Annotated in this window: 53 protein-coding genes (2 of these 53 running past the window's edge); 33 read left to right on the forward strand and 20 right to left on the reverse strand. The window is 46.4% G+C overall.

Annotated elements, in window-relative coordinates; all coding sequences use genetic code 11:
• On the forward strand, window positions 1-60 hold the 3' end of the coding sequence (locus ACZ5XY_RS04630; protein ID WP_464743321.1) for a thiazole synthase. The gene continues 753 nt to the left of window position 1, outside the view; 60 of the gene's 813 nt are visible here — the last part of the coding sequence; the start codon falls outside the window, past its left edge; its stop codon occupies window positions 58-60.
• A gap of 108 nt (window positions 61-168) precedes the next feature.
• The gene (locus tag ACZ5XY_RS04635) at window positions 169-1,581 is read left to right on the forward strand and encodes a WS/DGAT/MGAT family O-acyltransferase (protein ID WP_464743323.1); all 1,413 of its coding nucleotides are present in this window, start codon (window positions 169-171) and stop codon (window positions 1,579-1,581) included.
• Window positions 1,582-1,687: 106 nt separating this feature from the next.
• On the opposite strand, the gene ACZ5XY_RS04640 is transcribed toward ACZ5XY_RS04635, so the two are convergent.
• Both ACZ5XY_RS04640 and dxs read right to left on the reverse strand, forming a co-directional pair.
• The gene (locus ACZ5XY_RS04640; RefSeq protein ID WP_464743325.1) at window positions 1,688-2,518 is read right to left on the reverse strand and encodes an inositol monophosphatase family protein; all 831 of its coding nucleotides are present in this window, start codon (window positions 2,516-2,518) and stop codon (window positions 1,688-1,690) included.
• Between the two features lie 248 nt (window positions 2,519-2,766).
• Entirely contained in the window at window positions 2,767-4,791 is a 2,025-nt protein-coding gene (dxs, locus tag ACZ5XY_RS04645) for a 1-deoxy-D-xylulose-5-phosphate synthase (protein ID WP_464743327.1), read from the reverse strand.
• A 440-nt stretch (window positions 4,792-5,231) separates the two neighbouring features.
• On the opposite strand from dxs, the gene ribA reads away from it, so the two are divergent.
• From ribA to ACZ5XY_RS04660, 3 genes are all read left to right on the forward strand, one after another.
• On the forward strand, window positions 5,232-5,888 hold the full coding sequence (ribA, locus tag ACZ5XY_RS04650) for a GTP cyclohydrolase II (protein WP_464743329.1): 657 nt from the start codon (window positions 5,232-5,234) through the stop codon (window positions 5,886-5,888).
• Between the two features lie 166 nt (window positions 5,889-6,054).
• Complete coding sequence (gene hemF, locus ACZ5XY_RS04655; RefSeq protein WP_464743758.1) at window positions 6,055-6,993, forward strand: oxygen-dependent coproporphyrinogen oxidase; 939 nt, start codon at window positions 6,055-6,057, stop codon at window positions 6,991-6,993.
• A gap of 345 nt (window positions 6,994-7,338) precedes the next feature.
• Entirely contained in the window at window positions 7,339-7,806 is a 468-nt protein-coding gene (locus tag ACZ5XY_RS04660) for a c-type cytochrome (RefSeq protein ID WP_464743331.1), read from the forward strand.
• 84 nt (window positions 7,807-7,890) lie between these two features.
• On the opposite strand, the gene gloA is transcribed toward ACZ5XY_RS04660, so the two are convergent.
• Together gloA and ACZ5XY_RS04670 are read right to left on the reverse strand one after the other, a co-directional pair.
• Window positions 7,891-8,436 carry a lactoylglutathione lyase gene (gloA, locus tag ACZ5XY_RS04665; RefSeq protein ID WP_464743333.1) on the reverse strand — a complete coding sequence of 182 codons (546 nt, stop codon included), beginning with the start codon at window positions 8,434-8,436 and terminating at the stop codon, window positions 7,891-7,893.
• Between the two features lie 87 nt (window positions 8,437-8,523).
• Window positions 8,524-9,162 carry a carbonic anhydrase gene (locus tag ACZ5XY_RS04670; protein ID WP_464743335.1) on the reverse strand — a complete coding sequence of 213 codons (639 nt, stop codon included), beginning with the start codon at window positions 9,160-9,162 and terminating at the stop codon, window positions 8,524-8,526.
• A 346-nt stretch (window positions 9,163-9,508) separates the two neighbouring features.
• Here ACZ5XY_RS04670 and potA point away from each other — a divergent pair, with 346 nt between their 5' ends.
• From potA to ACZ5XY_RS04690, 4 genes are all read left to right on the forward strand, one after another.
• Window positions 9,509-10,741: a spermidine/putrescine ABC transporter ATP-binding protein PotA gene (gene potA / locus ACZ5XY_RS04675; protein ID WP_464743337.1), complete on the forward strand. Its 1,233-nt coding sequence runs from the start codon at window positions 9,509-9,511 to the stop codon at window positions 10,739-10,741.
• The gene (gene potB / locus ACZ5XY_RS04680; RefSeq protein ID WP_464743339.1) at window positions 10,742-11,626 is read left to right on the forward strand and encodes a spermidine/putrescine ABC transporter permease PotB; all 885 of its coding nucleotides are present in this window, start codon (window positions 10,742-10,744) and stop codon (window positions 11,624-11,626) included.
• Window positions 11,626-12,417, forward strand: coding sequence for a spermidine/putrescine ABC transporter permease PotC (potC, locus tag ACZ5XY_RS04685; RefSeq protein ID WP_464743341.1), 792 nt, complete (start codon window positions 11,626-11,628; stop codon window positions 12,415-12,417). Before potB ends, potC begins: the two co-directional genes overlap by 1 nt.
• A gap of 77 nt (window positions 12,418-12,494) precedes the next feature.
• The gene (locus ACZ5XY_RS04690; protein WP_464743343.1) at window positions 12,495-13,388 is read left to right on the forward strand and encodes a LysR family transcriptional regulator; all 894 of its coding nucleotides are present in this window, start codon (window positions 12,495-12,497) and stop codon (window positions 13,386-13,388) included.
• A 31-nt stretch (window positions 13,389-13,419) separates the two neighbouring features.
• On the opposite strand, the gene crcB is transcribed toward ACZ5XY_RS04690, so the two are convergent.
• From crcB to ACZ5XY_RS04710, 4 genes are all read right to left on the reverse strand, one after another.
• The gene (crcB, locus tag ACZ5XY_RS04695) at window positions 13,420-13,800 is read right to left on the reverse strand and encodes a fluoride efflux transporter CrcB (protein ID WP_464743345.1); all 381 of its coding nucleotides are present in this window, start codon (window positions 13,798-13,800) and stop codon (window positions 13,420-13,422) included.
• Between the two features lie 39 nt (window positions 13,801-13,839).
• Window positions 13,840-14,889, reverse strand: coding sequence for a tRNA (adenosine(37)-N6)-threonylcarbamoyltransferase complex transferase subunit TsaD (gene tsaD / locus ACZ5XY_RS04700; protein WP_464743347.1), 1,050 nt, complete (start codon window positions 14,887-14,889; stop codon window positions 13,840-13,842).
• Window positions 14,890-15,017: 128 nt separating this feature from the next.
• Window positions 15,018-15,536, reverse strand: coding sequence for a c-type cytochrome (locus tag ACZ5XY_RS04705; protein WP_464743349.1), 519 nt, complete (start codon window positions 15,534-15,536; stop codon window positions 15,018-15,020).
• 401 nt (window positions 15,537-15,937) lie between these two features.
• Window positions 15,938-16,396 (reverse strand): hypothetical protein, encoded by a 459-nt coding sequence (locus ACZ5XY_RS04710; protein ID WP_464743351.1) that lies wholly within the window; start codon window positions 16,394-16,396, stop codon window positions 15,938-15,940.
• Window positions 16,397-16,836: 440 nt separating this feature from the next.
• Between ACZ5XY_RS04710 and rpsU the strand changes: the two genes are divergently transcribed.
• Both rpsU and ACZ5XY_RS04720 read left to right on the forward strand, forming a co-directional pair.
• Entirely contained in the window at window positions 16,837-17,052 is a 216-nt protein-coding gene (rpsU, locus tag ACZ5XY_RS04715) for a 30S ribosomal protein S21 (protein ID WP_169392271.1), read from the forward strand.
• A 136-nt stretch (window positions 17,053-17,188) separates the two neighbouring features.
• Entirely contained in the window at window positions 17,189-17,638 is a 450-nt protein-coding gene (locus ACZ5XY_RS04720; protein WP_464743353.1) for a GatB/YqeY domain-containing protein, read from the forward strand.
• A 51-nt stretch (window positions 17,639-17,689) separates the two neighbouring features.
• Here ACZ5XY_RS04720 and ACZ5XY_RS04725 read toward each other — a convergent pair whose 3' ends face one another.
• A complete protein-coding gene (locus tag ACZ5XY_RS04725; protein WP_464743355.1) occupies window positions 17,690-19,363 on the reverse strand; it encodes a M48 family metalloprotease in 1,674 nt (557 codons plus the stop codon).
• A 228-nt stretch (window positions 19,364-19,591) separates the two neighbouring features.
• Between ACZ5XY_RS04725 and ACZ5XY_RS04730 the strand changes: the two genes are divergently transcribed.
• The 4 genes from ACZ5XY_RS04730 to thiS all read left to right on the forward strand — a co-directional run bounded on the left by ACZ5XY_RS04730 (window position 19,592) and on the right by thiS (window position 22,097).
• Entirely contained in the window at window positions 19,592-19,984 is a 393-nt protein-coding gene (locus ACZ5XY_RS04730; RefSeq protein WP_464743357.1) for a sulfurtransferase TusA family protein, read from the forward strand.
• Window positions 19,985-20,505: 521 nt separating this feature from the next.
• Window positions 20,506-21,369: an RNA polymerase sigma factor RpoH gene (gene rpoH / locus ACZ5XY_RS04735; RefSeq protein ID WP_464743760.1), complete on the forward strand. Its 864-nt coding sequence runs from the start codon at window positions 20,506-20,508 to the stop codon at window positions 21,367-21,369.
• Between the two features lie 46 nt (window positions 21,370-21,415).
• Entirely contained in the window at window positions 21,416-21,793 is a 378-nt protein-coding gene (locus ACZ5XY_RS04740; protein WP_464743359.1) for a DUF423 domain-containing protein, read from the forward strand.
• Window positions 21,794-21,896: 103 nt separating this feature from the next.
• Window positions 21,897-22,097, forward strand: a complete 201-nt coding sequence (gene thiS / locus ACZ5XY_RS04745) for a sulfur carrier protein ThiS (protein WP_464743361.1) — start codon at window positions 21,897-21,899, stop codon at window positions 22,095-22,097.
• Window positions 22,098-22,328: 231 nt separating this feature from the next.
• Here thiS and hpf read toward each other — a convergent pair whose 3' ends face one another.
• A complete protein-coding gene (hpf, locus tag ACZ5XY_RS04750) occupies window positions 22,329-22,694 on the reverse strand; it encodes a ribosome hibernation-promoting factor, HPF/YfiA family (protein WP_464743363.1) in 366 nt (121 codons plus the stop codon).
• 296 nt (window positions 22,695-22,990) lie between these two features.
• Window positions 22,991-24,628 carry an RNA polymerase factor sigma-54 gene (gene rpoN, locus ACZ5XY_RS04755; RefSeq protein ID WP_464743365.1) on the reverse strand — a complete coding sequence of 546 codons (1,638 nt, stop codon included), beginning with the start codon at window positions 24,626-24,628 and terminating at the stop codon, window positions 22,991-22,993.
• Window positions 24,629-24,895: 267 nt separating this feature from the next.
• Here rpoN and ACZ5XY_RS04760 point away from each other — a divergent pair, with 267 nt between their 5' ends.
• The gene (locus tag ACZ5XY_RS04760) at window positions 24,896-25,768 is read left to right on the forward strand and encodes a nitrilase-related carbon-nitrogen hydrolase (protein WP_464743367.1); all 873 of its coding nucleotides are present in this window, start codon (window positions 24,896-24,898) and stop codon (window positions 25,766-25,768) included.
• Here ACZ5XY_RS04760 and ACZ5XY_RS04765 read toward each other — a convergent pair.
• The 4 genes from ACZ5XY_RS04765 to lptM all read right to left on the reverse strand — a co-directional run bounded on the left by ACZ5XY_RS04765 (window position 25,746) and on the right by lptM (window position 29,536).
• Window positions 25,746-26,771 (reverse strand): tyrosine recombinase XerC, encoded by a 1,026-nt coding sequence (locus tag ACZ5XY_RS04765; RefSeq protein ID WP_464743369.1) that lies wholly within the window; start codon window positions 26,769-26,771, stop codon window positions 25,746-25,748. The two genes, ACZ5XY_RS04760 and ACZ5XY_RS04765, sit on opposite strands and share 23 nt — an antisense overlap.
• A gap of 22 nt (window positions 26,772-26,793) precedes the next feature.
• On the reverse strand, window positions 26,794-27,681 hold the full coding sequence (gene dapF, locus ACZ5XY_RS04770) for a diaminopimelate epimerase (RefSeq protein ID WP_464743371.1): 888 nt from the start codon (window positions 27,679-27,681) through the stop codon (window positions 26,794-26,796).
• Window positions 27,682-27,868: 187 nt separating this feature from the next.
• Entirely contained in the window at window positions 27,869-29,206 is a 1,338-nt protein-coding gene (lysA, locus tag ACZ5XY_RS04775; protein ID WP_464743373.1) for a diaminopimelate decarboxylase, read from the reverse strand.
• Between the two features lie 57 nt (window positions 29,207-29,263).
• Window positions 29,264-29,536 (reverse strand): LPS translocon maturation chaperone LptM, encoded by a 273-nt coding sequence (gene lptM / locus ACZ5XY_RS04780; RefSeq protein ID WP_464743375.1) that lies wholly within the window; start codon window positions 29,534-29,536, stop codon window positions 29,264-29,266.
• A 577-nt stretch (window positions 29,537-30,113) separates the two neighbouring features.
• Here lptM and ACZ5XY_RS04785 point away from each other — a divergent pair.
• From ACZ5XY_RS04785 to ACZ5XY_RS04810, 6 genes are all read left to right on the forward strand, one after another.
• On the forward strand, window positions 30,114-31,340 hold the full coding sequence (locus ACZ5XY_RS04785; protein ID WP_464743377.1) for an acetate/propionate family kinase: 1,227 nt from the start codon (window positions 30,114-30,116) through the stop codon (window positions 31,338-31,340).
• 62 nt (window positions 31,341-31,402) lie between these two features.
• On the forward strand, window positions 31,403-33,550 hold the full coding sequence (gene pta, locus ACZ5XY_RS04790) for a phosphate acetyltransferase (RefSeq protein WP_464743379.1): 2,148 nt from the start codon (window positions 31,403-31,405) through the stop codon (window positions 33,548-33,550).
• 145 nt (window positions 33,551-33,695) lie between these two features.
• Window positions 33,696-34,469, forward strand: coding sequence for an NYN domain-containing protein (locus ACZ5XY_RS04795; RefSeq protein ID WP_464743381.1), 774 nt, complete (start codon window positions 33,696-33,698; stop codon window positions 34,467-34,469).
• Window positions 34,469-35,323, forward strand: coding sequence for a nicotinate-nicotinamide nucleotide adenylyltransferase (locus ACZ5XY_RS04800; protein WP_464743383.1), 855 nt, complete (start codon window positions 34,469-34,471; stop codon window positions 35,321-35,323). Before ACZ5XY_RS04795 ends, ACZ5XY_RS04800 begins: the two co-directional genes overlap by 1 nt.
• A gap of 65 nt (window positions 35,324-35,388) precedes the next feature.
• Window positions 35,389-35,793 (forward strand): ribosome silencing factor, encoded by a 405-nt coding sequence (rsfS, locus tag ACZ5XY_RS04805; protein ID WP_464743384.1) that lies wholly within the window; start codon window positions 35,389-35,391, stop codon window positions 35,791-35,793.
• A 300-nt stretch (window positions 35,794-36,093) separates the two neighbouring features.
• Window positions 36,094-36,753, forward strand: coding sequence for an MOSC domain-containing protein (locus ACZ5XY_RS04810; protein WP_464743761.1), 660 nt, complete (start codon window positions 36,094-36,096; stop codon window positions 36,751-36,753).
• Between the two features lie 3 nt (window positions 36,754-36,756).
• Here ACZ5XY_RS04810 and ACZ5XY_RS04815 read toward each other — a convergent pair whose 3' ends face one another.
• On the reverse strand, window positions 36,757-37,815 hold the full coding sequence (locus ACZ5XY_RS04815; RefSeq protein ID WP_464743386.1) for an NAD(P)H-dependent flavin oxidoreductase: 1,059 nt from the start codon (window positions 37,813-37,815) through the stop codon (window positions 36,757-36,759).
• A 139-nt stretch (window positions 37,816-37,954) separates the two neighbouring features.
• Between ACZ5XY_RS04815 and ACZ5XY_RS04820 the strand changes: the two genes are divergently transcribed.
• The 3 genes from ACZ5XY_RS04820 (at window position 37,955) to ACZ5XY_RS04830 (ending at window position 40,130) form a co-directional block, all read left to right on the forward strand.
• Window positions 37,955-38,815: an N-acetylmuramoyl-L-alanine amidase gene (locus tag ACZ5XY_RS04820; RefSeq protein ID WP_464743388.1), complete on the forward strand. Its 861-nt coding sequence runs from the start codon at window positions 37,955-37,957 to the stop codon at window positions 38,813-38,815.
• 169 nt (window positions 38,816-38,984) lie between these two features.
• Window positions 38,985-39,587 (forward strand): hypothetical protein, encoded by a 603-nt coding sequence (locus ACZ5XY_RS04825; RefSeq protein ID WP_464743390.1) that lies wholly within the window; start codon window positions 38,985-38,987, stop codon window positions 39,585-39,587.
• Window positions 39,588-39,635: 48 nt separating this feature from the next.
• Entirely contained in the window at window positions 39,636-40,130 is a 495-nt protein-coding gene (locus ACZ5XY_RS04830) for a hypothetical protein (RefSeq protein ID WP_464743392.1), read from the forward strand.
• A 145-nt stretch (window positions 40,131-40,275) separates the two neighbouring features.
• Here the strand turns inward: ACZ5XY_RS04830 and purL are convergent, their stop codons facing one another.
• Entirely contained in the window at window positions 40,276-44,265 is a 3,990-nt protein-coding gene (gene purL, locus ACZ5XY_RS04835) for a phosphoribosylformylglycinamidine synthase (protein WP_464743394.1), read from the reverse strand.
• A gap of 333 nt (window positions 44,266-44,598) precedes the next feature.
• On the opposite strand from purL, the gene ACZ5XY_RS04840 reads away from it, so the two are divergent.
• Window positions 44,599-45,123, forward strand: coding sequence for a pyridoxamine 5'-phosphate oxidase family protein (locus ACZ5XY_RS04840; RefSeq protein ID WP_464743396.1), 525 nt, complete (start codon window positions 44,599-44,601; stop codon window positions 45,121-45,123).
• Between the two features lie 285 nt (window positions 45,124-45,408).
• Here ACZ5XY_RS04840 and pgsA read toward each other — a convergent pair whose 3' ends face one another.
• Together pgsA and acs are read right to left on the reverse strand one after the other, a co-directional pair.
• Window positions 45,409-46,077: a CDP-diacylglycerol--glycerol-3-phosphate 3-phosphatidyltransferase gene (gene pgsA / locus ACZ5XY_RS04845; protein ID WP_464743762.1), complete on the reverse strand. Its 669-nt coding sequence runs from the start codon at window positions 46,075-46,077 to the stop codon at window positions 45,409-45,411.
• 519 nt (window positions 46,078-46,596) lie between these two features.
• Entirely contained in the window at window positions 46,597-48,564 is a 1,968-nt protein-coding gene (gene acs / locus ACZ5XY_RS04850; RefSeq protein ID WP_464743398.1) for an acetate--CoA ligase, read from the reverse strand.
• A gap of 254 nt (window positions 48,565-48,818) precedes the next feature.
• Between acs and ACZ5XY_RS04855 the strand changes: the two genes are divergently transcribed.
• From ACZ5XY_RS04855 to ACZ5XY_RS04885, 7 genes are all read left to right on the forward strand, one after another.
• Window positions 48,819-50,105 (forward strand): BaiN/RdsA family NAD(P)/FAD-dependent oxidoreductase, encoded by a 1,287-nt coding sequence (locus tag ACZ5XY_RS04855; protein WP_464743400.1) that lies wholly within the window; start codon window positions 48,819-48,821, stop codon window positions 50,103-50,105.
• 196 nt (window positions 50,106-50,301) lie between these two features.
• The gene (locus ACZ5XY_RS04860; protein ID WP_464743402.1) at window positions 50,302-51,225 is read left to right on the forward strand and encodes a pirin family protein; all 924 of its coding nucleotides are present in this window, start codon (window positions 50,302-50,304) and stop codon (window positions 51,223-51,225) included.
• 237 nt (window positions 51,226-51,462) lie between these two features.
• Window positions 51,463-51,936, forward strand: coding sequence for an MgtC/SapB family protein (locus ACZ5XY_RS04865; protein ID WP_464743404.1), 474 nt, complete (start codon window positions 51,463-51,465; stop codon window positions 51,934-51,936).
• Window positions 51,933-52,949 (forward strand): lipoate--protein ligase, encoded by a 1,017-nt coding sequence (locus ACZ5XY_RS04870; RefSeq protein WP_464743406.1) that lies wholly within the window; start codon window positions 51,933-51,935, stop codon window positions 52,947-52,949. The genes ACZ5XY_RS04865 and ACZ5XY_RS04870 overlap by 4 nt, the downstream gene beginning before the upstream one ends.
• 483 nt (window positions 52,950-53,432) lie before the next feature.
• On the forward strand, window positions 53,433-54,626 hold the full coding sequence (locus tag ACZ5XY_RS04875; RefSeq protein WP_464743407.1) for a S1 family peptidase: 1,194 nt from the start codon (window positions 53,433-53,435) through the stop codon (window positions 54,624-54,626).
• A 47-nt stretch (window positions 54,627-54,673) separates the two neighbouring features.
• Complete coding sequence (locus ACZ5XY_RS04880) at window positions 54,674-55,129, forward strand: hypothetical protein (RefSeq protein WP_464743409.1); 456 nt, start codon at window positions 54,674-54,676, stop codon at window positions 55,127-55,129.
• A gap of 98 nt (window positions 55,130-55,227) precedes the next feature.
• Window positions 55,228-55,776 (forward strand): REP-associated tyrosine transposase, encoded by a 549-nt coding sequence (locus ACZ5XY_RS04885; protein ID WP_464743411.1) that lies wholly within the window; start codon window positions 55,228-55,230, stop codon window positions 55,774-55,776.
• A 100-nt stretch (window positions 55,777-55,876) separates the two neighbouring features.
• Here ACZ5XY_RS04885 and ACZ5XY_RS04890 read toward each other — a convergent pair whose 3' ends face one another.
• A protein-coding gene (locus ACZ5XY_RS04890; protein WP_464743764.1) for a 2,4-dienoyl-CoA reductase FMN-binding domain-containing protein crosses the window boundary here: on the reverse strand, window positions 55,877-57,296 show its 3' portion. The gene runs 671 nt beyond the window's last position; only the last 1,420 of its 2,091 coding nucleotides appear in the window; its start codon lies off the right edge, out of view; it ends in the stop codon at window positions 55,877-55,879.

Raw genomic sequence — 57,296 nt, forward strand, 5'->3', positions numbered from 1 at the left:
ATGCCGATGCGTAAAATGGCGCAAGCCAGCTCACCGCAAACCGGCTATTTTTTCCAGTAAGCTTTAAAACGCGCCCAAGTTTTAACCGTATTCAAATATTTAGATAACTGGACATGACATTGTCGCGCCTACCCTCATAATTTGGCGCGACTTAACAAAGGATTAGCTATGCGATTGCTTGGTGCTGTTGATTTGTTATTTTTACTGTTAGAGTCGCGAAAGCAGCCGATGCACGTTGGCGGCTTGTTTTTGTTTGAGCTCCCCGAGCAAACACTTGATAGCAGCCGCTGCAACTTTGTTCAAGACCTTGTTCAGCAAATGCAAACCTCAACGGTGTCGCCAAGCTTCCCGTTTAATCAGGTGCTCAAGCACTTATTGGCTTGGGAAAAAGATGACGAATTTGATGTTGACCATCATTTTCGTCATATCGCCCTGCCTTGCCCCGGTCGAATCCGCGAGCTACTCATGTACGTGTCCAAAGAGCACAGCCGATTGCTTGACCGCGCCATGCCGCTTTGGGAATGTCATATTATCGAAGGCATTGTTCCAGAATCTGAGGGCGCGCCGGAGCGGTTTGCCTTATATTTTAAAATTCATCATTCCCTCGTTGATGGCATTGCCGCAATGCGCCTGATTCAAAAGTCCTTATCGCAATCGCCAACTGAACCAATGACGCTTCCGGTTTGGTCGTTGATGACGCGCCACCGCAACCAATTTGAAACGCTGCCAACCAAGCGCTCAGCTTGGACACTCGTTAAAGAACAGCTTTCAACCATTAAGCCGGTATTTACCGAGCTTGCCGATAATATCAAGCATTATGGCGCTGACGATTATGTCGGCACCTTTGATGCGCCAAAAAGCATTTTAAATCAGCGCATTTCGGCATCTCGGCGCATTGCCGCGCAGTCGTATGACATGGCGCGCTTTCGCAGTATTGCCAGTGAATTTAAAGTCAACACCAACGATGTCATTTTAGCCGTTTGCTCAGGGGCAATCCGCCGCTATTTGCTTGAAATGAACGCGCTGCCAAACAAGCCGCTGATTGCTTTTGTGCCCATATCACTGCGCCGCGATGACAGCAACAATGGCAATCAAATCTCGTTTTTATTGGCAAATTTAGGCACAAATCTAGAAAATCCAGTAAAACGGCTCGGCATCATTCACCGCAGCATGAATAGCGGCAAGCGCAAATTTCGCCGGATGAACCAAGCCCAAGTGATTAATTACAGCGCTTTGGCTTATGCTTGGGAAGGCATCAACGTGTTAACCGGAATGTTTCCGCGAAAACAAGCCTTTAACTTGATAATTTCCAACGTCCCTGGCGCCAAAGAGCCGCTGTATTGGAACGGCGCGCCCTTAAAAGCGCTTTATCCGGCGTCCATTATTTTGGACGGTCAAGCCATGAACATCACCCTTGCCACTTATTTGGACAAGATTGAGTTTTGTATCGTGGCTTGCAGCAAATTGCTACCGCACGTTCAAGATATGCTCAAACTTATTGAAGAAGAATTGGTGGTTTTAGAAAAACTAAGCGAAGATAAACGCTCAGGCGTTCTTGAATTTAATCCGCTAACGATGTGATAAATCACGTTTGGCAAAACTGACAGCAACAAAAAAAGCTGGTCGATTGCGCCAGCTTTTTTTGATTGTTATACCTTGCTAAATACACTGCTAAATGCTCAAAACTTTAATAAACCGCATTGCCCCAAACCGGAACGACCGTTTGCATTAACGGCTTGAGCAATTTAACATTACAAGCAAAAATTGAGCCGGTGGTCATGGCATCGTGAGCACCTTTATGGTCAACGACCACGCCGCGAGCCTCGGTCACAATTAATTCGCCTGCGGCAATGTCCCAAGGCTTGATGCACATTTCAAAATAACCATCAAGGCGACCTGCCGCAACGTAACATAAATCAAGCGCCGCAGAACCCATTCTTCTGATTTGACCGCCCGCTTCAGTCACCTTTAATAAGCTGTCAAAATGCTCTTTGGCATACGAAACTACCTCACCATTACGGCGGCGCTCAAGCGGGTGCCCTGTGGTAAACAGTCCGCCATCAATGGTTTTGCGCTCGCTGACTTGGATTCGGCGCTGATTTAAACGCGCGCCTTTGCCGCGGCTTGCTGAAAACATCTCATCGCGAACGGGGTCGTAAATGACGCCGTGCTGAGTGACGCCTTTGTGCTGAACGGCAATAGAAACGCAAAATTGCGGAACGCCGTGAACAAAGTTTTTGGTGCCATCAAGCGGGTCAATAATCCAGCACCAATCGGCGTCCTCGCCAACCCCTTCTTGCATCCCAAACTCTTCACCCAAAAATGAGTGGTTTGGATAGCTTGCCTTTAACGTGGCAATGGTCAGCTCTTCGCTAAAGCGGTCGATTTGGGTGACCAAACCGTCGATGCCTTTGGACTCAATGTCCAACTCGATTTTGTGGCGGTTTTGGTGCGCGTGCAAAATCTCATTTCCAACTTTTTCCGCAGCTCTTGCGGCAATAACGACCATCGGTTCCATAATTGACCTTTTTGGGTGAAAAATAAACGATAAACAATAAAAAAAGAAAAACTAACGCCGCACCAAGCGCAAAGGCAATGCAAAAGGGTAAGCTTTAAAACAATACAAACCTGCGGCAAACAGGCGTTAAATTGGCACTATTGTAATCAAATTTCGCTTAAGGATAAATGATTGATTTTGATTAATTATTAAAACTGAGCAATTTTTAACTACTGAAGCAGCTCAAGCCGTCAAGCCAATAAAAACCGTTAAGCCAACAACTGCTTTAGGCTTGCTTCAATGCCCAATACATCCAAGCCACTGGCGGCGCGCTGCTCGCTTTGGCTGCCGTGCGGGATAAAATGGTCAGGAATACCAAGGTTCTTAACCAAAGGCTTATTTTTGGCAAAAAGCGCGGAGTCATTGATTAAATATTCATTGACCGCACTTCCTGCGCCGCCCATGATGACGTGCTCTTCAACGGTGGCAACATGAGTGATGTCTTTTGTAAGCAGCTCTTCAATTAAGGTGCTGTCTAAAGGCTTGACCCAGCGCATATTAACAAGATAAATTTGAAGGTCGTTATCATCAACCGTTTTTTCATTAAAAAGGTTTTGCGCCGCTGTTTGGGCGGTTGCGACCATGGTTCCAAAGACCAAAATGGCAAGCTTAGTTTTTGCGCGATCATGTCCTAAAACCGCTTCGATTTCAGCTTTGCCAACTTCCAAATATTGCGCCGGTTTTTGAATTATCGCGCCAATACCGCTACCGCGCGGATAACGAACGGCGGTACAGCCCTTATAGTCGTAGCAGGTATTGAGCAGCTGATAGCATTCATTTTCATCTTTTGGCGCGGCAATAATCATATTAGGAACGCAGCGCAAAAAGGCAAAATCAAACACGCCAGCATGGGTTGCGCCGTCCTCACCAACAAGCCCTGCGCGGTCAATGGCAAACATCACGTCTAAGTTTTGCAAGGCAATATCATGAATCAGCTGGTCATAACCGCGCTGCAAAAAGGTCGAATAAATCGCCACGATGGGTTTTGCGCCTTGAGTTGCCATGCCACCAGCAACCGTCACCGCATGCTGCTCGGCAATTGCCACATCAAAAAAGCGCTCGGGAAATTTGCGCGCAAACTCGGTCATTCCCGAGCCTTCTTCCATAGCAGGGGTGATGGCGAGCAACTTGTCATCTTGCTCAGCTTTGTCGCATAAAAACTGACCAAAAACATCTGAAAATTTTAATTTTGGCGCGGATTTTGGCGCGCTTGACGACGTATCTGCCAATTTGCCAATGGCGTGATAGCCAACGGGGTCGGCTTCTGCCGGTAAAAAGCCTTTGCCTTTGGTGGTGTAAACGTGAACGAGAACAGGGCCTGAAACTTGCTTTGCTCGTGACAATACCCGAAGCAGCTCTGGGATATCATGACCATCAAAAGGGCCAAAATAGGCAAAGCCAATGGCTTTAAATAAGTTGTCCTCAATTTTGGGAATGGGGCGCGCTTTGCCGTGACGACCTCGGCGCTCAAAGCCCTGCATTTCAGGGCGCAGCTTGATGTCCGGCTGACCATGGTCATCAATATCAACTTGATAGCCGGACTCCCAAAGGCTTGCCAAATGCCGCGAAAAGCCACCAATCGAGCACGATATTGACATGTCATTGTCATTTAAAATGACCAATAAATCCGCATCTTGCTGAACGGCATCATTCATGGCTTCAAATGCCATGCCGCCGGTCATTGCGCCGTCCCCAATGATACAAGCCACCGTTTGCGGTCGGTTTTGGTAGCGAAGGGCTAAGCTCATGCCAAGCCCTGCTGAAATTGCCGTTGACGAGTGCCCCACGCCAAAGGTATCAAAGATAGATTCGGCGCGCTCAGGGAACGCCGTTAAGCCGCCTTTGGCGCGGATGCTGCCGATTTGCTCGCGGCGACCGGTCAAGATTTTATGGGCATAAGCTTGATGACCCACGTCCCAAACGATTTGGTCATCGGGGGCATTTAATAAATAATGCAGCGCCACGGTCAATTCAATCACGCCCAAATTGGCGCCAAAATGACCGCCGCTTACCCCTGCTGAATACAGCAAATACTCGCGAAGCTCATCGGTTAAGGTAATCAGCTCGGCAACACTTAAGCGCTTTAAATCGACAGGAGCGTTGATGGTATCAAGAATGGGCGTGGCGGGACGAACGCTTGGAATGACGCTAAACGACTTTTGACTGGCGTAACTGTTTGGCGCTGATTCCGGCGCGGCGTTCAATTTGGACTGTAAAAAAGGTGACTGCTGCATAGACCCTACGATACCTACCCATTCACAAGACAAGCTTACGCCGTTGACCATCATCAGCAAATTTAAGTTGGCAAAGCGCTGTTGAGGTGTAAGTAACCGCTTGGCGCAGGCTTGTCACTGTAACCGTTGAAATAGTATGGCATAATAGCATTTTTTTTTAACAATCACAGACAACATCGTGGCTTGAATGTGAACTTTATGTGATTTTGCGCCATTCACCTTCGGTTTTAAAAGGTTTTGGGCAAATAAACTTGGAAGTCCACCTTTATTCATAGCGGTTGCTAAGATTGCCAAAAATTTGTTATTAAAATGGCAATTAAACATCAGCAATTGAAAAGCCGCAAAATCGACCTTATACAAGGTTTAGCTTTTTTTATTTAATATCGTTTAACATCGAGCGTCATTTAATCGCCATTTATCATTTGTCAATTAGGATTGTCATGACCTACCACTTTATCACCAGCGCCAAATTGCCCACGTGTCATGGCGAGTTTGACATTCATGTGTTTGAAAATGACGCCGGTCAAGAGCACGTGATGCTCACCAAAGGTCTGCCTATTGCAAAAAGCGATGACCATATAAATAACCACGACAATGACCATGCCCCTGCGCCCTTGGTGCGAATCCATTCTGAATGCTTAACCGGCGATGCGTTTGGCTCACTTAAATGCGATTGCGGCTCGCAATTAAATACCGCGATGAAAGCCATTCAAAAAGAAGGCGTTGGCGCGATTTTGTACTTACGTCAAGAAGGTCGCGGCATCGGGCTTACCAACAAAATCCGCGCTTATGCCCTGCAAGAACAAGGTCATGACACTCTTGATGCCAACTTACTGCTAGGCTTACCAGCGGACGCGCGAACCTATGACATGTGCGGCGCGATGCTGTCCCATGTGGGCGTTGATAAAGTTCGCTTGATTACCAACAATCCCGACAAAGTCGCTTATCTCACTGACCACGGCATTGAAGTCACCGAGCGCGTGCCATTATTGGTCGGCGTCAATGAGGTGAATTTAAGCTACCTTGCCACCAAGCGCGACCGAATGGGGCATCTGCTTGATAAAGAAATTTTTACCCAAGTTCATGATAATAAATAACTGTTTTTATTAAAATTTTTGTAAAACCTTGATAACTTAGTAAAAGACAGCCTATTAAAAGATAGCGTAAAAGCTTTAACTCAAAACCCAATTAAAAAAGTTGACCCCTATGACCATTCCAGAATCTACCCCAAATGCCGTCGAGCAAAGCCCAACCAACGATAAAATGGCAGAAAATATCGCTCAAGTTCGCGCCTTTTTGGTTGATTTGCAAGCTCGAATTTGCCAAGCGCTAGAAGCCGAGGAAAAAGACGGCGGCGGCGATGCGACCTTTGTTCCTGACGATTGGCAGCGTCCTGAGGGCGGCGGCGGTCGCTCTTGCATTTTATCGGGTGGCAAAGTCATTGAAAAAGCCGGCGTCATGTTCAGCCACATTCATGTGAAAAGCTTGCCACCATCGGCAACGGCGCGTCATCCGGACATTGCCGGTCGCAGCGCCCAAGCCCTTGGCGTATCATTGGTCATTCACCCAACCAACCCAAACGTGCCCACCAGCCACGCCAACGTCCGGCTGTTTGTTGCTGAAAGCGCGGACAAAGACCCAATTTGGTGGTTTGGCGGCGGCTTTGATTTAACGCCATTTTATCCGGTGCTTGCGGACTGCGTTCACTGGCACAAGGTTTGTCATGACTTGTGCGCGCCGTTTGGTGACAGTGTTTACCCTGATTTTAAACAGTGGTGCGATGAGTATTTTTATTTGCAGCACCGAGATGAGCAGCGCGGTATCGGCGGCTTGTTTTATGATGATGTCAACACAGACAGCCGCGGCTGGGACTTTGACACTTGCTTTGACTTTATGAAAGCGGTTGGCAATGGCTATTTGGACGGTATCATTCCGATTTTTCAAAAGCGCAAAAATACGCCGTTTACTCAACAGCAGCGCGATTTTCAGCTGTATCGCCGCGGCAGATACGTCGAATATAACCTCGTCTATGACCGTGGAACGCTGTTTGGGCTCCAAAGTAACGGTCGCATTGAGTCGATTTTGGTTAGTATGCCGCCGCTTGCGGCTTGGGAGTACCGCTTTGAGCCTGAACAAGGCTCGCCTGAATTTGAGTTGACCGATTATTATTTAAAGCCGCGCGATTGGCTGAACGAGGCTTAATTTGGCTTGAAAGGTTGAAAATCCATAGAGTTGACGATATAGTCTGAATTAGTATAATGATAGGGCAAATCGTAGCTTTGATTCTTGCTTACAATATGCAGCAAATATTTTCGCCAATAAAATAGTTTATCGTTTATGATATTAAGGTCAGCTTTCGGGCTGACCTTTGTTTATATATTGGTTTTTAGGTATTAGTTTTTATAAATGGGTGTTACGTTTTAAAGGTTTTTCACTGGTCAGTCGCGGTAGCCTCAAGTTTTGCGCCGTTATTTGAGCAAATTTCGCCTTTATTTATCCTCGCAGCCGTTCATTTTTTAGGTGAATCGCCACAAAAAAGGAGTCATGATGACAAAATTTAACTCACTAAAATCGGCAGTTACTCTCAGCTTATTAGGCGCAGCGTTAATGCTTGGCGCTTGTAGCAAGCCGCATCCTGACGTCAAAGCGCGTCAAGACATGATGAAAAACTATGGCGATGCCATGAAAGTGATGGGCGGCATGGTCAAGCACCCAAACACCTTTGATGCGGCAGATTTTAAAGAGCAAGCGGCATTTATCGCTGAAGACTCAAAAAATCCGTGGCAGCATTTTGAAAGTAATGAAGCGGTCGGCAATGCTACCGAGGCAGTTTGGGCAAGAACCGATGACTTTAAAATGGAAGCTGAAAACTTTCAGCAAGTTGCCGCGCAGTTAAACCAAGTGGCACAAACCGCAACAAGCGCGGACGACGTCAAACCTGCCTTTGGTGAGCTTGGAAAATCGTGCAAGTCTTGTCATACTGACTTTAGAGTCAAAGATGACGATGAAAAATAAGACTTAAAGTTAAAGGTTAAATTTAACGCCTTTTTTAATTGCCAAAAAAAACCGCTGTCTTTGAGAGCGGTTTTTTATTACTCATTAATTCATCAATCCCGCTTGCACAATTTCAATCCAGTAGTCATCAACGTCTTTGATAAAGGCAATGTGCTTCATTTTGCCCTCCTCCGGTCGCTTTTTAAAGCTGACGTTATTGGCATCAAACCAAGCAACGGCGGCGTCCAAATCCGGAACGCTAAAGCAAATATGACCAAAGCCTTGCGGCTCGCTGTTGCCATCATGATAGCTAAAATCGCTTTGGTTTTCGGTGCCGTAATTGTGGGTTAATTCCAAGATGCCGCGCTGACGAAAGGCAAAAACCGCCAAATCATCACCTTTTGGTAAGTTGTTGCGCTCCTCCTCCGTAAGCTTTGCTAAAAAGTACAAATCAAAGCCCATTTCAGGGAATTTTTTGACGCAAAGCAGGGTCATTCCCAAAATTCCGGTGTAAAACTCAAGCGATTTGACCGGATCCTTGACCCGAAGCATGGTGTGGTTAAAAGTAAATCCTGAAGTCGCGCCGGCAATGGGTTTGACCCCATCGACAATCACGCTTTGGCTTGGTTGCTCTATCGTTTTGGCGGTCATAGCTGCTCCTTAATGGGGGTTAACGACTGTTAAGTGACGTAGCAAGTTATTTAGTTTTTCAGATACTTAAATATTGAGTCACTGGCATTACGTATCTAAAAAACGCACTTTGCCAGTTTTAAGGTTATATTCAGCGCCAACAATCAGCAATTGACCGCTTTGGGTTAAGTCTTCCAAAATTCGTGAGCCGTGCTTTAATTGGCTTACTGCCATGCGGACGTTAGCGCGAATCGCGCGGTCGATGAGCTCATCGGCGTCGGCGTCTTGACCTTTGGCGGTAGCAAGCTCATGCAGGTTGTAAACGCTTGGGCGGATGCGGTCAACGATGGATTGCAAGTTTGGCGAATAGTTTTGCTCAGGGTTGATGAGCGCCTCAACGCAAGCGGTCACCGCGCCGCAATTAGAGTGCCCAAGAACGACGACCAATTGGGTTTGGAACTTTTCAGCGGCAAATTCGACCGAGCCGATTTGCGAGGGCGCAACCACGTTTCCCGCCACACGAATAACAAACAAATCGCCTAAACCTTGGTCAAATACAATTTCAACCGGAACGCGAGCATCCGAGCAGCCAAGAATAATGGCATGCGGGTGTTGGTCAGCTTTTAAAGCAGGGCGTTTTTGATTCATGGGGTCGGTGGAGCTGAGGCTGGCAACATAACGCGCATTGCCTTCTTTGAGCATTTCAAGGGCAGCTGTGCCGCTAACGGGTTGATAAGCTTCTGACATGAGGAGTCCTTTTTATATTGAATGAAAATGGGGTTAGCCAATGAAAAGTTTGCCAAAATCTGGGCAAGCCTAATTATTGTATCGAACATCGCATAAAAAAAACGTAAAAATTTTCAATCAATTCTTATTTCTTGCTATCATCACGCCCCAAAATTTTATCCGCGGTTTTTTTCAAATAAAAGTCAACGCTCAAGCGTGACCGGCTTATTTTGCGCCAAAATCGCCGCGCCTTGTAACCTAAGGTATAACGCGCGTAACGTCGCTTGCGATTGCGTAATTTTGGCAAAAGGCTTTGATATAATAATGAAAATCACTTATTTGACGGTGCGGCTTTTTAGGACTTGCTATGACTCAATTTTCTGACCCCAACTCCCAAATTTCATCAAACGCCGCGCCGCCGAAAACCGGCGAACTGTTACAAATTGAGCATTTAAAAAAAGTTTATGACCATGTTGAGGTGCTAAGCGACATCAATTTGACCATTCATCATGGCGAGTTTTTAACGCTGTTAGGACCTTCAGGCTGCGGTAAAACCACGCTTTTGCGGCTTATTGCTGGGTTTGAGCAGCCAGACGCTGGCGCGATTTATTTAGATGGCGCGCAAATGGCAGGATTGTCCGCGGATAAGCGACCGGTGAACACCGTATTTCAGCAATACGCGCTTTTCCCGCACATGAGCGTCGCGCAAAACGTGGCTTATGGGTTAAAGCTTAAAAAAGTGCCCAAAGATGAAATTCAAGCTCGCGTTCGTGAAATGCTCGCCATGGTTCAGCTTGAGCATTTAGCCAATCGCAGACCACAAGAGTTGTCCGGCGGTCAGCAGCAGCGCGTTGCCATTGCAAGGGCAGTGATTAATCGCCCAAAGCTGTTGCTGCTTGATGAGCCTTTATCGGCGCTTGATTATAAACTTCGGCTACAAATGCAATCGGAGCTGAAACGCCTTCAGCGCGAGCTTGGCATTACCTTTGTGTTCGTCACCCACGACCAAGAAGAAGCGCTGTCGATGTCCGACCGAATTGCGGTAATGAAAAATGGCAAGTTTCAGCAAATTGGCACGCCTACCCAAATTTATGAAACCCCTGCCAACTTATTTACCGCCAAATTTATCGGCGAAACCAACCTATTTAAAGCCATCGTTCGCGGCGTTTATCCTAATCAGCCGGACAAAAATGGCAAAGTCACTAACGGTCGAATTGAGGTAGAAGTCTGCCAAGCAAAATCGGCATCGATGCCGCTGCGCAACTTGCGCCGACCCAAATTTGCCAATGCCGTTCAGGTTGGCGATACGGTTAATTTGCTGCTTCGACCCGAGGATTTGCGGATTTATGAGATGGATGACGCTGAGCATAACGGCATTATTGGTCGGGTGATTGAAAGCAATTATAAAGGCAGTACCTTGGATTCCATCATTGAGCTTGAAGACGGTCAAATCATCAAAGCGTCCGAATTTTTTGATGAAGACGACCCAAGCTTTGATTATAAAATGAATGAGGCGGTAAAAGTGTCTTGGGTCGATGGCTGGGAATGGGTATTGCCAGAAGAGCCTGACGCGCAAACGGTCAGTTCAGGGGGCGTATAAATGGCAATGTTTAACCGCTCAGCAAAAACAAAAAACCCGTTTCGAACGGCAACGCTTTGGCTGATTTGGGGTTGGCTGCTGATTTTTGCGCTTGTTCCTAATCTGCTCGTCATTGCCGTCAGCTTTTTAACGCGCGACAGCAGCGAATTTATCAGTTTGCCGGTTAATTTTGGCAGCTACGCTCGGATGATTGACCCGCTTTATTTTGAGGTGTTTGTTCATTCCCTTTGGATGGCGGGAGTTACCACCATTATTTGCCTGCTGTTTGGTTATCCGTTTGCTTGGCTGGTGTCCAAAGTTCGCGCGCGTTGGCAGCCGCTATTGATGCTGCTGCTGATTTTGCCGTTTTGGACAAACTCTCTCGTTCGGACTTACGCGCTTAAACTTCTTTTTGCCAATAATGGCTTAATCAATCAGTTGCTTATAAAACTTGGCATTATCAGCCATCCCATCGATATTTTATATACCCAAGGTGCGGTAATTGCCGGACTCACCTATTTACTATTTCCATTTATGGTACTGCCGCTTTATGCCGTATTTACGGATTTGCGCGAGGATATGCTGCTGGCGTCACAAGATTTGGGCGCCACCAAATCGCAAACCTTTTGGCATGTGGTGCTGCCCTTGACCACACCGGGGATTATTTCGGGGGTACTTTTGGTGCTGCTTCCGGCTATGGGAATGTTTTACGTGGCTGATATTTTGGGCGGCTCGCGCAATTTGCTCGTAGGAAATATCATTAAAAATCAATTTTTAGATGCCAGAGACTGGCCTTTTGGGGCGGCGGCAAGTGTGCTCTTAACCCTTGCAATGGCAATTTTACTTTGGGCGTATCGCGCCAGCAGCAAGCGCATCGGCAAAACTGACTTTAACGAGGTGGCATAATGGCAACCGTTAACTCAAAAAAGCGCTTGGGCAGTTTGTTATCCAAAAGCTACTTGACCCTTATTTACGCGCTCTTGTATTTGCCCATCATCGTTTTGGTGGTGATGTCGTTTAATAAGTCCAAAGTTGGCTATCATTGGGGCGGCTTTAGTCTAACATGGTATGAGTCGCTATTTCGCAACCAAGCCATGCTCGATGCGTTTTGGCATTCCATCATTTTAGGGTTAATTGCCGCAACTTTATCCACCTTAATTGGGACGCTGACCGCCCTTGCCCTGCATCGCTACGATTTTCGCGGCAAAGGCTTACTCAGCGGACTGCTGTTTGTACTGATGATGTCGCCTGAAATCGTCCTTGCCATTTCGCTTTTGGTGCTGTTTTTATTGATTGGGCTGCAATTGGGCTTTGTGTCGTTGCTGCTATCGCATATCACGTTTTGCTTGCCGTTTGTGGTGATTACCGTTTTCGCGCGCCTTTCAAGCCTTGATGAACGGTTATTAGAAGCGGCTCGCGATTTGGGCGCGAGCGAATTTACCATGATAAAAACGGTGCTGATTCCGGTGATTTTTCCGGCAGTGATGGCAGGTTGGCTGCTTGCCTTTACCTTATCGCTTGATGACGTGGTGGTATCGACCTTTGTTACCGGCCCAAGTTTTGAGATTTTACCGCTGCGGATTTATTCGATGGTTCGGGTTGGTCTTAAACCTGAAGTCAATGCCATTGGGACGATTTTACTTGCCGCGTCTTTGGTTTTAGTCATCATCTCTCAATTGCTACTGCGAAAGCGCTAATTTTTATAAAATTGAGTGAAATTATTGATGTTATAAATTATAATGAATTAATTTCATGATAAAAGTCGGGTCAATGTATGCTTGAGCTTCGTCATTTAAAAACCTTGAGCGCACTTCGGGCGCATGGCTCGCTAGCGGCTGCCGCTGATGAGCTTCACGTGACTGCCTCCGCCGTATCGCATCAGTTAAAAGAGCTTGAAAATTATTATGACATTACCCTTGTGAACCGGCGGTCGCGACCGCTGACCTTTACCCCTGCCGGCAAAATCGTCCTTGCGCTTGCCGACAGCATTTTACCGCAAGTCACCCGAACCAAAACCAACCTTAAGCGCTTAGCTCACGGTCAAGCAGGGCGGCTGCGATTGGCGTCAGAATGCCACAGCTGCTTTGATTGGCTGATGCCCATTTTAAACCGCTATCGCCGCGATTGGGCGGATGTTGAGCTTGATTTTGCCACCGGCTTTGAGCCTGAGCCGCATCATTTATTGATGGAAGGCGACATTGATTTGCTGATTACCACAAGCAATTTACCGATTGAGGGCATCAGCTATCAACCGCTATTTGAGTATGAAAGCCGATTGGTCATCTCACCAACCCATGAATTGGCAAACCTTGCCACCATTTCACCTGCCGATTTGGTTAATGAAGTATTGATTGCTTATCCCGTTGAAGCCAAGCGCCTTGACATCATTGCCAACTTTATGGCGCCTGCCAATGTAAGCTTTGCAAAAATCCGAACCACTGAGCTGACCGCCATGCTCATTCAGCTGGTGGCAAGCGAGCGCGGGGTGGCAGCTTTGCCCGATTGGGTCGTTGCCGATTATGAAAAAAAAGGTTGGGTGGTGTCGCGACCGCTTGGCAGCGGCGTTTATTGTCAGCTGTATGCGGCAACGCGAACGGCAAGCCAAAATTTGGCGTATATGCAAGGGTTTTCAGCATTGCTTGATAACTTGGTAAAGCCGGTCATTTAAACGGCAAAAACTTTCGACAACTCCAATAAGCTTAACCCAAATTTAGCGCCATTTTTACGACATAAAAACCAACGGCGGTGGCAATCAAAGTTAAGCCCACGTGCATTGCCACCAACAGCAATCCTGCCAGCAGCCGACCATCATTCATCAAAGAAAAAACTTCCGCGCTAAAGGTGCTAAATGTGGTCAATGCGCCCAAAAATCCGGTGATGACCATCAGCTTAATATTGGGCGATAAGTTTGCCCCAAACTGCTCAAACCAAAGAATGGCGCCACCAATCAGCAGCCCGCCCAAAATATTGGCAAATAGCGTTCCAAAGGGAATCCAATCGTGAAGCAGGTTAAATCGCGATAACCAAGCGCGAAGGCAAGCGCCAAATGCCGCGCCGAAACCGATAGCAAGCCATTGCATGATGATATCCTTTTATCTTTTTTGCGATATTCTAAAAAGTTAGCGATTTTCAGCAATCGGTGGCAGCTCGCTCATCGGCCAGCGCGGAATGCAGCTGACCGCCAAATCATCGGTTTGACCGGCATTTAAGCGCTGAAATCCAGCAAAGGCAATCATCGCACCATTATCGGTGCAAAGCTCAGGCGGCGCGTAAAACACTTGAGCGCCGATTTTAGCAAGAGCAGCTTCAAGCGATTGCCGAAGTTCGGTATTGGCACTCACGCCGCCAGCAATCACCAAGCGTTTCATGTTCACTTGTTTTAGCGCTTTGACGCATTTTTTGACCAAGGTATCAACGACCGCATATTGAAAGCTTGCGGCGATATCAGCGCGGACTTGCGGATTATCTTGGCTGCCCTCAGTGTCTTTAATCAAGTTATGAACTGCCGTTTTCATCCCACTAAATGAAAAATCAAGACCGCGATGCAGCATCGGTCTTGGCAAATCAAAAGCGTTTGGGTTGCCAGTTTCGGCAAGTTTGGCAATGTTTGGCCCCCCAGGATAGGGCAAATTAAGCATTTTCGCGGCTTTATCAAAGCACTCGCCTGCCGCATCATCAATCGACTCGCCTAAGATTTCGTACTCGCCAACGCCAAAAGCGGCAATCAGCTGCGTGTGACCGCCGGACACCAGCAAAGAGACAAACGGAAATTGTGGCGGCTGTTGGCTCATTAGCGGCGCCAGTAAATGACCTTCCATATGATGAATGCCAATCGCCGGAATGCCAAGACCAAACGCAAGACTTCGCCCAAATAACGCTCCGGTCATCAGCGCGCCAATCAAGCCCGGCCCTTTGGTATAGGCAATGGCATCGATGTCGTTTTTGCTCAGTTGGCACTGCTCAAGCAATTCGTTCAATAGCGGCACCAGCTTTCGGATATGGTCGCGACTGGCAAGCTCAGGGACGACGCCACCATAAAGCGCATGAAGCTCAATTTGCGAGTACAGCACCTGACCGACCAGACCTTGATTCGCGTTTGCCATCTGCTCGCTGTCAAAAATCGCCAGTCCCGTTTCATCACACGACGTCTCAAGTCCTAATACTTTCATAACCTTGCCTTGCCTAAATAAAAAGGCTTTAAAAAGCCATTAAAAAACCGCCATTATGAACCACAATGGCGGCAATTTATATCAATTTCAATTCAATATAATATTCAGCTTAACGGCTGATTGATGGCTTAGCTTGCTTTAGAAACCATATAGTCAACCGCGGCATGAACTTCAGCTTCTGAAACGCCGTTAACCGCTTGAGCTGGCATTTGGTTAAAGCCTTTTGAAGCGTGCTCATACAACACGTCTTTGCCTTTAGCAATGTGCGGTGCCCAAGCGGCTTTGTCGCCAAATTTCGGCGCATTTAGCAGACCAGTGGCATGACAAGCTTGGCATTGTTTTTCATACAATTTTTCGCCAGTGTCAGCGGCAAGAACAACGTCAGCATCAGCAGTTTCTGCAGGCGCTTCAGCGGTTTCTTCAGCAGGAGCGTCGGCTTCGGCAGGGGCTTCAGCTTCAGCTGCGGGTTCTTCAACAGGAGCTTCAGTTTCAGCAGGCGCTTCTTCAACAACTGCAGGCTCAACAACCACAGTGTCCGTGTCAGCAGGAACTTCTTCCGCTTTTTTGTCGCTACAAGCACCAAGGCTTAAAGCCGCGCCAAACAAAACAGCTGAATAGCTTAATTTTTTAAAGGTAGATAAACTCATGAGGGTCATTCCTTTGCCAGTTAGGTCGAGGGATAAAGGTAAAAAAGGTAACGTTTGCGCGCTTATATTTTCATCAAAACAGTTAAAGCCAAACGCTTAACCATAAAAATTCAAAATAAAGTTGCGACTTTAAGACTTACTTAGGTCACTTATTTAAAATAAGCTTAAGCAAGCAATTTTTAAAACTAAATAGGTAACCATTACAACCGCTAACGGCTGATAAAAAGACATATCAAACCCGATAACGCATCAATCAATGCCCAAGGACGGCAGATAAGATGAAAACTTAGCGGCTCATCATTGATAAGCGTAGTAAGCCGCCTTTTTATTTAACAATAATAATTTTTTTTATAACTTGCTTTTTATAACTTGCTTAACATAATTTATTTTTAACTAAGCAGTTATTTTGACGTTGGTGCCGGCTGAGCTTCACTGTTATTAGCGGTGGCAGCATTAGGGTCTGTTTCGGTGGCGTCCCCTGTGCTCATATCGCCAGCACTTGCCTCTTTAGCGTCATCCATACCATTGGCTTTAGCTTCGCCATCTGCGCTTTTAACTTCTGACGTCTCAGCACCATCCGTTGCCGTATCGCCCTCAGCTTCTGCGGTATCAGCTGAACCAACGCCTGCGTTATTTTCAAAGCTTAATTCTTCGGCTTCAGGGGCATTGGCTTGAGCGATGTCTTCAGCTTCGTTCACGCGGTCAACTGCCATCACCTCATCAGAGTCTGTTTCTGCTTTGTCTTTGCTACTACAAGCACTTAGGCTTAGCCCCGAAGCAATTAATGCCGTCATTAACGCTGCTTGAACGCTTCGTTTTGCAGCAGAATTTAGGCTGATATTAACAATTGATGATTTCATTCAAAATTCCTTAAGCGACAGGCTTGCACCTATGCCAACAATAAACGAGACGATTATTAAGCAAAAATAATGATAGCATAAAGTTATAGGCAATCGGTATAGCGCCGATAATTTTTTTATGAAACTGTGTTAATGCCCTTGTTTAATTAGTAATCTTATCTTGACAAAATTGAATTAACATTTTCAAAGTTTATAACTTGTTCATTTAAATGACTATTATAATAACGAGTATTTAGTGCCAGAACTTATAATCTGACTTGCAAATTTTGGCAAAAGACTTTGACTTTATTCATAATTTTACTTAAAATACGTGACCTTGTTTCTGAATGAAACAAACTTATCCAAGTTTGAGCTGATGACTGCAATGATTGAGAGGTTGCAGCTAACTACGATTATACAGCCAAGCTTATGCCACCCTCTCATCAAATTAAGGAGTCTTCATGCCTGCAGTTAAGGTTAAAGAAAACGAACCCGTTGATATCGCTATCCGCCGCTTCAAGCGTGCTTGTGAAAAAGCGGGCGTCTTATCTGACGTTCGTAAGCGTGAGTTTTATGAAAAACCAACTCAAGAGCGTAAGCGTAAAAAAGCGGCTGCGGTTAAGCGTTACAAGAAAAAACTTCAGCGTGAAACCATCCGCACCACTCGCAACTACTAATTGTTAATCAGTCAGTTGCCAAGGCTTAGTATTTAAGCCGCTGCGGAACAAAACGCCACTGTTATCTTAAGATTCAGTGGCGTTTTTTATGCTAAAATTTTTGCCATTAGATTGACTAACCACTTAAGGAATAACAATGAGCTCAATAAAACAAGCCCTGACCGACAATGTCAAATCCTCCATGAAAGCGCATGATTTAGAGCGCGTTAAAGTGCTTCGTAACGTTCAAGCGGTCATTAAACAAATTGAAATTGACCGCCAAACTGAGCTTGATGACGAAGGCGTGTTAGAGGTGTTGCAAAAACAGCTTAAGCAGCGCCAAGAGTCGCTTGCCATTTTTACCGAAAACAACCGTGAGGATTTGGCAAAAAAAGAGCAATTTGAAGTCGATATCATTAACGAGTTTATGCCCTCGCAAATGGATGACGCTGAGCTTGCCAGTTTAGTGAATGAAGAAATCCAAGCGCAAAATGCGACCTCAATGCGCGATATGGGCGCGGTGATGGGCGCCCTTAAAGCCAAAACTGCTGGGCGCGCTGACCCTGCGCTTATTTCAAAACTGGTCAAGCAAGCGCTTCAAGGTTAATCCAAGTCAGTTTTTAAATTTAAAGCCAATATTTAAAACCGATGTTTGAAATTAAGGTTTAAAGTCTTTAGCAGCTTTGACTTGTTTAATGTCGCTTTGCACTTTGGCGCTAAGCGGCGCGCGGCTTGAGGGCGAGCTTAATTGCAAAATTTGCGTTTTTGCTTGCTCAAGCGAGGTGAGCGCCGCCTCATAACGACCGCGCCAAAGCTCATCCATACTGCGGTAGCGAAGGGCGTTGATGGTGGCGATATTTTTTTGGTCGCGGGTTACTGCTTTTTTGGCAAGGGTTTCACTTGCGCGCTGCAATTCTTGCCAAGCGGCAATGTCACTTGGCTGCTGCTGAACCAGCGGTTGCAGCAAGAGTTGCGCCTCCTCAGGATAACCACTTTGGGTCAAGGCTTTTGCCAAATACAAGCGCAAATCGCGGCGCTCAGGGTAGAGCACTTGCTGACTTTTGAGCACAGCCGCCGCTTTTGACCACTGGTTTTGCTCGGCAAGCAGCTGACTTTGGGTGATGGTCAACAGCGGCTCAAGCGACTGCTTAACCGCTTGCGGTGAAGATTGCAGCTCGTTTAAGACTTTGCCTGCCTCATCAAAGCGCTGATTTTGACCAAGAAAGCTGGCTAAAGCAAGCTTCGCGCCAAGACTTGATTTGGCGGCAGCCGTCAGCAGGGGTTGGGTGGCTTTATTGCTGCTGATTTGCACCTGCCAATACAGCAAATCAAACAGCGCTTGGTGGCGTTTTTGCTGCAATAACGACAACAGCGGATACTGCTGAGCGCGGCTTTGGGCATCGCTTAGGCGCTCATGACTTTGCGGATGCGAGCGCACAAAGCTTGGTAAAAAGCGGTAATCAGATTGATTAAGCAAGCTTTGCTGATTCATCGTTGCAAAAAATCGTGGCATGGCGCGAGCATCGAAGCCCGCTTGGTTCATGATTTGCATCCCAACGCGATCGGCCTCACGCTCATTACTTCGGCTAAACGCCATCGTGCTGTTCATCGCTGCCGTTTGGCTTCCCATCATGACTGCCGCTGCCGCATCGCCATCGATACTTGATGCGGCGATTGCTGCAAGCATTCCCCCAACTTGCATGAGCATGGCTTGTCTTTTTTCAGTCATGCTATGCTCATAGTGGCGCTGACTGATGTGCGCCACCTCATGAGCCACCACGCTTGCCAGCTCATCCATGCTGCTTGCTGCCAGCACCGTTCCGCTATTAATCCCAATCACCCCGCCAGGGGCAGCAAACGCATTGATGCTCGGACTGTCGATAATGACCACATCAAGAAGCGCTTGCCGACGAGCTTGCGCGTTGAGCCGCCCTGTCATCGCCTTGATGGTTTCTTGAATCCAAGGTTCGCTCAGCATTTTAGCGCGACCGTTTAAGTTTTGTAGCGCCCACTCGCCAAGCTGCTTATTTTGATACTGGTCGGCAAAGCTTATCCCTTGACCTTCAATGTTGGGCAAATTAAGCGCTTTGCTTGATAAATTGCTTGATGAATTGCTTGATAAACTATTTGCCGAACTGTTCAAAGAAAACGGCACCGAATTGGTCAAAAACGCGTTACTGGCGGAAGTCTTGCCAAAGCTTGAGTGGCTAAAACTGTCTTTGGAAAAATTGGTTATCGGAGCAGCAAAGCTTGGCAAGCTTATAAAAATTAAGCCCAATCCCAAAAGTTTTGCCAACAGCCCTTGCTGATGAGTGTTCAAGTCAGTTTTCAAAAATGTACCCTAACCTTTGCCAGCTTGCCAACATGGAGCGTTAACGGCAGATTGTGCTATTATTTTCGATAGTAAAAGCTTGCGCGGTGTTCGTCAACTGCCAAATCATTGCCGCTACTAATCCCTTGATTTGCGTCACTTTTGGGCAACATTGATTGGGTTTTAACTGCCCTAATTTGGATTTGCTTACTTTTTTACTTTAAAAACTTATTTTCAAAAGGAGGTTTCATGTCACAAGATTTGCCAAAAAATAACTTAGCGATTGCTTTTAGCGATACTATTTCTGCCACTGAGCAGGCGCTGATTGAGGACTTTTTTAGCCAATTGCCTAAAGAAGATTTTGCCAAAGCAACTTCAACGCCGCTTTTAATCCGCCAGTGGGTCGATGGTCGCGGTCTGCCCTGCCCGATGCCGCTGCTTAAAACCAAAGTTGCCCTGCGCCATGTTCAGCCCAATGAGGCGCTTTATACCGTTGCCACCGACCCAAACTCGCAAGCGGATATTCGTGCGTTTTGCCAGCAGTCGCCTGAACTTACGCTGACTTTGGCGCAAAAGACGGCTCAGGACGGCGCAAGCGCTACAATATTTCACTTCATCATTACCAAAACCGATAGCAACTAAGCGCTGCTATCCATTACAATAACTATAATAAGTTTTTTTCATCACCCTAACTGCTCAATTCCTTATAATTAAAGGTCAATACCATGGCGACGGACTCGGCGATGACAACGCAAAATCAAAAAAATAATAAGCAAAATAATAAAAATCGGCAATCAAAAAGCCGAAATACCCCTTTGCAAAATGATAATCATGACATTGAGGATTTAAATCACCGCTTAGACGATGACTTAGCTGACGATATTGAGGATTTTGATGCGTTAGATTTGGATGATGCGGATATTGAAAGCATTGATGATTTGGACATTGAAGATTTTGACGAGCTAGATTTAGAAGCAAATTTAGACGACGATTTTCATGAGGATTCAGAAGCAGACGACGACTTTATTCCAAAAAAACCGCTGAAATCATCAAAAGCTCAAAAAAACGCCGACCGTAAAGCGGCGCTAAAAGCTGCTGCCGAGCGACCGCCGTACGATGCCAGTACCTTTGAGGACACGCGGACTCGTGATTTGGTTCCGGCAATGCCGACGCATTTGTCCGCTCCTGGGGTCAATCTTGGCGCTTATATCAACACCGTTCATCAAATCCCCATTTTGACGCCAACGCAAGAGCAAGAGCTTGCCCACCGCTACTATGATGAAGGCGATGTCGAAGCCGCGCGCCTGCTAGTGATGTCGCATTTGCGCTTTGTCATTCACATTGCACGCAGTTATTCAGGCTATGGCTTGCCACAAGCAGACTTAATCCAAGAGGGCAATTTGGGCTTGATGAAAGCGGTCAAGCGCTTTGACCCCAATAAGGGCGTCCGCTTGGTGTCGTTTGCGGTGCATTGGATTAAAGCGGAGATTCACGAGTTTGTCATTCGCAACTGGCGGATTGTCAAAGTTGCCACCACCAAAGCGCACCGAAAGCTGTTTTTTAACCTGCGCAGCCTGAAAAAAACCAACAACCAATTAACGCTTGAAGAAGCCGACGCCATCGCCAAAGACCTAAACGTCACCCGAAAGCAAGTTTTAGAAATGGAATCACGATTGACGTCTTATGATGCCTCGTTTGAAACGCAATCAAGCGATGACGATGACGGTCGCTACGCCCCGCAGTTGTTTTTAGAAGATGGCGTTGACCCTGCTGAAATGGTTGAGGAGTCCGATTGGGAAGAAAATAACTCCTCCGCGCTCCTTGCCGCCATGGAAACGCTCGATGACCGCGCCCGCGACATCGTTGAGCAGCGCTGGCTGACCGAGCAAAAATCAACGCTTCATGAGCTTGCCGCGGTTTATTCCATTTCCGCCGAGCGCGTCCGGCAGATTGAAAAAAATGCCATGGACAAAATCCGCGATGCCATGACCATTGATAGCGTGATTCTTCCTGATGACATTCAATAAGCGCAGCTAAAGACGCTTGGGTAAAAATTAGGAGAAACGATTCAAGATGCTCAATTGGATTAGCATAGCTGCCATTAACCTTGCCATTGCTGTCGGGCTTGGCGCGTTCGGCGCTCATGGCTTAAAGCGCGTGGCAAGCCCTGAGCAGTTGGCTTGGTGGCAAACGGCAACGCTATATTTGCTGATTCATGCCTTGGGGCTGTTGGTCGTTGGGCTATTAATTAAGCTTAATCTTGCGACCAAAAGTAGCGTTTGGCTGATTCAAATTGGGGTGATTATCTTTGCCGGAAGTTTATTTGCGATGGCGCTTGGTGCACCGCGTTGGTTCGGGGCAATTACGCCGATTGGCGGCGTGTTAATGATTTGCGGCTGGCTTTGGCTGGCGTTCAGCGCGGCTCGGTTGGCAAATGCCAGTTTGCGCTAGCCTTTTTCAACGTTAATGCTACCATAGCAGCTATGATGAGCTGCTTTTTTCGGGCTTATTCAACCTAAAATAACTCTAGCAGTAACTTAAGGAAGGATTTTTTATGACCACAATTACTGTCAATGGCAAATTAATGCAAACAACACATCAAACCGTGCAATTGGTTCTGAATGAGCTTGGGCTAAGCGTTGGTCGCTTTGCGGTTGAGATTAACGGCAATATCGTTCCTAAAAGTGAACTTCCTGAGCTTAAAATTACCGATGGCATGAAGATTGAAGTGGTTCAAGCCGTTGGTGGCGGTTAATTCTAAAATTGGCTGAATTATCATCTATTTTTTATAAAAAAGACCTCAACAAAACATTGAGGTCTTTTTTAAGGCAATTCTTTTTGATTCCTGCTTTTTATTATTATTTTTTTTAATTATTATCAGTTTTTCTCAAAAACCGAATTGCCTACTTGCTACTTTTACTCTTTTTTTAATTTTTAATTCGTCGTTTCCTTATCATTTGTCGATTATCAATTAAACGCTGAGCAGTCAAACTGCCTCGTCAACTTCATCATCCAAGTCATCATAGCGGGCATCACGACCTGCACCTTGAATCTTTTTGCGCTCTTGCTTGGTTTTGTATTTGCGAACTTGACGGTCAAGCTTTTCTGTCATCTCGCCAATGGCTTTATACATGTCATCGTCAAGGGCTTGCACAAACATTTCTTGACCTGAAACTCGCATGATGGCTTCAGCCTTGTGGCACTTACTGGCGCCATTATTATCTAAGGATAGGATAACTTGGATACTTTGAATTTGGTCAAAATGACGCTCAATTTTCGCAAGTTTTTCACGAATCACATTGTCCATCGCTTCAGTAACGCTGATATGGTGACCACTGATAGAAATATTCATAGACTTATCCTTCTAGTTGTACAGTTAATTAAAACTGACTGTTAACAAATGACGTTGGGATATGCTTAGTTATAGTTATTCGTCATTTGACCGCATCGAAAGTCCAGTTGCTTAGCAGCTGTTGTTAAATTTGCTTTCGATGTACCTATAATTTGTCATGAATCGGCGGCACTGACAAGCCATATTTGTGTAATTAATTGTAAAAATTGCTAGCCATTTTTTCTATACTCTATATAATCAGAAATTTTTATTTTTTAGTAAGTCACAAAGATTCACTTCGCTTAGATTTCTTGTAACTAAAACTTTTGCTTGCGCTGCGTTGAGGAACCAATATTCATGGCTTCTCGGTATTTGGCAACGGTTCGCCGCGCAATATCAATGCCATCAGCCAACAGCTTGGCTTGGATTTTACTGTCGGACAGCGGTTTTTTGGGATTTTCTTCATCAATCATCTTTTTAATCATCGCACTAATGGCGGTCGAGGACACATCGCCCTCATTGCTGCTGACGTGCGAGGAAAAAAAGTGCTTGAGTGAAAATAAGCCTTGCGGGGTGAGCATGGTTTTACTGGTGGTAAGCCGTGATACGGTGGACTCGTGAAGCTCAACCTCTTCGGCAATGTCCTTTAAAATCAAGGGCTGCATGGCGGTTGCGCCTTTTTGCAAAAAGGCCTGCTGACGGCGAACGATGCTGGTAGCAACTTTTAATAGGTTTTGGTTGCGCTCCTCAATGCTGCGGATAAACAGTCTGGCATCGACAAGGTTTTCGCGTAGATATTGGTTATCAGGGCTTTGGTCGCCATGCTTGACCAAGCTTGCGTACTCTTGATTGATTTTAAGTTTGGGCAAGGTGTCGGGATTGAGGCGAACGTGCCAGCCAAAGCCACCCTCCAATCCCTCTTTTGTTTTGGCAACGCTTACCAAAACATCAGGAATATCATAGCTCTCAGGGCTAGTATCCACGCTTTTATTTTGGCTTTGGTAGCTAAGACCCGGCGCAGGGTCAAGCTGCCTTAAAAGACTAATGGCTTGGGTGAGGTCATCAATTGTAAGCCCTGTGGCATCCATTAACGCTTTGATATTATTACTGATTAAATACTCACGGGCAAACAGTACCGCTTTGGCAGCGTTGATAAATTCGGTGTCAGGGTCCAGCTTATTGAGCTGCAATAACAAGCACTCGCCCAAATCGCGAGCGCCCACGCCAACAGGGTCGCAAGATTGAATGATTTTTAGCACCGTTTTGATGTCATCACCATCAATGCTGTCGTCCCATTGATAAAAACTTGCCATAATATCAAAGCTCTGCTCAAGCTCTGCCAAATCAAGCTCAATAAAGCCCTCATCGCTCATGGCATCGATTAAATAATCTGCCACCAACAAATCACTTGCCGATAAGCGCTTAAAATTCAGCTGCCAGCGAACATAATCTTGAATGCTGCTGCTTGTTGCGCCTTGATAATCGTCAAGTTCATCAAAATCGCTCGGCGCGCCGCCGATATAATTATTTTCCAAACCTGTATTATCAAAGCTGTCCTCAAAGCTTGAGTCCTCAAAATTGCCTGAAAAATCAAAGCTCGTCACATCTAAATCAGCGGTGTTGCTGCCATCAAAACTGTTATCAAAATTGCCGTCAAAACTATCTTCACCGCCTGCAAGCGATGTGTCCTTTTGGGAGCTGCTTGTATTAAACGAGTCTGATTGCAAGTTCCACTGCTCAAGCGAGGTGGTCTCCTCACCGCTTTGGCGCTCATCTAAAGGGCTGTCGTCGCTCTCCTCAACGCGCTCAAGCAGCGGATTGCTTTCAAGCTTGGCTTGGACTTCCGCTTCAAGCTCAAGGCTGGATAATTGCAGCAATTTGATGGCTTGCTGCATCTGCGGGGTCAGCTTTTGCGAGGTCGATAAGGTGGCGGTCAATCCGAACGACATACTCATGATTGGTCGCAATCCTCCGATTTTTTAAAATAAGGGTTTATCAAAACTAAATGGTTAATAAAGCGGTAACATAACTTTGAATAAAGACGACAATAGCATTTTTTGACGAAAAAAGGTCAGCTTTGCCCATTATCCAATTAAAAATTATTCCAGTCTTGTTTTGGCAAAGTTTGACTAACGCTCACCGAGCCTTTACTTTAAACTAAAGCCAATTGATTACCCCTTTTTATAATGATTTAAAACTAAAAACTCAAAACGGAAGCTAACATGACGACCTTAAACGTTGCGGCAGTGCAAATGAACAGCCAACAAGACATTGATGGCAATTTAAAAATTATTGAAAACGCCATTATTAAAGCAAAATCAAATGGCGCGCAATTCGTGGTACTGCCTGAAAACTGCTGTAGTATGGGCGAGCAGCCTGCCACTGCCGAGCGCTTTGATGAGCTATCAAGTACCATTGCAGGATTTGCTAAAGACAGCGGCATTCATGTGCTTGCCGGAACGCTGCCTTGCCCATATCGCCCTGATGGTAGCCGCGTTGCTGACGGCAAATTGCGCCAAGTCAGTCAGCTGATTGCGCCCGATGGCAGTCAGGTGGCGCGCTACGACAAAATCCATTTATTTACCGCCACCGTTGGCGACAAGCAAGGTCGCTATGATGAAGCGGCAACGTTTGAGGCAGGGGATAAAATGGTGATAGCGCCCATTGTTACCGATAACGGTACGTTTTGGCTTGGAATGATGGTTTGCTTTGATTTGCGCTTTCCGGCGCTCTCGCAAAGATTGCGGCAGTCGGGGGCGGAGATGTTAACCGCGCCGTCAGCATTTACTTATTTAACGGGGCAAGCGCATTGGTCGCTGCTCTTAAAAGCGCGCGCCATTGACAGTCAGTGTATGGTCGTTGGGGCAGCTCAAGGCGGTGAGCATCAGTATAAATCCGGAAGCCCTCGGCAAACTTGGGGTCATGCGGGCATTAGCAACTTTAAAGGCGAAATGGTGGCGCAATATGAGCACAGCGCGCTTAGTGATGGGCAAATAAAAGATGGCTTTGCCTTAGTTACGGCAACGCTTGATTTGAAGGCGCAAAATGAAGGTCGGCAAAATCTGCCTATTTTTAACTGTCATCGCTTGGCTTAAGCTTGCTTTGAGCCCTAGTTTGAGCATTGCTTTGAGCATTGTTTGGCTTTTTTGCCGCTCGCGGATGCGCGTTATCATAAACTTGGGTCAATTTGGCAAAATCAACGTGGGTATAAACCTGAGTGGTGCTGATGTCGCTGTGACCTAGCAGCTCTTGAACGGCGCGCAAATCGCCACTTTCTGACAGCAAATGCGAGGCAAAGCAGTGCCGTAACAAATGCGGATGCAAGTTTTGAGCAATTCCGGCGCGGCTTGCGGCAAGCTTTACGCGGTTTTGAACGGTTCTTGTGGTCAGCCGACCACCCAATTTTTGGCTGATAAATAATGCTGGCTCATTGCTGTTAAGCCAAATTGCGCGGTGATTCAGGTAATCTTTAATCGCCATAATGGCGCGGCGACCGACCGGAACGAGGCGCGTTTTATTGCCTTTTCCGGTCACCCGAACTTGGCAACTGCTCAACTCCAAATCTGCCAAATCAAGCGCCACCAACTCGCCAACCCGAAGCCCACTGCTATAAAGCAGCTCCAGCATTGCCAAATCGCGCGACCAAAGCGCTGCTTGCTTGGGGTCGTCAGGCGCGGATTGGTCAAGCAATTGGCTGATTAAATCAATATCGGCAATCGCAGGCAGCGGTCTTGATTGCCGTTTGATTTGATAATGCGCGGCAGGATTGACCAAAACTTTGCCATTTTTTAACAGCCAATCGTAAAAATGGCGAATGGCGGATAACTCTTGCTGAACGCTGCTGATGGCAAGACCGTCAACCTCTAAGCGCTTGGCAACAAATTGCGACAGTTGCCGCTTATCAAGCTGCGACCAAGCAAGGTTTTTTGTCACCAAAAACGCCGCCAACCGTTTTAGCGCCGAACGATACGCCAAAACGGTATGCTTGGAATGGCGCTGAATGGTCAGTACTTTAAGCCAATCTTCAACGGCTTTTAACATCGTCAAAGGCGGATTTTCAGTAAAAGGTTGCTCAGTGCTGGCATTATTTTTGCTCATAGCAGTTTAGCGTTCGCGCGGTTTAACTGGCGTCAACGGGTTTGATTCCAGCTTGCGCCATCAAACCGTCGGGGCTGAACACGCCTTCGTAAACAAACGCGGTAGGACCGGTCATCATCACCGGATAACCTTGCTGCCAACGCACAATCATGCTGCCACCATAAAGCTGAGCGCGAATATCCTCGCCTTCATCAAGCCAGCCTTCACGAACACCAACCGCAACCGCCGCGCAAGCGCCCGTTCCGCAAGCTTGGGTTTCGCCAACGCCGCGCTCATAAACGCGCAGGCGAATATGACGCTGATTCATCACTTGCATAAAGCCGACGTTCACGCGCTCAGGAAACGCCGGATGCGATTCAATAGCTTTGCCAAGCGTTTTCACATCGGCAGCCAACACGTCATCGACTTTAATCACCGCATGCGGATTGCCCATATTAGCAACAAACAGCTGAACCGGCGTTCCGGCAACGTCCAAATGATAGGCGTTTTGAATTTTGGTAATGGCTTTTGGGGTAAAGGGAATCTCGTCCGGCTCAAATTTGGGTTTTCCCATATCCACCTCAACCCAGCCGTAGCGGTCGGTGCTTAACGAGATAATCCCGCTTGCCGTTTCTACCCGAAGGCGCTGCTTAAAAGACAGTTTTCGAGCTTGCACAAAACGGGCAAAACAGCGCGCGCCATTACCGCACTGCTCAACCTCGGTGCCATCGGTGTTAAAAATTCGGTAACTAAAATCAACGTCCGGTCGCATCGGCGGCTCAACAATAAGCAGTTGGTCAAAGCCCACGCCCAAATGACGATCGCCAAGCAATTGCACCAACTCCGGCGTCAAATCAAGGCGCTGAGTCACCAAATCGATGACCATAAAATCATTGCCAAGACCGTGCATTTTGGTAAATTCTATCAGCATATTTTGGTGTCCTTCCTATTTTTTTTATGTGATTGCTATAGTAGCACGGCGCTTGCCATAATGATAACTGCAGCGGCGCTCAAGCGGATTATTCTACTTTATTTTGTTATTGCAATAAAAAACCCATCGCTAAGTTAACAATGGGTTAATTTGCAGCAAGTGCTAAGTTTCTGATTAAAAAACCAAATTACAAACTCTCATTCCATAAGCGCTCGGTAGCAAACAGCTCTTGAATGGTTTCGCGCGGTCGGATGACTTGGTGACGATTTTCATCGACCATCACCTCACAAGCGCGCGGTCTGGAGTTGTAATTGCTGCTCATGACAAAGCCGTAAGCACCCGCGCCAGTCACGGCTAAAATATCGCCAACATTGAGCGACAAGCGGCGGTCTTTGGCTAAAAAATCGCCCGTTTCGCAAACCGCGCCCACGATGTCCCAAGCTTTTAAATTGCAATCGTTTTCGCCGCCTTCGGGCAAGACGTTTGGAATGATTGCCATTTGGGCTTGATAAAGCGCAGGGCGAATCAAATCATTCATCGCCGCATCAACAATGGCAAAGTTTTTATGCTCGGTAGGTTTTAACACCTCAACTCGGGTCAATAAAATTCCAGCATTGGCAACCATACTGCGACCGGGTTCTAAAAACAGCTTTAAGCCAAGCGCGGCTAATTTTGGTAATAACGCTTGCGCAAAATCAGCAATACTAACGGGCGTTTCATCAATATAACGAACACCAAGACCGCCGCCCAAATCAATGTGCGATAAGTGAATGCCTTTATTTTTTAAGGCGGAAATCAGCTCAATCACTTTATCAAGAGCAGCAACAAATGGCGCAACGTCGGTTAATTGCGAGCCGATATGGCAATCAATACCTTTAATCTCGATGTTGTCAAGGGTAGCCGCTTCTTCATAAACGGCAACGGCAACGTTATGGTCAATGCCAAACTTGTTGTCTTTAAGTCCCGTTGAAATATACGGGTGCGTTTTGGCATCAACGTCCGGATTAACGCGCAGCGAAATCGGCGCACGAACACCAACGACCCCTGCAATTTCATTAATCAGGGCAATCTCGCTGATGGACTCAACGTTAAAGCAGCCAATGCCCTGCTCGAGCGCAAAAGCAATCTCGTCACGAGTTTTGCCAACACCTGAAAAGACAACTTTGCTTGCGCTGCCGCCAGCTGCCAACACGCGCTCAAGCTCGCCGCGCGACACGATGTCAAACCCTGCTCCTGCTTTGGCTAAAATTCCTAAAACGGCTAAGTTTGAATTGGCTTTCACCGCGTAGCAAATTTGATGGTCGATAGCAGCAAAGCTGTCGCTGTATTCTTGATAGGTTGCCAAAATGGCTTGCTTTGAATACACATAGCACGGCGTTCCGTAAGCTTTGGCAAGATCGCTTACGCTCACCTCATCAAAGCATAGCGAATCAGAGCTGTAATGCAGCGCCGGTAAGGTTTTGGTTAAAGCATCGGCGTCAATATAGCGACCCGTGCTGTTATTAGAAGTGTCAAAATCAGTCATAGTAAACTCTTATTCCCCTCAATGATGATTATTGCCAATTTTGCAAGGCAATATGGATTAATAATCGTTGGGGTCGTCGTTGTTGTCAGGAAGCACTTGCTTTTGTTCTAAATAGCGCGTGTTGTCGTAATTGGTATCACGGGCTTTGGCAAAGGCGGCATCTTGCGGGTTACTGGTGCTTGCCGTTGCTACTGATGCGCTCACCACCGCGCCGGATTCAGGTTTGACCAAATATAGGTCACCTTTTTGACCGCAGCCGGTCAATGACCAAGCGATGATTAGCGCGCTGACCGCTGCGGCAGTTTTCGGAAAAAACTCTAAATTTTTCATGACCCAAGCCCTATCCATAAATACCCAAACGCTTAAAAAGCCCAGTTAAGCTAAAAATAACTGCTCGCGCTTTTCATAACTTTTTAAAGCTTTTTTGAAATTTCTTTAACGCAAATCATCGAAGTGCAGCAGGCATTTTATCTTGATTAGCGGCGTGAGGGAAATGACTTATTGTCACTAGCAAACGGGGTTGTGGTTATGAGTGCAATCCTGTTTTAAAAAATTAACAATTGTTCAAATATAGCATGGATTTCTTAAAAAGTTGCGATTAAGTTTTGTTAAATAAATTTGCTCTGAGCGCTTTTTTGCCGCAAATTTGCTCATTTTGGCTTTTTTATTTTTAAAATTGAGACATATCATCTCATTTATGATATTTTTGACAAAATTACTTACAATTTTTTGTGCCTTGAGGTTAAAGACTTTGCAGCAAATTGGCTGCCCTCAAGGCGATTTTTGTTAAATCCTTGTTGCTATCGTTGGTAGATTTTGGAATTATGAATTCAAGACAATTTCCACCTCATAACGGCAACGCTTAAGTTATCAGTGATTATCAATAGCCAATATCTAAGGACAGAGTATGAGTGACAGCGCCCCAACGTTTAGCGACCGCAATTCGGTAAAATCGACGTTAACCAATCCAACCTTGGTATTAAACTGCGGTTCATCATCGATTAAATATGCGCTCATTAGCGAAGATGAATCGACCCGAATCACCGGACTTGCCGAAAACTTAGGTCTTGATACCGCCCGAATCAAGCACACCACCTTAAACGGTGAAAAACTTGAAATCACCATCCCCGGTGGTCGCCATCAGTTGGCGCTACAAAAAATCTTGGCGCTGCTTGAGCAATATCACTTTATCGCCGTCGGTCACCGCGTGGTTCATGGCGGCCGCGAATACTCGCACGCGGTCAAAGTTGACGACCATGTGTTAGAAGAAGTTAAACGCTTAAAAATCCTCGCGCCGCTGCACAATCCTGCCAACGCCCTTGGCATTGAAGCGGTTCGAGCGCTTTATCCTGAAATCCCGCAAGTGGTGGTTTTTGATACGGCGTTTCACCAAACCATGCCGCCGGTGGCGTATCGCTATCCGATTCCAAATGCACTTTACGAAGAAGAAAAAATCCGCCGCTACGGCTTTCATGGCACCTCGCACGCTTATGTGTCTGAGCGCGCAAGTGATATTACCAAAACCCAAGCGCCGCATGGTTGGCTGACCGCGCACCTAGGCAATGGCTGCTCGGCGGCGGCAGTTTATGACGGCAAAAGCTTGGATACCAGTATGGGATTGACCCCGCTTGAGGGTCTGATGATGGGAACGCGCAGCGGCGACGTTGACCCCGGTCTTCACGTCCATTTAAAGCGCAAACTTGGCATGAGCTTGGAAGAAATTAATGATATGCTCAACCACAGCAGCGGGCTTTTGGGAATATCTGGGCTGTCAAATGATTTGCGAACCATTGAACAAGCGGCAAGCGAAGGCAACGAAAACGCGCAACTTGCCATTGAGATGTTTTGCTACCGCGCCGGAAAATACTTGGCAAGCCTAAGCTGCGCGCTACCGACCTTTACCGGCATCGTCTTTACCGGCGGTATTGGTGAAAATTCTGCCTCAACGCGAGCGCGAATTTTGGATGTGATGCGTCATTTTGGCATCTCGTTTGACGAAGATAGCAACAAAGCGCTTGCCGGCGGCGCAGAAGGCAGCTTCCATAACGATGACAGCAGCATTGAGCTTTGGGTCATTCCAACCGATGAAGAATGTCAAATCGCCAAAGAGACCCGCCAAACCCTTGGGCTTTAATTGCTGAATCACACTTTGAATAATAAAAATTAGAGATACTTTAGAGATAATAAGGACGGACTATGCAAACCATTTTACTGGTTCCCATCAGCCGCGGTATCGGGGTCACTTCAGCGGCGCTTGGGCTGATTCAAGCGCTTGATTATAACGGCATTCAAGCGGCGTTTATGAAGCCTTTTTTGCAAGATGACCCACTGGATAAACAAAGCCGCCTTGACAGCTCATCGGCGCTGACCACGCATGCGTTTGGCTTAACGCCGCCGGCCTCAATTAACCGTCAACACGTCGAGCGCATGCTGGCCAGCGGTAACGTTGATGAGCTGATGGAAGAGGTGGTGGTCAACTTTCATTCTATTGAGGGCAATCATGACGTGGTCATTTGTGAGGGCTTAGTTCCTACCAATGATGCGTCTTACGCCTCGCAAATTAACCGTGGTATTGCCAATGCACTGGATGCCAAAATCATTTTTGTAGCAACCGCTGACCTTAATAATCCCTCGCGATTGGCAGAAAAGCTTGAAGTTCATGCGCGCGAGTTTGGCGGCATTGACCATGAGCGCAATTTGGGCTGCATTTTGATGCGCGTTCAAGATATCCCTAATCAGTTTGAAACTCAGCCGGTCGCCCCCGGTGAAGCCATGGTCAATCTCGACAGCAGTTTTATGCAAGCGGTTAAACAGTCGCTGCCCGCCTTTAATACCGAGCAGTTTCGCTTGATTGGCGTTGTGCCATTTAGCAATACCTTATCGGTGCCCAGAACTTGGGATATTGCCATTGAGCTTGATGCCAGTTGGCTCAATGTGGGCGAGGCAAAATCACGCCGAATTAACAACATCAGCTTAATGGCGCGCTCGGTGGCGCGAGCCGATGAGGTGTTTAAACGCGGAACGCTGATTGTTGTTCCCGGTGACCGCGATGATTTATTGCTTGCCGCAGCTTTGGCTTGTATTAACGGCATTCCGTTAGCAGGGCTTGTTTTAACAGGCGGCGAGATGCCCAACAATGCGGTCACGGAGCTTTGGCAATCGGCGCTTAAAACCGGCATTCCGGTGATGACGGTCAACACCGACAGCTTTGAAACCGTTCAAAACCTGCTCAATATGAATTCAGAAATCCCAAGCGATGACGTTGAGCGCGCCCAAGACGTGACCCGATATGTGGCGGCGCACTTGGATTTAAGTTGGATTAAAGCGCATTTTTCTACCAACACTCAGCCGCGACTGTCGCCTGCTGCCTTTCGCCATCAAGTGGTTAAAAAAGCCCAAGCGGCTAACAAACGCATTGTGCTGCCAGAGGGCGATGAGCCGCGAACCGTGGAAGCCGCTTGTATTTGCCAAAGTCGCGGCATTGCTAACTGCGTGCTGCTTGCCAAGCGCGAAGACGTCGAAAAAGTTGCTAAAAACTTGAATTTAACCTTACCCGACGGTCTTGAAATCATTGACCCTGCTTGCATTGATATGAGTAAATATATCGCGGCAGTCGTTGAGCGCCGAAAGGGCAAAACGTCGGAAACGGTTGCCGCGGAGCAGTTAAAAGACACGGTGTTTTTAGGAACAACCATGCTGCAGCTTGACGAAGTTGACGGCCTCGTTTCAGGAGCGGTTCACACCACCGCAAACACGGTAAGACCCGCCTTTCAGCTGATTAAAACCGCGCCGCACTACTCCTTGGTGTCCTCCATCTTCTTTATGCTGCTGCCAGAACAAGTGGTGGTGTATGGTGACTGTGCGATTAACCCTGACCCAACGGCAGAAGAGCTTGCCGAGATTGCCATTCAATCGGCGCAGTCGGCGGCAGCCTTTGGTATCGACCCCAAAGTTGCCATGATTAGCTACTCAACGGGCGCATCAGGGGCAGGCGCCGACGTTGAAAAAGTCACTCGCGCCACCGAAATCGTCCGCGAGCGCGCGCCAAACTTAGCCGTTGATGGACCTTTGCAATATGACGCCGCCTCGGTCATGAGCGTTGGTAAACAAAAAGCGCCGGACTCGCCGGTGGCAGGTCAAGCTAACGTGTTTATTTTCCCTGATTTAAACACCGGCAACACCACTTATAAAGCGGTTCAGCGCAGCGCCAACGTGATTAGCGTGGGTCCGATGCTGCAAGGTCTTAACAAACCAGTCAACGATTTGTCACGCGGCGCATTGGTTGATGACATCATTTACACCATTGCCTTAACTGCCATTCAAGCCGCAAGTGATGCGATTTAATTTATTAAAATAATTAAAAATTAATCACTATTTAGTATAAAAGCCGACTTTACTTAAGTCGGCTTTTTTATTGAGCGATGACAACAGATGACAACTGCCGCGCCGACCACTACAATAGGGCATTGCTTTTTTTGGTTGCCCTGCCATGTTTACGCCAGATTTGCCCAACCCCAACGCCAAGCTTGCTGTCTTAATCGATGCCGATAACATTTCAGCGGCGCACGTTGAGGCACTGATGAGCGAAATTGCCACCTTGGGTCGTAGCAGCGTCCGGCGAATTTATGGTGACTGGACCAAACCGCAACTTGCCAGCTGGAAAAACGTGCTGCTTAACTACTCCATTCAGCCCATTCAGCAGTTTGCCTACACCACCGGCAAAAACGCCACCGATGCTTGCATGATTATTGACGCCATGGATTTGCTTTATACCGAGCGCTTTGAGGGCTTTTGCTTGGTCACCTCCGATAGCGATTACACGCGGCTTGCTCAGCGCATCCGCGAGCAAGGGCTTTGTGTGTTTGGCTTTGGCAAACAGCAAACGCCAAAATCCTTTATGCAAGCTTGCGACCGCTTTACCTATTTAGAAATGCTGGACAATTCAAAACCTAGCGCCGAAGTTGATTTTTACGACTCCGCCGACATGCTGTTTTCCACCGAGCAAAACCAATTTAAACCCATCGACGTTGCCATCACCATGGTAAAAATGGCAATTATCAACGTTGCGGACGATGCCGGTTGGGCGCACCTAGCGCCGGTCAAAAATCATTTGTTAAAAATCGAGCCGGACTTTGACACCCGCCTGTTTGGCTTTAGCAAATTCAGCGACTTTTTGCGTGCCTATCCGCGCCATTTTGAGATGGAAGAGCGCTACCCCAACAACGACCACCACAAAGCCGTTTTTGTTCGTAACCGTTCATAATGTTAACTATTTCGCAAAACTTCCAAAATGCTAACCAGAATCCTGCCATTCGAGCGTATCTTGGCGGCTCGTTTAATCCGGTTCACAATGGTCATCTCCAAATGGCAATGGCGGTTTTTGACCAATTAAAACCGATTGCAAATCGAGAAAACCGCAAACTGACCGTTGAGCTGCTTCCTAACGCACGATCGCCGTTTAAAGCCGACACCATCGCCCCCAAGCACCGATTGGCAATGCTTAACCTTGCTGTCCAAAATACGCCGCTTGGGGTGAGTGAGCTTGAGATTTGGCAAGCGCCGCCCGTTTTTACCATTGATACTGTCCGTGAGTTACGGCAATCCTTTCCTAACGATACGCTGATTTTTATTATGGGAATGGACAGCGCGGCAAGCTTGGATAAATGGCGGCAAGGTCTTAACTTGACTGATTTTGTTCAGCTTTGGGTGTTTGACCGCGCCGGCAATGACGCTTTAGATGTTTCAGCTAACCTTGACACAAAAATTGCAAAGTTTCCCCAAGCGCTGCAAGCTAAAGTCACCACTGACCTTTTAGCCATAACCAATCCTGAGGCTGAGTTATTTATAAATTTGAATCAGCAAACCTTTTTTTTGATAAGAACCAAGGCGACCAAGCAAAATTTTTATCCGCTTAAGCCATTGAAAACTAAGATAAACGGTCGCATTTATTTGGACTCAACCCCAATTATTACCATTTCAAGCTCGACCATTCGCAAGCGCTTTGCGGCAGCCTTTTTAACTCGAAATCTCTCCCCGAACGACTTTAATTTACTAAATCCGTTGGTTTATGGCTATATTATTCGCCATCAGCTATATTCTGACCCCAATTTTCGTTAAAATTAACCTAAATAGCAGCAATTGCGTTAAGCTGCTCCCCTTTTTACTTTAAGAGTTTATAGATTATGATTCAAACCATGAACGAAAAGCGCTTGGCGGACTGCCTTGAGCTTGTGACCGAAACGCTTGACGACATGAAAGCCAAAAACATCACCGTGCTGAACGTCGAGGACTTAACCGACGTGATGGAGCGCATCGTCATTGCCGATGGCACCTCAAAGCGCCACGTTCGCGCGCTTGCCGACAGCCTTGGCGCTGAGATGAAAAAAGCCGGATTCATGCCGCTTGGTCGCGAAGGCGGTCACGATTCGGACTGGACGCTGATTGATTTGGGCGCGGTGGTCGTTCATATGATGACGCCGCAAGCCCGCGAATTTTATGACTTAGAAGGACTTTGGTCATCGCCTGAAAGTCTCGCCGAATTGGTTGCCACCCCGCGTGAACCTAAAAAAGCCGGTCGCCGTAACTAAATTGCGCGGCTTGCTAAAATCTGCCGAACACTGCCAAATCCTGCTAAACCATCAAACCGAACGCCTTGTTCGGTTTTTTTGGGCAAAATTTTGACGATGGCAGCTTTTGCTTATTCCGTCATCACTGAGTTAAGATAGTCCTAATACTTAACTTTTAAATGAAAATGACAACTGGAATTGCCAATGACTGCCGCTTTAGCTGAAAACCACCCTTTTGAACCAAACGCTGACCAAACCTTTGATACCACCAAACTGCCGCTTCACGTTGCCCACCTTATCGACGTTCGCGCCGGCAAAGCCATGCCGTTTGCCCGTGAGCAATTAAGCGCGATTGATAAATCACCGATCAAAGAACCCGTCGCGGTCAATTTTTTAGGAATTGTAACCGATGAGCAAGCCGACCGCCGCCATCATGGCGGTTATTTAAAAGCCGTTCATCAACTACCAAAAGCGACTTATGACGCGATTAATGACGAGTTTGGTTTAAACGTACAATCGGGAACGCTTGGCGAAAACTTAATCACCAAAGCGGTGAATGGTCTGCCAGAATTGACCGAAAGCAGCGTTTGTATTGGTGACGTCTTTCAATATGGGGGGCAATTTGGCGATGACAAAGTAGCCGATAGCAACAGCGTTCAATTGCGAATTGTTCAACCAAGACGACCTTGCTACAAAATCAACGACCAAATCGGGCAATTTTCTAAAGTCCCCAATATTGCCTCGTGGGTAAGCAAACAAGGCATCGCCGGTTGGTACTTTCAAGTGGTTCGTGATGGCATGATTGCCGCTGATTTGCCGGTTTATTTAATCAAGCGACCTTATCCATTTGCTAATTTAAAAACGCTTTGGGAAATTACCAATTCCAAAGACAAATTTGACGCAGCGATCATTGAGCCTTGGCTTGCCATTGACTGCTTAGAGGACAGTTGGAAAGCGGCGCTGAAGAAGAAAATAATGTAATCACTATAAGTCTTGAACCAAGCGTTTTAGCAGCTCGGTCGTTGGTTCTTTTTTGATTTGGCTTATGCCCTGACCCGCCCAAATCGATAAATGCTCCAAATCGTGATGCTTTTTGGCATGGGCGCGCATGGGTGTGGTCATGGCATTCAGCTGCGGATAAGGCGGCAAATTAGCGTTATTACCCGATTGATTATCAAATTTTGCAAAGTCATCTAAAAAGTCATTGACCAAGCCGCGAGCCAATTTCCCAGAAAACAGCCGCGTTAATCGCGTCTCACAGCGGCGCTTGCCTTGACTTGCCGCCACCAAAGCGTTTTTATAATCATCACTTACCCCTGATTTGTCCGTTGCCAAAAACGCCGTTCCTAGTTGCGCAAAGTCCGCCCCTGCGGTCAAAACGGCTTTGATATCTTGCGCGGTCATGATGCCACCGGCGGCTATCAGCGGTAAGGATGTGCAACGTTTCGTTTGGCTAATGAGCGCCAGCAGCCCCAAGGGGTCAGCATCACTTTGGGCAAGCCAGCCGCCGTGATGACCGCCTGCCTCAACCCCTTGAACGCAAACCGCATCCGCGCCAACTTGCTCCCAAGCTTGCGCCTCTTTTGGGTGGTTTGCCGTGCCAATCACGACCGTTCCAAGCTGCTGCAAACGCTCAACCTGCTCAGAGTTTACAACGCCAAAGGTAAAGCTTACGATGGGAACAGGATTGTCATAAAGAACTTGCAACTGCTCGGTAAAATTTTGCGCTGGATGCTTTGGCAGGGTCACGTCAATATCATTACTTTCATAATAGTCGGCAAGCCAATCAGGAATGGCGTAATCAAAAGTGCTACTTTGCTCCTCCGTTAATACCATTAAATTGACCATAAATGGCTTTTGGGTCAGCGCTTTGATTTCATTGATTTTTTGATTGATGGTTTCAGGTGCGCTTGTTCCTGCGCCAAGACCGCCGATACCGCCAAAGTTGCTGACGGTTGCAATCAACTCGGGCGTGGTCGCCCCGCCTGCCATCGGCGCTTGAATGATGGGAAAAGGAATTTGCAAATCGCTTAAGCTTGGCATCGCTGACCTCTTATTTTTTATATTGAAAAGTTTTTATGTTGCCGTTCTTTATGATTAAATCGCGGTCATTAAAGCGTTGTTATTTAAAACTATCACGCTACAATCAAATTTAGCTTAACATTTTTATTCTTGGTTGGTTATGAAAAAATTTGCCCATGTATTAAGCGGAACTTTGCTTGCGCTCACCCTTGCAAGCTGCGCCACCGTCACCCCAACTACAACCGCGCCCAAATTTGTCATCGATGACACTACCTATCACGCAACGGGGCAAAACGAGCGCATTCAATTTATCGTGCTGCATTACACCGCCGGAAACGATGCCGACTCCCTCGACATTTTGACCAATGGCAACGTCAGCGCTCATTATTTAATCCCAAAAAATAACGGCGATAAAATTTATCAGCTTGTGCTTGATGACAAACGCGCTTGGCACGCCGGAAATGGCAGCTTTGCTGGTCGAAGCGTGTTAAACGACACCGCTATCGGCATTGAAATCGTTAACGACGGCATTGCCAAAGACGCTCGCGCAATCAAAGGCTATCATCCTTACGCGCATTTTGTTGAATTTGATGACTTACAAATCCAAAAGGTGGCTTTTTTGGTCAAAAACTTGGCTGAAAAATACCGCATCAAGCCCACCCAAATCATCGCCCATTCCGACCTTGCCCCGCAGCGCAAAATCGACCCCGGCGCGAAGTTCCCTTGGCAACGGCTGTATTTTGATTACCAAATTGGCGCTTGGTATGACGCGGCGGACAAGGCAGCGTTTATGGATTTCGCGCTATTTTCTCAAACTCCTATTGCAGAAATAAAAGCCCTGCTTCGTGATTATGGCTATGCCATCAATGACACGCCGGAGTGGGATAACGCCAGTCAAAACGTGGTTTATGCGTTTCAGCTGCACTTTCGACCGCAGCAGCCGACCGGACAGATGGATTTGGAAACGTTTGCGATATTGAAAGCGCTGGATAAAAAGTATACTGACCGAAACTCTTACTAAAGGGTTTAAAAATAATTAAATGGACCGAGATGATAAACATATATTATACTAATGTCTATTTTTTTTTAGAAGTGTGCGTATACAATCGTTGCTATCATTTAAAAATTTTTAATTAGAAATTGTGAAAATAAAACACTGAAAAGTGTCTACTCTATATTTGCGAGAAACCATGAGAACCAAGTATTTGCTTAGTATTGTATTATCATCATCTTTATTTAGTGCCTGTACCACGACGGATAACGTTAAGATATCAAATCAAACTGCAACAAGTACTAAGCTCGATGTTAGCGGCTTATCGGCTTCTCAAAAAATTGAAGCATACTCAAATCAACTTGTACAAAACCAAAACACAGGGTATGCAACATTTACTAATTTACAACTCGTTCAAGACTATCGTATTGCAAGTGCTCAAGCGCCTAATCCATATGGTATTTATGCTGTAGACGGTATACCAGTAAAAAAATACTCTAACCAATTGTTTAGAGACTCTGGATGGTACATTCATGCAGCACAGATGGCAACTGCGAAGGTTAAAATCCCAGCAGGCGACCATGTGGTCGAATTAGGGCAAATTAACATTTGGAACGATAGCAGTATTACCTTACCTAAAATCAACTATCAAGCCAACACCGATTATATAAGTGTTTTTGAGGGTCAGAAAGGCAATCGCAGTATTGCAGTTTACACCTATGAACAAGACTATCGATTTTCTAGAATGGATAGAGATTCCATCATTTTAAAAGATAAAATCGTGAGTCAAAAAATTGACTAATCGGACTTTAACTGTTAATTATCATTTACCATACTTGGATTTAGCCTTGTGAATAAAAAGCCATTTCTTGCTTTAATTATCTTATCTTTTGCAGTCGTTAGCTGCGCGACGACTAGTAGTTTAGATAAGCTAGAAAAATCTACACCACAGGTTGCCCAGCTACCTATCAATTATATAGATGCCTATGCCAACGCCAAGAACTTCTACTTACGGTGTGCCACCCGAAGTAGTACTAGCTACCCTGTCACCGTTTATAGCAATGGCACGCCTATTACTGTTACTCAGCATACGCCGAGCGTTGAAGTCTCATCAAAGCTTAGTCGACAAACTAGATCTGCCCATCTAAATATTGTAGAAGGAGGTAACATTGCCGAACATGCTAAGTTTTCTGCAATAGATGAGAACACCACACAAGTGAGCTTATACACCAAACAACAAGGCTACTTACGCTCTCAAGCGTATAAAGAAAAAGTGCAAATAGCGAAATTTGAGCTGCTTAAGAAAGTTAGTTTGAATGGCGGTATTGAGTGTATAAAAGAGTAGCTTTGCTAAATTTTGAGAAGTTGATTGCCTATATACTTTATACAGGTCTTTATAAAACATCGCTTTCATAATACTAAAATTCTAAACAAAAAAAGGCAAGCCTGCGCTCGCCTTTTTTTATTGCTAAAATTTTTAACGGTTTATCCTATCGCAACCAAGCTCTGGCATTGCGGAACATCCGCATCCAAGCGCCGTCACCGTCCCACTCACTTGGTTTCCAGCTGTGGTTATAAGCGCGAAGGTTGCGCTCAGGGTGCGGCATCATGATGGTCACGCGACCATCGGTGCTACAGATGCCAGTCACGCCGCCCACCGAGCCGTTGGGGTTGAGCGGATAGGTTTCGGTAGGCGCGCCTTGGCTATCGACGTAGCGCATAGCAAGCTGACCGTGACGCGCCATGCCGTCGACGTCGATGGCATTGAGCGTGGCAAGACCTTCACCGTGCGCAACGGCAATGGGCAAAATGCTGTCTTGCATACCTTTAAAGAGGACGGATTTGGTGCGCTCAATCTTAACGTTGACCGTTCGCGCTTCAAAGCGTCCCGATTTATTCGCGATAAAGCGCGGGAAGTTGTCCGCCCCCGGAATCAAATCTTTTAACTGCGCCATCATCTGACAGCCATTACAAACGCCAAGGGTAAACGTCTCAGGACGGGCAAAAAAGCGTACAAACTGCATTCGTAGCTCATCGTGGAACAATACCGAATGCGCCCAGCCCGACCCCGCGCCCAGCACATCGCCGTAGCTAAAGCCGCCACAGGTGACCAGACCATCAAAGTCGCGCAAGTCAACTCGGCGGCTTAACAGATCGCTCATATGGACATCAAGCGCTTCAAACCCTGCTCGGGTAAATCCTGCGCCCATCTCAAGCTGACCGTTGACGCCTTGTTCGCGCAAAATGGCGACTTTGGGCTTGCTGTTTCGGCTATTTAAGTACGGCGCTTCAATGGCTTGGTTTAAGTCATAGTTGGCATGCGCAATCAAGCCTTGATGCTTGTCATTGCTGATTAAATCAAACTCGTCTTGAGCGCAGTTTGGATTGTCGCGGCGGCGGGCGATTTGGTAGCTGACTTGGCTCCAAGCTTCTTGGATGGCGCGGCGCTCAAAGCGCAAGGTGTTATCACCGGATAAGCTTGGCGATTGGATGATTAGCGCATCTTCGTCACAGCTTTGACCAATCAGACTGAGCATATCGCTGACGTAATGTTTTTCTGCCAACTCCATCAAAGCATTAACGTTTTCAGGCAACACTTGAATGACCGCGCCAAGCTCTTCGCTGAACAGTTGACCGAGTAAATTGTCATCGGTTAGCGCAAGCTTGATGCCAAGGCGACTGGTAAATTGCATCTCAGCGATGCTTGCCAGCAATCCGCCATCACCAATATCGTGATAAGCGCTAATGATGCCTTGCTGATTTGCCGCTTGGATAAAGTTAAAGAAATGCATTAAATCAGCGCTGTTGTCCAAATCTGGGCAGTCATTGCCAAGCTGACTTTGCGTTTGCGCAAGGATTGAACCACCAAGGCGCAATTTTCCTTTGGACAAATCAAGGCGATAAAAGGCACTGTCGGTTTTTACAAGCTCAGGGGTCAATGTTTTTTCGACATTGGTTACCGGTGCAAATGCCGTGATGACAAGGCTCATTGGGGATACGACCGATTTGTCTTGACCGCTCTCATCCGTCCAGTTGGCGCGCATCGATAGCGAGTCTTTTCCGACCGGAATAGCAATACCAAGCGCGGGACAAAGCTCCTCACCAACCGCGTGAACGGCGTCAAATAGCGCGGCGTCCTCGACGTCTTCGCCGCAAGCTGCCATCCAGTTGGCGGACATGGTGATGTCGGACAATTTAGCAATGCTTGCGCCGGCAATGTTGGTAATCGCTTCACCAACGGCAAGTCGGGCTGAGGCTTTTGGGTTAATCAGCGCCACAGGGGTGCGCTCGCCAATGCTCATCGCTTCGCCACTCATAAGCTTGCCATCAAGAGCAATCAATCCTGATGCCGTCACCGCGCAATCGGCAACCGGAACTTGGTAGCGACCAACGTACTGGTCACGGACAATCATTCCGGTGATTGAGCGGTCGCCAATGCTGATCAAAAACGACTTGCTTGCCACTGTTGGGTGACGCAAGACGTCAAATACTGACTCGCGAAGATCAACGCTTGCTAAGTCAAGTGCCGGATGCGTCGTTTCTACGCGCTCAAAGCTGCGCTGCATTTTTGGCGTACCCCCAAGCAAGACTTGCATCGGCATATCCACGGGTTGCTCGCTTAATAAATCATCATCAACTGTTAATTGGCGAATCCTTGTTGCCGTTCCCAAAATCGCATACGGGCAGCGCTCACGGGCGCAAATCGCGTCAAACTGAGCTTGGCTTTCAGGGCGAATGGCAAGAACGTAGCGCTCTTGGGCTTCGTTTGACCAAATTGCCATGGGTGACATGCCCGCCTCAAGCGAAGGCACTTGGCGCAAGTTTAAATGCGCGCCCATTTCGTGGTCGTTGACCAACTCTGGCATGGCATTTGACAAACCGCCTGCGCCAACATCGTGGATGGACACAATCGGGTTGCCGTCTTTACTGTTATTGCTCGCCTCAGTATCATTTCCAGCAAGCGCCCAACAGCGGTCAATCACCTCTTGACAGCGGCGCTCCATCTCGGCGTTATCGCGCTGAACCGAGGCAAAATCAAGACCTTCGTCCAAGTCGCCGCTATCGACCGAACTTGCAGCGCCCCCGCCTAAGCCGATTTGCATCGCAGGACCGCCAAGAACGATAAGTAAATCGCCCTCAGAAATGCCATTTTTTTCAATCAAATTGCGCTTGATGTTGCCATAACCACCGGCAAGCATGATGGGCTTATGATAGCCGCGCATCTGAGAGCCGTCTTGATTTTTGGAGGTATCCAGTTGAAAACTACGGAAATAACCGCAAAGATTTGGGCGACCAAATTCATTAGAAAAGTTTGCCGAACCTAATGGGGCATCCAACATGATTTCAAGACTGGTTGCCATGCGCGCAGGCGTGCCGTAATTTTGGGTGGATACTTTGCCAGATTGTTCCCATTTTTCAGGCAATTCTGGGATGTGCAAATGCGACACGTGAAATCCGGTCAATCCTGCTTTGGGCTTGCCGCCGCGACCGGTTGCGCCTTCATCACGGATTTCGCCGCCAGCGCCCGTTGCCGCTCCAGCATACGGCGCGATTGCTGTTGGGTGGTTGTGCGTTTCAACCTTCATCAAAATATCGATATTTTCTTGATGAAAGCCGTAAGGATGCTCAGAATTTACGTCCATTGCATCATTAGGAATAGGATAAAACCGCAAGCCCTCGCTTCCTGCCATCACCGCTGCGTTGTCTTTATACGCCGATAAAATACCTTCAGGATTTTTTTGATGGGTGTTTTTAATCATTTGAAACAATGATTTTGGCTGAACTTCACCGTCAATCGTCCACTGGGCATTAAAAATCTTATGGCGGCAATGCTCTGAGTTGGCTTGGGCAAACATCATGAGTTCAACGTCGGTTGGATTGCGCCCAAGTTCATTAACATAAGCATTCACAAGATAATCGATATCATCATTGGATAACGCAAAGCCAAACTCTTTATTAGCCGCCTCAAGGGCTGCGCGACCTTGACCCATCACATCGATTTGGTTAAGACTTGCAGGTTTTTCATCGTCAAACAACTGACCGACCGCCTCCAACTCATAAACCAAGCTTTGGGTCATTTTATCAAATAAAAGTTCTTCCGCCGCTTTTGGCAATTTGGCTAAAGCATCAGTTTCAAAGCCAATCGTGAACACAATCACCCGCTCAATGCGCTCAATATTGATGTCGCAATTGTTAAAAATGTCGGTGGCTTTACTTGCCCAAGGCGAAATTGTCCCAAATCGCGGCGACACCACCACTTGCAGCTCATTTTCCGCCGCCTGATTTAAGCTGATGTCAGCGGTGACGCCCAATAAATCAAGCGCCTTTTGATAAGCCTCATCATTTAACGATTGTGAAAGTACAAAAACTTGCTGCGAAGTGATGGTGGTGATATTAAGATTGGTTTTTTGCGAAAATGCGCTGAGGAGCTGCTGGGTCTGAAAATCGGTTAAAAACGGCTTTCCGGCGATGGTCATCATAAAGCGTAATCCGTAACAAAGGCGTCAGTGCCATGCAAAGTAAATGATTTGCGCATTATACCAAGAAGCCTTGCAATTATCAGGAGTAAAGGGCAATTTATTCATCCCTTTAACTGCCAATTGCCAATTATTCTTGGTTACGTAACTGTGCTAAACCTTACAAACGCTCACACCCCATTACCGGCAACCTATATAAAAATTTATCGAAAACCAAGTATTCTAGGTTCAGCTGAAAGGCTACCTTTGATTGCCCATTTAACTTTGCAATCGGCTATCACTAAGCTTGATAACTTTTTCAATCAAAACAACAATACTTCCTCAAGGAGTTCTGAAATGAGTCAAGACGATAAGAAAAACAACCAAGACGACCAAAAATCACAGCTTGAGAAAATTAACGCCATTATCAAAGATGTCAAATACGCCATGATGAGCACCGTCAACAAAAAAGGCGACCTTCATGCTTGGCCGATGACCACCACCGAAACTGACCTTAACAACAAAGAGATTTGGTTTATTGGCGATAAAACCTCCCCTGTCGTTCAAGACTTAGCCGAAAACTCCCACGTTGGGCTTACTTATGCTTCAAAAGATGAAAAAGATTATGTGTCCCTAAGCGCTCGCGCCGAACTTGTTGATGACAAAGCAAAGCTTGATGAGCTTTGGTCGCCTATGGACAGCGCATTTTTTGAACATGGCAAAGAAGATGAAAAAGTCCAATTAATCAAAGTCGTCCCTCACGGCGCGGAATGCTGGAGAAGTGGCAACTCGGTCATTAATATGTTCAAGATGACTGCCGCTGCCGTTCAAGATGGCAAAACGGCGGAAGACATGGGCGAAACCTTTAAAATTGAGCTATAAAAGGCGCGCTTAATAATTGCAAAACTGGCGATTGGATAATAATAATAATAATTTTTGGAATATCATAATAATAAGAACAAACTTTGAAAATCTAGCAATAACAAACAATAATAAGCTTTTAAATTAATCTTATAATAATAAAAAAATATAAAAACAAAAATAGCAAAAATAATAATAAAAATAAATAACAAGAAAAGCCAATCGCCAAAAAAAATGCCAGTAATCCACGTTACTGGCATTTTTTTATTTGCGTAAGCTTAACGGCTTTAGTTTAGCTTATTTATGTTAGCCGCTTTGCTTTAAATAGGGCCAAGCCGCTTTTAGATAAATAAACATCGACCAAAGCGTCAATACAACCGCCGCCACCATCAAGCCATAACCAATAAGCTCAAGCGACTCCCAATTAAGCAGCAAAACGGTGATGGCAATCATTTGAAAAGTCGTTTTGAGTTTACCGACATACGACACCGCCACACTGGTGCGAGCGCCAAGCTCCGCCATCCACTCCCGAAGCGCTGAGACGGCAATTTCACGTGAGATAATCACAATCGCGGCAATCGCCATAATAATGTTTGAATGCCATTGCACCAAAATAATCAGCGCCGCTGCCACCATGAGTTTGTCAGCAACGGGGTCTAAAAAGCGTCCAAACGCGGAGCTGACATTTAATTTTCGCGCAAAATAACCATCAAGCCAATCGGTAATCGCCGCCAAAATAAACACGCCGGTCAACAACAAATGGCGCAGCAAACTGTCGCTAAATTCGCTCATGCCAACGCTTGCAATAACGTTGTCCGAAATGGCAGGAACGTTAATCCCAAGCGCCGGCGGCCAATAGGCAATGGCAACGAACAGCGGAATCATCACAATCCGCGCAATGGTCAGATTGTTCGGCAAATTAAAAATACTTGAGGCTTGCTGAGCACTCTCAGGCAAGCGCGAGCTTTCGGTCATGGCAAACCCAGTTTTAACAATGGCAGAAATTTGTAGCTTAGCACTTTTATGGCATAACGTCATGCCAAGCTTAAGAGAATTATGCCAAAGGGATTGCCAAAAAATTCGTCACTGCTAATGACAATAGCCATAAAATTTGATTCGTAAGTAGTTGTAAATACGCTAGTAATTGCGCCCAAAGTTCGTTATTCTTAAATCAAGAACAGTTGTACACTGATAATTGTAAGTAGATGTTATGGCAGATTGAAAATTACTGGATTGACTATAGTTATAAATTAAGACCAAGCTTAAAACATTATCATAATAAGTAATAAGAATAATAAAAGCCGTTTTTCCTCAGCCCACAGCTCCTCCTCTGTGGGCTTTTTTTATGATCTTAACCTATTGATACAGTAATTTGACCACCACTTTGCTTCCTATTTTTTAGCTTAAATAACAACTAAAACGGAAGCTAGGGTTGAAATTCAACCCAAAAAAAAGCACCACTTTTTAGCAGCGCTTTTTTGATGACGTTTTTTATTAACGGTTGGCTTTACGCTCGGCTTTTACCACATCAATCAAGGTATTAATCACCGTGCTGTCAGCCAAGGTGGACAAGTCACCAAGACCAACGAACTGACCGGCAGCAAGGTTGCGCAAAATCCGGCGCATGATTTTACCCGAGCGCGTTTTTGGCAGCACATCAACGATATAGATGGCATCAAGGCTGGCAATCGGACCAATTTCTGACCTGACGTGACGATTTAGCGCGGCTTTTAAATGCTCAGATGGCTCCTCGCCTGATCTTAAAATCACAAAGGCGCAAATGCCCTCACCGCGAATGTCGTGCGGCATGCCAACAACGGCGGCTTCTGCCGTTGCCGGATGGGCGACGATGGCGCTTTCAATCTCCGCCGTGCCAATCCTGTGACCTGAGACGTTTAACACATCATCGACGCGACCGGTAATCCAGTAGTGACCATCTTCATCGCGCTGAGCGCCGTCACCGGTGAAATAATAGCCCGGATAAGCGCTAAAATAGGTCTCGACAAAGCGTTGATGGTTGTTATAAATGGTTCGCATTTGCCCCGGCCAGCCACCCGCGATGACGAGGTTTCCTGCGGTAGGACCTTCAAGAATTGCACCATCCGTATCCACAATCTCAGGCTCAATGCCGTATAACGGGTTCATCGCTGCCCCCGGTTTTAAGCCGTCAGCTCCCGGAATTGGCGCCATTAAAATTCCGCCGGTCTCGGTTTGCCACCACGTATCCACAATCGGGCAACGGCTACCGCCGACCACATGAAAGTACCAATCCCAAGCTTCAGGGTTAATCGGCTCACCGACCGTCCCAAGCAGGCGCAGGCTTGAGCGTTTGGACTCGCTAACAAAGGCATCGCCTTCTTTCATCATCGCCCGAATGGCGGTCGGCGCGGTATAAAGAACGCTGATGGCGTGTTTGTCGATGATGTGACCGACCCGCGCCCACGTTGGGTACTGCGGAACGCCCTCAAACATCACCGTGGTCGTGCCATTGGCAAGCGGTGCATAAGTGGTATAAGTGTGTCCTGTCACCCAGCCCACATCCGCGGTACACCAAAAGACATCATCGTCTTTAATGTCAAACACATCGCGAAAGGTCGATAGCGCATAAGTGATATAGCCGCCGGTGGTATGCAGAACGCCTTTGGGCTTTCCCGTTGACCCTGAAGTGTAAAGTAAAAATAGCGGGTCTTCAGCGTCCATCACCTCAGGCTCGCACCACTCGCTTTCTGCTTCAATCAAGCTATGATACCAAACATCGCGGCGACCACTCATCGGAACTGACGTTCCGGTTCGATGAACGACGATGACCTTTTCAACGCTGTCGGTGCCGTCCATATCAAGGGCGCGGTCAACGTTGGTTTTCAGCGGCGTTCGCTTGCCACCGCGAAGCCCCTCATCGGCGGTAATGACCAGCTTTGCTTGGCTGTCAATAATTCGGCTACCAAGGCTTTCAGCAGAAAAACCGCCAAACACCACCGAATGAATCGCCCCGATGCGCGCGCAAGCCAGCATTGCCACCATCGCTTCTGGAATCATGGGCATATAAAGGGTCACTCTATCGCCTTTTTTGACCCCAAGTTTGCGCATGGCATTTCCCAAGCGGCAAACATCGCTATGCAGCTCTTTAAACGAGATGATTTTATGCAGTGAGGGGTGGTCACCTTCCCAAATGATAGCCGGCTTATAAGGATTGGTTTTGACATGGCGGTCAAGGCAGTTGACCGAAATATTCAACTTGCCATCTTCAAACCACTTGATGCGAAAATCGTCCAAATCATAATTGACGTTACTGATAATGCTCGGCTCTTTCATCCAATCAATCAGCTTTGAGCGCTCTTGCCAAAAGGCATCACGGTCTTCACTTGAGGCAATCGAGCGCGCATAATCGCGGGCATATTGCGCCGCACTGGTGTTTTGCGCTTGCAAAAACTGCTCAGGAATGGGAAAAACTTTTTGCGTCATGGTCATCATCCTTAATTGTTATTGACGTTTTTTTTGGTTATTCGTGACTCAGTTTGACAAATAAGGGACTTTGATGCAAGGCACAAACCTTGAAAATTACCAAGAAAATCCAAGCCTATTGATGCAAAATGCTTCATTTTAACGCTTAACAAAGCAGCATTACCGCCCGTGTCCGAACCAAGGGCTTTTTAATTGCCCGCAACCATAGGCAATCTTTTATAATATTCAACGCATTAAAATTTTTGAGAGTGGTTATGACTACAGCCAACCCGTCAGCCGTCAATTTTGACGTTATCATCATCGGTGCAGGAGCATCAGGGCTATATTGCGCCTTTCATGCCGCCCAACGAGGTCGCCGCGTCTTGGTAATCGACCACGCCAACAAAGCCGGCAAAAAAATCTTGATGTCCGGCGGCGGTCGTTGCAACTTTACCAATTATTTTGTTGAACCGAGCCATTTTATCGGCGCTAATCCGCATTTTTGCAAATCGGCGCTGAACCGCTATCCCAGTTGGGAGTTCATCGCTCAGGTTGAGGCGCACGGCATCGCCTATCATGAGCGCGACCACGGTCAGCTGTTTTGTGATGACTCGGCAAAAGACATCGTCACGATGCTGTTAACGGAGTGCCAAAACGCCGGCGTCAGCATTCAATTAAGCACCCAAATTGTTAAAATTGCGGCGTTAAATGACCTAAAGACTCCTAATCCTGAGCATTTAGGATTTCAGCTCAGCACTCAAAAAGTGGCTAAAAAAGATAACAGCGCTCAAAGTGCCGCGCAAAGCTATCATTGCCAATCGCTGGTGATTGCCACCGGCGGGCTTTCCATCCCAACGATGGGCGCTACCGGCTTTGGTTTTGAAGCGGCGACTCAGTTTGGTCACAGCATTGTGCCAACCTCAGCGGGGCTGGTGCCGTTTACCTTTACCGACAAAATGGGCGAGCTGATTGGCAGCTTATCTGGAATCAGCTTGCCTGTGATGGCAAGCAATCAGCACATCTCATTTAAACTGCCGCTGTTATTTACCCATCGCGGACTGTCGGGACCTGCCATGCTGCAATTGTCCAACTACTGGCAAGTTGGCGAGAGCATCACTATTAATTTGGTTCCTGAAATGGACATTGCTGAATTGTTTTTAGCAAAAAAAGCGGCAAATCCAAAACTGCGACTGCGAACCATTTTAACGGACGATTTGGGCGCCACAAAATTGCCTAAAAAGCTGATTTTGGCGTTTCAAGACAGTTTTTGGGCGGATATTAAAGACACAGAAATTGCCAATATTAAAGATGAGCGGCTCATTCAACTCGGCGCGCTATTTAACGCTTGGCAGCTCAAACCGTCTGGAACCGAGGGCTACCGAACTGCTGAGGTCACGCGCGGCGGGGTTAATACCGATGAGGTGTCCTCAAAAACGATGGCAAGCCGCTTGCAGCCCAATCTTTATTTTATCGGTGAAGTTCTTGATGTTACTGGTCATTTGGGCGGCTATAACTTTCAATGGGCTTGGGCGAGCGGCTTTGCTTGCGCTCAAGCCTTATAGAAAACCTTTTGTCAACTTCTTTATTATCAATAGCTTATACTAAAATTAAAATCAATAACACGGCGTTAAACCTTGCTGAGCCTCTCAAAGCCTTTTATAATAAAAAGTTAATTTTTATTTAGTATTTCTATTTAAATAATTAGTTTAATTTAACGATATAAATAATATTAAAACTGATGATTTAAGTGAGGCTCTCATGCGCGCTGTCAAAAAAATTCACAGTGACCGCCCTCAGCATTGGGTTGGTGATGGCTTTTTGGTGCAAACCGTCATCAATCATTTGCAAGAAGACCCTGAATTTAATTATCAGCATACCGACCCATTTTTGCTGCTTGATTTTGGAACGCCAACCGAGTTTGCCCCCAATCCCAATTTTGACAGCGCCCCGCACGGTATCGGCAAGCACCCGCATAAAGGCTTTGAGACGGTGACGGTCGCTTATCATGGCGCGGTCAGCCATAAAGACTCCTCAGGCGGCTCAGGAACGATTGGCGCAGGCGACGTTCAGTGGATGACCGCAGGTCGCGGTATCGTTCATGAGGAGTTTCATGCGCCTGAATTTGGCAAAACTGGCGGCATCTTTAGTATGGCTCAGCTTTGGGTCAATCTGCCAAACGCGCATAAGGACGCTGAGCCTAACTACCAAGCCATCACTCGTGCGGACATTCCATCGCTGCCGATTGTGGATTGGGGAAGCCAGCAAACTATCGGTCAGCTCAAGCTGATTGCAGGGCAGTTTAATGAGTATTTAGGGGTTGCCAAAACCTTTACCCCCATCAATGTTTGGGATATTGAATTGAGCGATAAAGGGACAACCCAGTTGCCCATTCCCAACCAGCATACGCTACTGATGCTGATTCAAGAAGGCACTGTGATGGTCAATGAGCAGGTGGCAAGTGCCGGTCAACTGATTGAGTTTGAGGCAGCCGTTAAAGCAACAGCTGCTGCTGAAACCTTTGGTCGCCTTTGTATTCAAGCACCAAAATCAGGGGCGCGACTGCTGCTGCTCAGCGGTGAACCCATTGGTGAGCCGATTGCCGCTCATGGTCCTTTTGTCATGACCACCGCCGATGAGCTAAAACAAGCCTTTGACGACTATCGGCGCGGTCACTTCGGCTAGATTTTAACATTAAATCCTCCTATCTCAGCGCCGCCAAATTTGCTTGATTTGGCGGCGCGGCTTTTTTTGTCTTATGACGGCTGCTGTCATCCGGCTTAACACCGTGCAATTTTTACGCAATTCACCTCGATTATTTTTAATAACCGCGACATGATAATCAAAGCGCTGACAACTTAGCTTATATCATGGTTGAGTTGAGCAGTTTTGCCTTATCAAGCCCCTCAAGGAGTCAAAATCATGCTTGACTTTGATTTAAACTTAAAGCTGATGATGTACCACTTTTTGCAGCTTGGCATTACGTTTTTATTGTCGCTACCGATTGCGCTCAACCGCGAGATGAACGACCGCGGCGCAGGTCTGCGAACTTTTCCTTTGGTGGCGATTGCTTGCTGTGCCTTTATGCTTGTGGGTCGCGACGTTTACGACCCTGCTGCCGAGGCGCGAATCATGTATGCGGTCATCACCGGAATGGGCTTTATTGGTGGCGGAGCGATTTTTAAAACGGAGGCAGGCTCGCAAGGAACAGCCACCGCAGCCAGCCTTTGGATTACCGGCGCTATCGGAATCACGGTGGCTTATGGTCGCTATGAAATTGCGCTCATTTTGACCGTTGTTGGCTTTTTGATTTTGCAATTTTCTGAGCCGTTTAAGGCAAAGGTGAAGCACGACGATTCATGTAAAGATGACGACAAGAAAAAAGGCAACCTATGAAACTGCGAATTTTAACCTCCGCCATCACCAACCCGTGGTTTAACCTTGCCACCGAAGATTGGATTTTTAATACGCTTGGCGCGACTGATAAAGACCCTGATACGCACACGCTGTTTTTGTGGCGCAACTCTGAAACCGTGGTGATTGGGCGCTCGCAAAATCCGTGGGTTGAGTGCAAACTTGATAACATGGCGGAAGACAATGTCTTTTTGACAAGGCGGCAAAGCGGCGGTGGCGCGGTATTTCATGACTTGGGTAACACCAACTTTACTTTTTTATCGCCAAAAACGGGTTATAACCAAGACGCCAACTTTACCATTATTATTAATGCGCTAAAAAGTTTGGGAATTGAAGCCACATTATCAGGTCGCAATGATATGCAAGTGGGAACGCGTAAAATCTCCGGAAGCGCCTTTAAACACACCGCCGATCGCAGCTTTCATCATGGCACGCTCTTGGTCGATGCCAATATGCAAAAGCTTGGCGATTATCTCAATCCGCACCCGCTCAAACTTAAAGCCAAAGGCATCAAATCGGTGCGCTCGCGCGTGGCAAACCTGACGGAGTTTAACCCAACTATCAATCACGATAGTTTATCGACCGCCATTATCAACGCATTTTGCGACTATCATGGTCAAGTGGTGACACCCGAAGCCCTTGATGAAGCCAGCCTGCTACAAGAGCCAATGCTCAATAGCTATTATGAGCAGATGGCGGATTGGGATTGGCGCTTTGGCAAGACGCCCAACTTTGCGCATCATATCGAGACAAGATTTGATTGGGGCATTATTGATTTGCATTTGGATGTCAATCAGGCAACGATTACCGAAGTTGTCATATTTTCGGACGCGCTCAATGTCGGCTTGATTGACGCGCTAAAAGACGCTTTGACCGGAATTAAATATAGCAAAGATGCCATCCGTTCGGCGCTTGAGGCGCTTAAAACTAGCGAGCCGGAAATGGCGGCGCAGGTGGCGGATGTTGGGGGGTGGGTTTTGGGGGAGATGGCTTAACTTAGCTTTAGGTTAGCGTTTGGTGGACGGTCAATGATGAAATGATATTTGATGCGGGTTACGCTTTGCTAACCCACCCTTGTATCTACGTTTGCTGTCACTTTGTCTAAGTTATATTAAAATTATTTTGAGCTACTGACTACACCTTCCTAAATACAACTATGTTACAGATTTGTATTTTTAATAAAAATATAGCAAACAAAAGTTTTTCTATGCTATTATTTTTTTAGTAAACAATAGCTTAGAAGATTGTGCTCATGAGTTTCAAAAAAATTGCTACGTATACGTTATTAACTAGTGTTTTACTATCGGGATGTGGAGACGAAGACTCTAAGGTAGAGATTCAAGACAATTCAAGACAATCCAAGTGCAACTGATAATATAGCAGAACAACGTGAAATTCGTATATCTGCATACTCCAAGAGTAAAGGGTTGTCACTTGAAGAAAGTGAACGTAGATTGGGACTAATGGATGGAGCATATATGTTTTATCCTATGATTGAGGAATATTTCCGTGACTCAATCACTGGGGCTTATTTTGATGATGAAGACGAGTTTGGTCTAACTATCAGAACTAATAGGCAAGGTGAATTAAGTTTGTTAGATGAACAAATGATCAAGAAAGTTAGAGATACTACAGGCTTACCATTAAGAATAAAGAATAATTCTACCAAGAACTCTCAAGAAATAGAGGATATGTTAACCCACCAAATGGAAGTAATGATGAGAGAGGTAGATGGACTTCAATCCATAGGTTATGATCCTGAAAATGATAAAATCGTTATGGAGATTCACAATAAAAATTTAGAGAGTGCTAATCAATTAGATGGTCAATACGATGCCAATGATTCTTCAAGAACGAGTGTTTATAAATCGATTTTAGATAGCAATAAAGAGTTAAGTCATAAATACAGCCTAAACAACTTTTCAGGAATGAATGTTGATATTAAATTACTAGAGAATCCAATTGAACCTGCATTATTAGCAGGAGGTGGACAATTGGTGAGTTACAATCAGTTAAATCAAGGATCAAAGTGTACTGCTGGCTTCAGTGTGTATGCTCCTGATGGTACACCAGGTATTATTACTGCATTTCATTGTTTGTATAGAACACCTACTGATAGTATTGGTATAGTTAGAAGTATATACACAGATAACAATGGAACCTCCCATAATCTCATTCCTGCTGCAACTTACCCTTCTGCTAATCATGATATGGCTCTACTTTTAGCGTCAAAAGGTACACCCCTGACTGCGGGAATATATACTGATAGTACTTTTGCTCCGTCTCCAATTGTCCAGCAAGGTACAAGAAGATCTCTACGAATAAGTAATGACTTTTTATGTCATTATGGTAGGACAACTGGTTTTAGTTGTGGAGAGGTAAAAGCTACGAATGTATCCATAGATTCTAGATCTCCTGATGGTCTTCAAATATGTAATACTACTAATAGGGCATGTAACGCTACTTTCATTAAAATTTCTGATACGTACCTAAACTGTGCTAAAGGTGATAGCGGAGGACCAGTATTCTCATTCACCCCTGTCAATAATTCAGGCGGTTATGCTGCTTACGGTATACTCAGTGGTTGTACAGTGACTAACGGAGTTACAAACGCATATCTATCTTCTCTTGACTACCTTTCTGAAATAGGTGCTACTCTAGCTATAAGCTAATAAATTAAGAATAAGAAAAATAATTTTTAACTTAAAAGGTTTAACTGATGAATAAAGTATTAAGCTCAATGGTTATAGCTTTTCTTCTTACTGGCTGTGCTTCAACGAGTAGCATCAGAGATAATAGTAGTGAAAATGAGCACAATATAGATAAATCTACTATACCCAGCGGAATATTTACTTACTATGACAATCCTGCGCAATATCACCTACCCGTTGAATACTTTTTGATAGGTAAGTTTGTCACACAAAATGACTGTTTATTATTTGAGACTAATAATGAGCTTTATACGCCTTTACTTCCAGCAAAATATACGAAATATACAAAAGGCGCCGTTCAGATAACAGTAAATAATGAAGTGTACAATATAGGAGAAACCGGAGATATTTCTGCGCGGCCTTTGGAAAGAAAATATATTGGTAATTTTATCACTGAAGGACCGTCTCATTGCTTACTTGATAAGCTTATGAAAATAGAAGTTCGAGGTGTAAAAGATAAATAGTTTGAGCAACTAAAAGGCTTACTATAATTAGCAAGCGTAGGGTGGGTTAGCAAAGCGTAACCTACCAAAACCTTTTGATAATATAGGTGTTTAACACCATGTCAAACTACATTCGCAACTATCAGACGGGCGCCACGTATTTTTTTACCATTAATTTGCGTGACCGTGCCAGCTCATTACTTACCATCTATATTGATGAATTGCGACTGGCTTATCAAAAAGTACAGCAAAAAATGCCTTTTACCACGGATGCCATTATTATCCTACCCGACCATATTCACGCTATGTGGACACTCCCCCAAAATGATTATGATTACTCAACTCGCATCAGATTATTTAAAAGCCATTTTAGCAAACAGCTACCTGTTCAGATAAAACAAACCAATAATAAAAGTCGTCAAAAGCGAGGGGAAACCGGAGTTTGGCAACGGCGATATTGGGAGCATACCATTCGTGATGAGTTAGATTATCAGCGGCACATGGACTATATTCACTACAACGCCGTCAAACATGGTTACGTGGATAGTCCTATGCTTTGGCAATATTCAACGTTTAGGCGTGAGGTTAATAAGGGGCGCTATGATTTATATTGGGCGGATGCACAATCTCATGGGTTAGAGTTTGGTGAACGGTCAATGATTACATGATATATGAGGTGGGTTACGCTTTGCTAACCCACCCTACCTTCACTTGATAACTTAAAAAGGCTAATATATTGATAAGCCAACAAGAATTTTAAAGTCAATTTTAAATCCCCGCCGCCACCTCCGCCCCATCCCTGATCGCGCGTTTGGCGTCAAGCTCCGCGGCAAGCTTTGCCCCGCCGATGAGGTGATATTGAGCGCTTGGGGCCTCGCCAACATTGGGCATAAGGTCGGCAACCGATTCTTGACCGGCGCAAACCACGATACTATCAACACGAAGCAGCTGACTTTGACCTTGAGCATTGGTGATCCAAAGCCCCTCAGTGGTAATTTTTTCGTACTGAACGCCTGCTACTTGAATCACCCCGTGCGATTTGATGTGCGCGCGATGCACCCAGCCGGAAGTTTTGTTCAGACCGCGACCAAGCCGACCTTTGCTGCGCTGAATGAGGTAAACTTGCCGCGCAGGAGTGATGGCATCCGGCGTGACAAGCCCGCCCGCGCTTTGATAGTCGGGATCGCAGGTTACGCCCCACTCCTCACGCCAACTGGCGACCGATTGCGCTTGGGGGCGATAGCTTGGGTCGTTCAGCTGTTTTGCGCCGATTTCGTTTAAGGGCTTGGCATGGCGTGTGGTCAGATACTCGCTAACATCAAAGCCAATGCCGCCTGCGCCAATGACCGCGACGGTATTGCCGACCGCTTTTTGACCGGATAACAGCTCGGCATAGCTCATCACTTGCGGTAATTCTGCGCCTTCAAGCGCGCCTTTTAAGCTTCTTGGCACGACGCCGGTGGCGACAATCACATGGTCAAAGCTGCCATTTTCTAACATGGCTTTATCAACGGCGGTGTTGAACTGAACATCGACGTTTAGGCTTGCAAGCTCATTGATAAAGTAGCGAATCGTTTCGAAAAACTCTTCTTTTCCAGGGATGACTTTGGCATAGTTAAACTGACCACCCAAGCTGTCGCGAGCTTCAAATAAGGTCACAAAATGACCGCGAAGTGCCGCCACGTGCGCCGCCGACATTCCGGCAACGCCGCCGCCTACGACCGCGACTTTTTTGGGGTGCTTGGTGGGTTTATAAACCAGTTCGGTTTCATAGCAGGCTTGCGGATTGACCAAGCACGTTGAGCGCTTATTCTCAAAGGTATGGTCAAGGCAAGCTTGGTTGCAAGCGATGCAGGTGTTAATCCGATTCGCCGCGCCTGTTTGCGCTTTATTCACCCAGTTTGGGTCTGCCAAAAACGGTCTTGCCATTTGGATTAAATCGGCTTGATGGTTTGCCAAAATTTGCTCGGCGGTATCCGGCATATTGATGCGATTGGCGGCCATCACCGGAATGTTGACGGCATTTTTCACCGCTGCGGTAAAGTCGGTAAACGCCGCTCGCGGAACGCTCGTGACAATGGTTGGAACGCGAGCTTCATGCCAGCCGATGCCGGAATTTAAAATGGTCACCCCTGCTGATTCCAACGCTTTGGCAGTGGTAATAACCTCCGCCATGGTGTTGCCGTCA

It is taken from the genome of Psychrobacter sp. GTC18467 (assembly GCF_055397455.1).

What these genes read in the sequence shown, in the direction of transcription:
- ACZ5XY_RS04635 (WP_464743323.1), top strand. Translation starts at nt 169, where the DNA reads ATGCGATTGCTTGGTGCTGTTGATTTGTTATTTTTACTGTTAGAGTCG.
- ACZ5XY_RS04640 (WP_464743325.1), bottom strand. Translation starts at nt 2,518, where the DNA reads ATGGAACCGATGGTCGTTATTGCCGCAAGAGCTGCGGAAAAAGTTGGA.
- dxs (WP_464743327.1), bottom strand. Translation starts at nt 4,791, where the DNA reads ATGCAGCAGTCACCTTTTTTACAGTCCAAATTGAACGCCGCGCCGGAA.
- ribA (WP_464743329.1), top strand. Translation starts at nt 5,232, where the DNA reads ATGACCTACCACTTTATCACCAGCGCCAAATTGCCCACGTGTCATGGC.
- hemF (WP_464743758.1), top strand. Translation starts at nt 6,055, where the DNA reads ATGGCAGAAAATATCGCTCAAGTTCGCGCCTTTTTGGTTGATTTGCAA.
- ACZ5XY_RS04660 (WP_464743331.1), top strand. Translation starts at nt 7,339, where the DNA reads ATGACAAAATTTAACTCACTAAAATCGGCAGTTACTCTCAGCTTATTA.
- gloA (WP_464743333.1), bottom strand. Translation starts at nt 8,436, where the DNA reads ATGACCGCCAAAACGATAGAGCAACCAAGCCAAAGCGTGATTGTCGAT.
- ACZ5XY_RS04670 (WP_464743335.1), bottom strand. Translation starts at nt 9,162, where the DNA reads ATGTCAGAAGCTTATCAACCCGTTAGCGGCACAGCTGCCCTTGAAATG.
- potA (WP_464743337.1), top strand. Translation starts at nt 9,509, where the DNA reads ATGACTCAATTTTCTGACCCCAACTCCCAAATTTCATCAAACGCCGCG.
- potB (WP_464743339.1), top strand. Translation starts at nt 10,742, where the DNA reads ATGGCAATGTTTAACCGCTCAGCAAAAACAAAAAACCCGTTTCGAACG.
- potC (WP_464743341.1), top strand. Translation starts at nt 11,626, where the DNA reads ATGGCAACCGTTAACTCAAAAAAGCGCTTGGGCAGTTTGTTATCCAAA.
- ACZ5XY_RS04690 (WP_464743343.1), top strand. Translation starts at nt 12,495, where the DNA reads ATGCTTGAGCTTCGTCATTTAAAAACCTTGAGCGCACTTCGGGCGCAT.
- crcB (WP_464743345.1), bottom strand. Translation starts at nt 13,800, where the DNA reads ATGCAATGGCTTGCTATCGGTTTCGGCGCGGCATTTGGCGCTTGCCTT.
- tsaD (WP_464743347.1), bottom strand. Translation starts at nt 14,889, where the DNA reads ATGAAAGTATTAGGACTTGAGACGTCGTGTGATGAAACGGGACTGGCG.
- ACZ5XY_RS04705 (WP_464743349.1), bottom strand. Translation starts at nt 15,536, where the DNA reads ATGAGTTTATCTACCTTTAAAAAATTAAGCTATTCAGCTGTTTTGTTT.
- ACZ5XY_RS04710 (WP_464743351.1), bottom strand. Translation starts at nt 16,396, where the DNA reads ATGAAATCATCAATTGTTAATATCAGCCTAAATTCTGCTGCAAAACGA.
- rpsU (WP_169392271.1), top strand. Translation starts at nt 16,837, where the DNA reads ATGCCTGCAGTTAAGGTTAAAGAAAACGAACCCGTTGATATCGCTATC.
- ACZ5XY_RS04720 (WP_464743353.1), top strand. Translation starts at nt 17,189, where the DNA reads ATGAGCTCAATAAAACAAGCCCTGACCGACAATGTCAAATCCTCCATG.
- ACZ5XY_RS04730 (WP_464743357.1), top strand. Translation starts at nt 19,592, where the DNA reads ATGTCACAAGATTTGCCAAAAAATAACTTAGCGATTGCTTTTAGCGAT.
- rpoH (WP_464743760.1), top strand. Translation starts at nt 20,506, where the DNA reads ATGCCGACGCATTTGTCCGCTCCTGGGGTCAATCTTGGCGCTTATATC.
- ACZ5XY_RS04740 (WP_464743359.1), top strand. Translation starts at nt 21,416, where the DNA reads ATGCTCAATTGGATTAGCATAGCTGCCATTAACCTTGCCATTGCTGTC.
- thiS (WP_464743361.1), top strand. Translation starts at nt 21,897, where the DNA reads ATGACCACAATTACTGTCAATGGCAAATTAATGCAAACAACACATCAA.
- hpf (WP_464743363.1), bottom strand. Translation starts at nt 22,694, where the DNA reads ATGAATATTTCTATCAGTGGTCACCATATCAGCGTTACTGAAGCGATG.
- rpoN (WP_464743365.1), bottom strand. Translation starts at nt 24,628, where the DNA reads ATGAGTATGTCGTTCGGATTGACCGCCACCTTATCGACCTCGCAAAAG.
- ACZ5XY_RS04760 (WP_464743367.1), top strand. Translation starts at nt 24,896, where the DNA reads ATGACGACCTTAAACGTTGCGGCAGTGCAAATGAACAGCCAACAAGAC.
- ACZ5XY_RS04765 (WP_464743369.1), bottom strand. Translation starts at nt 26,771, where the DNA reads ATGAGCAAAAATAATGCCAGCACTGAGCAACCTTTTACTGAAAATCCG.
- dapF (WP_464743371.1), bottom strand. Translation starts at nt 27,681, where the DNA reads ATGCTGATAGAATTTACCAAAATGCACGGTCTTGGCAATGATTTTATG.
- lysA (WP_464743373.1), bottom strand. Translation starts at nt 29,206, where the DNA reads ATGACTGATTTTGACACTTCTAATAACAGCACGGGTCGCTATATTGAC.
- lptM (WP_464743375.1), bottom strand. Translation starts at nt 29,536, where the DNA reads ATGAAAAATTTAGAGTTTTTTCCGAAAACTGCCGCAGCGGTCAGCGCG.
- ACZ5XY_RS04785 (WP_464743377.1), top strand. Translation starts at nt 30,114, where the DNA reads ATGAGTGACAGCGCCCCAACGTTTAGCGACCGCAATTCGGTAAAATCG.
- pta (WP_464743379.1), top strand. Translation starts at nt 31,403, where the DNA reads ATGCAAACCATTTTACTGGTTCCCATCAGCCGCGGTATCGGGGTCACT.
- ACZ5XY_RS04795 (WP_464743381.1), top strand. Translation starts at nt 33,696, where the DNA reads ATGTTTACGCCAGATTTGCCCAACCCCAACGCCAAGCTTGCTGTCTTA.
- ACZ5XY_RS04800 (WP_464743383.1), top strand. Translation starts at nt 34,469, where the DNA reads ATGTTAACTATTTCGCAAAACTTCCAAAATGCTAACCAGAATCCTGCC.
- rsfS (WP_464743384.1), top strand. Translation starts at nt 35,389, where the DNA reads ATGATTCAAACCATGAACGAAAAGCGCTTGGCGGACTGCCTTGAGCTT.
- ACZ5XY_RS04810 (WP_464743761.1), top strand. Translation starts at nt 36,094, where the DNA reads ATGCCGTTTGCCCGTGAGCAATTAAGCGCGATTGATAAATCACCGATC.
- ACZ5XY_RS04815 (WP_464743386.1), bottom strand. Translation starts at nt 37,815, where the DNA reads ATGCCAAGCTTAAGCGATTTGCAAATTCCTTTTCCCATCATTCAAGCG.
- ACZ5XY_RS04820 (WP_464743388.1), top strand. Translation starts at nt 37,955, where the DNA reads ATGAAAAAATTTGCCCATGTATTAAGCGGAACTTTGCTTGCGCTCACC.
- ACZ5XY_RS04825 (WP_464743390.1), top strand. Translation starts at nt 38,985, where the DNA reads ATGAGAACCAAGTATTTGCTTAGTATTGTATTATCATCATCTTTATTT.
- purL (WP_464743394.1), bottom strand. Translation starts at nt 44,265, where the DNA reads ATGATGACCATCGCCGGAAAGCCGTTTTTAACCGATTTTCAGACCCAG.
- ACZ5XY_RS04840 (WP_464743396.1), top strand. Translation starts at nt 44,599, where the DNA reads ATGAGTCAAGACGATAAGAAAAACAACCAAGACGACCAAAAATCACAG.
- pgsA (WP_464743762.1), bottom strand. Translation starts at nt 46,077, where the DNA reads ATGACCGAAAGCTCGCGCTTGCCTGAGAGTGCTCAGCAAGCCTCAAGT.
- acs (WP_464743398.1), bottom strand. Translation starts at nt 48,564, where the DNA reads ATGACGCAAAAAGTTTTTCCCATTCCTGAGCAGTTTTTGCAAGCGCAA.
- ACZ5XY_RS04855 (WP_464743400.1), top strand. Translation starts at nt 48,819, where the DNA reads ATGACTACAGCCAACCCGTCAGCCGTCAATTTTGACGTTATCATCATC.
- ACZ5XY_RS04860 (WP_464743402.1), top strand. Translation starts at nt 50,302, where the DNA reads ATGCGCGCTGTCAAAAAAATTCACAGTGACCGCCCTCAGCATTGGGTT.
- ACZ5XY_RS04865 (WP_464743404.1), top strand. Translation starts at nt 51,463, where the DNA reads ATGCTTGACTTTGATTTAAACTTAAAGCTGATGATGTACCACTTTTTG.
- ACZ5XY_RS04870 (WP_464743406.1), top strand. Translation starts at nt 51,933, where the DNA reads ATGAAACTGCGAATTTTAACCTCCGCCATCACCAACCCGTGGTTTAAC.
- ACZ5XY_RS04875 (WP_464743407.1), top strand. Translation starts at nt 53,433, where the DNA reads ATGTTTTATCCTATGATTGAGGAATATTTCCGTGACTCAATCACTGGG.
- ACZ5XY_RS04880 (WP_464743409.1), top strand. Translation starts at nt 54,674, where the DNA reads ATGAATAAAGTATTAAGCTCAATGGTTATAGCTTTTCTTCTTACTGGC.
- ACZ5XY_RS04885 (WP_464743411.1), top strand. Translation starts at nt 55,228, where the DNA reads ATGTCAAACTACATTCGCAACTATCAGACGGGCGCCACGTATTTTTTT.